The 57,671-nt window shown below is 38.7% G+C and carries 52 protein-coding genes (2 of these 52 cut by a window edge); 17 read left to right on the plus strand and 35 right to left on the minus strand.

All coding sequences use genetic code 11. The features are described 5' to 3' along the window. A protein-coding gene (gene apbC / locus AC1M86_RS08480; RefSeq protein WP_481607744.1) for an iron-sulfur cluster carrier protein ApbC crosses the window boundary here: on the minus strand, window positions 1-606 show its 5' end (the start). Its footprint begins 678 nt before the window's first position; the window shows 606 of its 1,284 coding nt (coding positions 1-606); its start codon is at window positions 604-606; the stop codon falls past the left edge of the window. 376 nt (window positions 607-982) lie between these two features. Here apbC and AC1M86_RS08485 point away from each other — a divergent pair, with 376 nt between their 5' ends. Next, window positions 983-1,261 (plus strand): hypothetical protein, encoded by a 279-nt coding sequence (locus AC1M86_RS08485; protein WP_481607745.1) that lies wholly within the window; start codon window positions 983-985, stop codon window positions 1,259-1,261. Window positions 1,262-1,300: 39 nt separating this feature from the next. Here AC1M86_RS08485 and AC1M86_RS08490 read toward each other — a convergent pair whose 3' ends face one another. From AC1M86_RS08490 to AC1M86_RS08500, 3 genes are all read right to left on the minus strand, one after another. After that, complete coding sequence (locus AC1M86_RS08490; protein WP_481589081.1) at window positions 1,301-1,651, minus strand: hypothetical protein; 351 nt, start codon at window positions 1,649-1,651, stop codon at window positions 1,301-1,303. Between the two features lie 148 nt (window positions 1,652-1,799). Continuing rightward, the gene (locus AC1M86_RS08495) at window positions 1,800-2,606 is read right to left on the minus strand and encodes a hypothetical protein (RefSeq protein WP_481607746.1); all 807 of its coding nucleotides are present in this window, start codon (window positions 2,604-2,606) and stop codon (window positions 1,800-1,802) included. Beyond that, on the minus strand, window positions 2,599-3,843 hold the full coding sequence (locus tag AC1M86_RS08500) for a PDDEXK family nuclease (RefSeq protein WP_481607747.1): 1,245 nt from the start codon (window positions 3,841-3,843) through the stop codon (window positions 2,599-2,601). Before AC1M86_RS08500 ends, AC1M86_RS08495 begins: the two co-directional genes overlap by 8 nt. A 120-nt stretch (window positions 3,844-3,963) precedes the next feature. Between AC1M86_RS08500 and metG the strand changes: the two genes are divergently transcribed. Both metG and AC1M86_RS08510 read left to right on the plus strand, forming a co-directional pair. Beyond that, window positions 3,964-6,021 (plus strand): methionine--tRNA ligase, encoded by a 2,058-nt coding sequence (metG, locus tag AC1M86_RS08505; protein ID WP_481607748.1) that lies wholly within the window; start codon window positions 3,964-3,966, stop codon window positions 6,019-6,021. 60 nt (window positions 6,022-6,081) lie between these two features. Next, on the plus strand, window positions 6,082-7,059 hold the full coding sequence (locus AC1M86_RS08510) for a DUF4238 domain-containing protein (protein WP_481591606.1): 978 nt from the start codon (window positions 6,082-6,084) through the stop codon (window positions 7,057-7,059). Between the two features lie 82 nt (window positions 7,060-7,141). Here AC1M86_RS08510 and AC1M86_RS08515 read toward each other — a convergent pair whose 3' ends face one another. After that, window positions 7,142-8,224, minus strand: a complete 1,083-nt coding sequence (locus AC1M86_RS08515; protein ID WP_481607749.1) for a zinc-dependent alcohol dehydrogenase family protein — start codon at window positions 8,222-8,224, stop codon at window positions 7,142-7,144. Between the two features lie 195 nt (window positions 8,225-8,419). Here AC1M86_RS08515 and AC1M86_RS08520 point away from each other — a divergent pair, with 195 nt between their 5' ends. Both AC1M86_RS08520 and AC1M86_RS08525 read left to right on the plus strand, forming a co-directional pair. Then, entirely contained in the window at window positions 8,420-9,388 is a 969-nt protein-coding gene (locus AC1M86_RS08520) for an MBL fold metallo-hydrolase (RefSeq protein WP_481607750.1), read from the plus strand. A gap of 74 nt (window positions 9,389-9,462) precedes the next feature. Then, a complete protein-coding gene (locus AC1M86_RS08525; protein WP_481607751.1) occupies window positions 9,463-9,819 on the plus strand; it encodes a hypothetical protein in 357 nt (118 codons plus the stop codon). A 61-nt stretch (window positions 9,820-9,880) separates the two neighbouring features. On the opposite strand, the gene AC1M86_RS08530 is transcribed toward AC1M86_RS08525, so the two are convergent. The 3 genes from AC1M86_RS08530 to AC1M86_RS08540 all read right to left on the minus strand — a co-directional run bounded on the left by AC1M86_RS08530 (window position 9,881) and on the right by AC1M86_RS08540 (window position 12,138). Continuing rightward, window positions 9,881-10,999 (minus strand): DUF6670 family protein, encoded by a 1,119-nt coding sequence (locus AC1M86_RS08530; RefSeq protein ID WP_481607752.1) that lies wholly within the window; start codon window positions 10,997-10,999, stop codon window positions 9,881-9,883. A 133-nt stretch (window positions 11,000-11,132) separates the two neighbouring features. Continuing rightward, window positions 11,133-11,756 (minus strand): LysE family translocator, encoded by a 624-nt coding sequence (locus tag AC1M86_RS08535; protein WP_180028051.1) that lies wholly within the window; start codon window positions 11,754-11,756, stop codon window positions 11,133-11,135. Between the two features lie 187 nt (window positions 11,757-11,943). Then, window positions 11,944-12,138: an NF038215 family lipoprotein gene (locus tag AC1M86_RS08540; RefSeq protein WP_035267295.1), complete on the minus strand. Its 195-nt coding sequence runs from the start codon at window positions 12,136-12,138 to the stop codon at window positions 11,944-11,946. Between the two features lie 144 nt (window positions 12,139-12,282). Between AC1M86_RS08540 and AC1M86_RS08545 the strand changes: the two genes are divergently transcribed. Both AC1M86_RS08545 and AC1M86_RS08550 read left to right on the plus strand, forming a co-directional pair. Beyond that, a complete protein-coding gene (locus AC1M86_RS08545) occupies window positions 12,283-13,143 on the plus strand; it encodes a 1-aminocyclopropane-1-carboxylate deaminase/D-cysteine desulfhydrase (protein ID WP_481607753.1) in 861 nt (286 codons plus the stop codon). Window positions 13,144-13,245: 102 nt separating this feature from the next. Then, window positions 13,246-14,445 (plus strand): BaiN/RdsA family NAD(P)/FAD-dependent oxidoreductase, encoded by a 1,200-nt coding sequence (locus AC1M86_RS08550; protein ID WP_481607754.1) that lies wholly within the window; start codon window positions 13,246-13,248, stop codon window positions 14,443-14,445. A 120-nt stretch (window positions 14,446-14,565) separates the two neighbouring features. Here the strand turns inward: AC1M86_RS08550 and AC1M86_RS08555 are convergent, their stop codons facing one another. The 3 genes from AC1M86_RS08555 to AC1M86_RS08565 form a co-directional block, all read right to left on the minus strand. Continuing rightward, complete coding sequence (locus AC1M86_RS08555; protein WP_481597642.1) at window positions 14,566-14,775, minus strand: hypothetical protein; 210 nt, start codon at window positions 14,773-14,775, stop codon at window positions 14,566-14,568. Window positions 14,776-14,841: 66 nt separating this feature from the next. Next, a complete protein-coding gene (locus AC1M86_RS08560; RefSeq protein ID WP_481607755.1) occupies window positions 14,842-16,521 on the minus strand; it encodes a mechanosensitive ion channel in 1,680 nt (559 codons plus the stop codon). 201 nt (window positions 16,522-16,722) lie between these two features. After that, window positions 16,723-16,974, minus strand: coding sequence for a hypothetical protein (locus tag AC1M86_RS08565; RefSeq protein WP_481596341.1), 252 nt, complete (start codon window positions 16,972-16,974; stop codon window positions 16,723-16,725). A 158-nt stretch (window positions 16,975-17,132) separates the two neighbouring features. Between AC1M86_RS08565 and AC1M86_RS08570 the strand changes: the two genes are divergently transcribed. Beyond that, window positions 17,133-17,555: a hypothetical protein gene (locus AC1M86_RS08570; RefSeq protein ID WP_481607756.1), complete on the plus strand. Its 423-nt coding sequence runs from the start codon at window positions 17,133-17,135 to the stop codon at window positions 17,553-17,555. Window positions 17,556-17,654: 99 nt separating this feature from the next. Here AC1M86_RS08570 and AC1M86_RS08575 read toward each other — a convergent pair whose 3' ends face one another. Continuing rightward, complete coding sequence (locus AC1M86_RS08575) at window positions 17,655-18,416, minus strand: ferredoxin--NADP reductase (protein ID WP_481591596.1); 762 nt, start codon at window positions 18,414-18,416, stop codon at window positions 17,655-17,657. Between the two features lie 84 nt (window positions 18,417-18,500). Between AC1M86_RS08575 and gigC the strand changes: the two genes are divergently transcribed. Continuing rightward, a complete protein-coding gene (gigC, locus tag AC1M86_RS08580; RefSeq protein WP_180028048.1) occupies window positions 18,501-19,379 on the plus strand; it encodes a LysR family transcriptional regulator GigC in 879 nt (292 codons plus the stop codon). A gap of 28 nt (window positions 19,380-19,407) precedes the next feature. On the opposite strand, the gene AC1M86_RS08585 is transcribed toward gigC, so the two are convergent. The 15 genes from AC1M86_RS08585 to ndhC all read right to left on the minus strand — a co-directional run bounded on the left by AC1M86_RS08585 (window position 19,408) and on the right by ndhC (window position 36,409). Further along, window positions 19,408-20,397, minus strand: coding sequence for a hypothetical protein (locus AC1M86_RS08585; RefSeq protein WP_481607757.1), 990 nt, complete (start codon window positions 20,395-20,397; stop codon window positions 19,408-19,410). Between the two features lie 118 nt (window positions 20,398-20,515). Continuing rightward, window positions 20,516-21,151, minus strand: a complete 636-nt coding sequence (gene upp, locus AC1M86_RS08590; RefSeq protein WP_035267277.1) for a uracil phosphoribosyltransferase — start codon at window positions 21,149-21,151, stop codon at window positions 20,516-20,518. A 132-nt stretch (window positions 21,152-21,283) separates the two neighbouring features. After that, entirely contained in the window at window positions 21,284-22,840 is a 1,557-nt protein-coding gene (gene nuoN, locus AC1M86_RS08595; RefSeq protein WP_481607758.1) for an NADH-quinone oxidoreductase subunit NuoN, read from the minus strand. Window positions 22,841-22,843: 3 nt separating this feature from the next. Continuing rightward, window positions 22,844-24,463: an NADH-quinone oxidoreductase subunit M gene (nuoM, locus tag AC1M86_RS08600; protein ID WP_092766950.1), complete on the minus strand. Its 1,620-nt coding sequence runs from the start codon at window positions 24,461-24,463 to the stop codon at window positions 22,844-22,846. A 1-nt stretch (window position 24,464) separates the two neighbouring features. Further along, entirely contained in the window at window positions 24,465-26,360 is a 1,896-nt protein-coding gene (nuoL, locus tag AC1M86_RS08605; RefSeq protein WP_481607759.1) for an NADH-quinone oxidoreductase subunit L, read from the minus strand. Beyond that, the gene (gene nuoK / locus AC1M86_RS08610) at window positions 26,357-26,665 is read right to left on the minus strand and encodes an NADH-quinone oxidoreductase subunit NuoK (RefSeq protein WP_004695395.1); all 309 of its coding nucleotides are present in this window, start codon (window positions 26,663-26,665) and stop codon (window positions 26,357-26,359) included. Before nuoK ends, nuoL begins: the two co-directional genes overlap by 4 nt. Further along, window positions 26,665-27,183: an NADH-quinone oxidoreductase subunit J gene (gene nuoJ, locus AC1M86_RS08615; RefSeq protein WP_171076777.1), complete on the minus strand. Its 519-nt coding sequence runs from the start codon at window positions 27,181-27,183 to the stop codon at window positions 26,665-26,667. Before nuoJ ends, nuoK begins: the two co-directional genes overlap by 1 nt. Then, on the minus strand, window positions 27,183-27,725 hold the full coding sequence (gene nuoI, locus AC1M86_RS08620) for an NADH-quinone oxidoreductase subunit NuoI (RefSeq protein WP_035267267.1): 543 nt from the start codon (window positions 27,723-27,725) through the stop codon (window positions 27,183-27,185). Before nuoI ends, nuoJ begins: the two co-directional genes overlap by 1 nt. A gap of 18 nt (window positions 27,726-27,743) precedes the next feature. Further along, complete coding sequence (gene nuoH, locus AC1M86_RS08625) at window positions 27,744-28,754, minus strand: NADH-quinone oxidoreductase subunit NuoH (RefSeq protein WP_035267266.1); 1,011 nt, start codon at window positions 28,752-28,754, stop codon at window positions 27,744-27,746. 3 nt (window positions 28,755-28,757) lie between these two features. Then, entirely contained in the window at window positions 28,758-31,436 is a 2,679-nt protein-coding gene (gene nuoG, locus AC1M86_RS08630) for an NADH-quinone oxidoreductase subunit NuoG (protein ID WP_035267264.1), read from the minus strand. Window positions 31,437-31,447: 11 nt separating this feature from the next. Then, the gene (nuoF, locus tag AC1M86_RS08635) at window positions 31,448-32,779 is read right to left on the minus strand and encodes an NADH-quinone oxidoreductase subunit NuoF (RefSeq protein ID WP_481589066.1); all 1,332 of its coding nucleotides are present in this window, start codon (window positions 32,777-32,779) and stop codon (window positions 31,448-31,450) included. Continuing rightward, window positions 32,776-33,285 carry an NADH-quinone oxidoreductase subunit NuoE gene (nuoE, locus tag AC1M86_RS08640; RefSeq protein WP_035267260.1) on the minus strand — a complete coding sequence of 170 codons (510 nt, stop codon included), beginning with the start codon at window positions 33,283-33,285 and terminating at the stop codon, window positions 32,776-32,778. Before nuoE ends, nuoF begins: the two co-directional genes overlap by 4 nt. Window positions 33,286-33,297: 12 nt before the next feature. Next, a complete protein-coding gene (gene nuoC, locus AC1M86_RS08645; protein WP_481607760.1) occupies window positions 33,298-35,085 on the minus strand; it encodes an NADH-quinone oxidoreductase subunit C/D in 1,788 nt (595 codons plus the stop codon). Between the two features lie 88 nt (window positions 35,086-35,173). Further along, window positions 35,174-35,854: a NuoB/complex I 20 kDa subunit family protein gene (locus AC1M86_RS08650; protein WP_035267257.1), complete on the minus strand. Its 681-nt coding sequence runs from the start codon at window positions 35,852-35,854 to the stop codon at window positions 35,174-35,176. Window positions 35,855-35,860: 6 nt separating this feature from the next. Then, window positions 35,861-36,409, minus strand: coding sequence for an NADH-quinone oxidoreductase subunit A (gene ndhC / locus AC1M86_RS08655; RefSeq protein ID WP_035267255.1), 549 nt, complete (start codon window positions 36,407-36,409; stop codon window positions 35,861-35,863). A 468-nt stretch (window positions 36,410-36,877) separates the two neighbouring features. Here ndhC and AC1M86_RS08660 point away from each other — a divergent pair, with 468 nt between their 5' ends. Further along, entirely contained in the window at window positions 36,878-37,234 is a 357-nt protein-coding gene (locus AC1M86_RS08660; protein WP_481607761.1) for a hypothetical protein, read from the plus strand. Window positions 37,235-37,277: 43 nt separating this feature from the next. Here the strand turns inward: AC1M86_RS08660 and bfmS are convergent, their stop codons facing one another. Next, a complete protein-coding gene (gene bfmS, locus AC1M86_RS08665) occupies window positions 37,278-38,939 on the minus strand; it encodes a sensor histidine kinase BfmS (protein ID WP_481607762.1) in 1,662 nt (553 codons plus the stop codon). A gap of 47 nt (window positions 38,940-38,986) precedes the next feature. Further along, a complete protein-coding gene (bfmR, locus tag AC1M86_RS08670; protein ID WP_035267251.1) occupies window positions 38,987-39,703 on the minus strand; it encodes a response regulator transcription factor BfmR in 717 nt (238 codons plus the stop codon). Between the two features lie 603 nt (window positions 39,704-40,306). Between bfmR and AC1M86_RS08675 the strand changes: the two genes are divergently transcribed. The 3 genes from AC1M86_RS08675 to AC1M86_RS08685 all read left to right on the plus strand — a co-directional run bounded on the left by AC1M86_RS08675 (window position 40,307) and on the right by AC1M86_RS08685 (window position 45,171). Beyond that, complete coding sequence (locus AC1M86_RS08675) at window positions 40,307-43,132, plus strand: ribonucleoside-diphosphate reductase subunit alpha (protein WP_481589064.1); 2,826 nt, start codon at window positions 40,307-40,309, stop codon at window positions 43,130-43,132. 477 nt (window positions 43,133-43,609) lie between these two features. Then, window positions 43,610-43,741 (plus strand): preprotein translocase subunit YajC, encoded by a 132-nt coding sequence (locus tag AC1M86_RS08680; protein ID WP_481587302.1) that lies wholly within the window; start codon window positions 43,610-43,612, stop codon window positions 43,739-43,741. A gap of 146 nt (window positions 43,742-43,887) precedes the next feature. Continuing rightward, entirely contained in the window at window positions 43,888-45,171 is a 1,284-nt protein-coding gene (locus AC1M86_RS08685; RefSeq protein ID WP_035267248.1) for a ribonucleotide-diphosphate reductase subunit beta, read from the plus strand. A 227-nt stretch (window positions 45,172-45,398) separates the two neighbouring features. Here the strand turns inward: AC1M86_RS08685 and AC1M86_RS08690 are convergent, their stop codons facing one another. From AC1M86_RS08690 to AC1M86_RS08710, 5 genes are read right to left on the minus strand one after another with little or no spacing between them, the layout of a single operon-like run. Next, a complete protein-coding gene (locus tag AC1M86_RS08690; protein ID WP_481607763.1) occupies window positions 45,399-48,638 on the minus strand; it encodes an RNA-directed DNA polymerase in 3,240 nt (1,079 codons plus the stop codon). A gap of 36 nt (window positions 48,639-48,674) precedes the next feature. Continuing rightward, window positions 48,675-52,676, minus strand: a complete 4,002-nt coding sequence (locus tag AC1M86_RS08695; protein ID WP_481607764.1) for an NACHT domain-containing protein — start codon at window positions 52,674-52,676, stop codon at window positions 48,675-48,677. A 6-nt stretch (window positions 52,677-52,682) separates the two neighbouring features. Beyond that, window positions 52,683-53,081 carry a DUF6375 family protein gene (locus tag AC1M86_RS08700; RefSeq protein ID WP_481607765.1) on the minus strand — a complete coding sequence of 133 codons (399 nt, stop codon included), beginning with the start codon at window positions 53,079-53,081 and terminating at the stop codon, window positions 52,683-52,685. 9 nt (window positions 53,082-53,090) lie between these two features. Next, window positions 53,091-53,984, minus strand: a complete 894-nt coding sequence (locus tag AC1M86_RS08705) for a radical SAM protein (protein WP_481607766.1) — start codon at window positions 53,982-53,984, stop codon at window positions 53,091-53,093. Between the two features lie 40 nt (window positions 53,985-54,024). After that, the gene (locus tag AC1M86_RS08710; RefSeq protein WP_004638035.1) at window positions 54,025-54,255 is read right to left on the minus strand and encodes a helix-turn-helix domain-containing protein; all 231 of its coding nucleotides are present in this window, start codon (window positions 54,253-54,255) and stop codon (window positions 54,025-54,027) included. A gap of 117 nt (window positions 54,256-54,372) precedes the next feature. On the opposite strand from AC1M86_RS08710, the gene AC1M86_RS08715 reads away from it, so the two are divergent. Next, window positions 54,373-54,615, plus strand: coding sequence for a transposase (locus AC1M86_RS08715; protein ID WP_481607767.1), 243 nt, complete (start codon window positions 54,373-54,375; stop codon window positions 54,613-54,615). Between the two features lies 1 nt (window position 54,616). Here the strand turns inward: AC1M86_RS08715 and AC1M86_RS08720 are convergent, their stop codons facing one another. Next, on the minus strand, window positions 54,617-55,423 hold the full coding sequence (locus AC1M86_RS08720) for a hypothetical protein (protein WP_481607768.1): 807 nt from the start codon (window positions 55,421-55,423) through the stop codon (window positions 54,617-54,619). 105 nt (window positions 55,424-55,528) lie between these two features. Here AC1M86_RS08720 and AC1M86_RS08725 point away from each other — a divergent pair, with 105 nt between their 5' ends. The 3 genes from AC1M86_RS08725 to AC1M86_RS08735 all read left to right on the plus strand — a co-directional run. After that, on the plus strand, window positions 55,529-55,774 hold the full coding sequence (locus AC1M86_RS08725; RefSeq protein WP_481607769.1) for a hypothetical protein: 246 nt from the start codon (window positions 55,529-55,531) through the stop codon (window positions 55,772-55,774). Window positions 55,775-55,967: 193 nt separating this feature from the next. Then, window positions 55,968-56,672: a hypothetical protein gene (locus AC1M86_RS08730; protein ID WP_481607770.1), complete on the plus strand. Its 705-nt coding sequence runs from the start codon at window positions 55,968-55,970 to the stop codon at window positions 56,670-56,672. Between the two features lies 1 nt (window position 56,673). Continuing rightward, window positions 56,674-57,671 carry the 5' portion of a Mu transposase C-terminal domain-containing protein gene (locus AC1M86_RS08735; protein WP_481587310.1) on the plus strand. Its footprint extends 886 nt past the window's final position, so only the first 998 of its 1,884 coding nucleotides appear in the window; its start codon is at window positions 56,674-56,676; its stop codon lies off the right edge, out of view.

A 57,671-nucleotide genomic window follows, 5' to 3' on the forward strand; every position in this document is an offset into this window, starting at 1 on the left:
CAGCCCGAGCTTTTGTAATGCCAGAGCTAAATTTACCGTAGTGGTTGATTTCCCTACACCACCCTTACCTGACGAAACTAAAATCACGTTCTGGATACGTGGATGCTTAGGTACATCACGTTGCTGTGGTGCAGCTTTTTGAATCGGGGCTTCTTCTTGTTGAGGTTGGTAATTCGCATTCGCTTGTTTTACCGCATCTTGGCTTGCAGATGCATCTACAACAGGAGGCAGATTGGATTTTGGGGCTTCGTCTTTTTTGCTTGAACAGCTTTCACCTGCTGCATGGTTGTGCCCACAACCACCTTGTTGTTGAGCATGACTTCCTGTTTTCTGCTGAATGACATGCATATTCAGCTCTTTAATCCCACACTTTTCCAAAGCATCAGCGAGTTCATCGTGAATTTGCTGTAACTGATCTTTTTCACTTGGCACGGTATTAATGGTAATTTGCAGTACATCACCTTCAACATTGACCTGTGTGATTCGATCTTTCAAAAAATTGTCAGAATTCGGCAAAACGTAGTGTTGTAATACGTGTTGTACAGCCTCTTCATTCACCTCCTTTGAGGGTGAAAAAACAGATTTGAGTGAAGAAAGCCACGACATACCGTACTCCAAGTCTGGACAGAAACTGATAAAGGAATAGTTTAACGAGAAATATCAACAAGGTTAAGCAACAATATATTGATCCCCGTTTGATTAGAAATATGTTAGTCGAATTCCAACTAAATTAGTCAGCTTTTTTATTATTTTTATTGGCGTATTGCGAATGCTGTCATTGATACACTCTATAAACTTGATTTCACTGTTAAACGCCTTGATTCATGTTGCAAGTGATTCATGCTTTCAACAAATAGCAACACAATAGAGAATTTTTCAAATTAAAATTGAAAAGAATATAAAACCAAGATAACACTTCGATATGTCTTTAAAACAAAGAAATCTGAAACTTAAATTAAAAACATGCTCAATAACTGCCTTAATGAGCACAATGCTCCTTCTACCAATTTTAGGCTATGCCGCCAATGAATCCCGAAATTTTCGTACTCCTTCAGGACAAATCATCAGCTTAGGTGACTCTTATGCAAAATTAAGCTCACACATGAAGCAGACGCCGACTTCAACACAACATTATGAATGGAAAGAAGGAAAAAATCGTTTTACGGCTTATAGCTATACCTACGAATTTCATGATCTGATTTACACCTTTACTGTGGTGAATAATGAAATTAGAAAAATCGAATGGATTAGAAAAAATTAAAAAAAAGCTCATCTGATGATGAGCTTTTTTGTGATCAATTTACTTTTTCAGTTGATCAATTTTCTCTGATGCTTTTGCTTTAAGATCCGCAAATTTTTCACTCGCTTGATCTTTCAGTTCATGCAATTTATCTGCTGCTTGCTCTTTTAAATCTACCGCTTTATGTTTTAAATCATCTAAAGTTGAATGCGCTTCAGAAGAATTTTGCTGCGTATCATGTTTAAGATCATTCAGTTTTTTTTCACCTTCAAGCTTGGCTTCTGCTGCACCATGCTTCACTTGATCCAATGCTTTCTCGCCTTTCAGCTCAGCTTCTTTCGCCTTCAATTTCAGATCATCGCCGAGTTCTGAAGCTTTGTTTTTTAAGTCATCAATTTTATTATTCGACATCTTCAATCCTCTTTATCGCTTTGATAGTGAATCTTAGTTATATCGAAGATTTGCAGTGCTCATCGTAAATGTTTCGAATCACTACAATTTCTCACATGATGATGTAGAATAACACTACGCTGTAACTTTTGATTTGAAAATGATGAATTTAGGAGCGAATACTCGACATAAAGTTCAATGCAGAAAACAACCAAATAAATAAAATAAAGCTTCGTGCTTGTGTGAAATGCTCGACATCCGTGCCATGCAAAATATTATGACGTGTCGCAGTCACATTCGAGCTTGAATCCATTTTATAAGCCGCGAGTTCTGCAAAGTATGGATTAAGCTCAATGGCAATCTTGGATTTATGCCAAAGGCTCTTAATTTCATTGCCTTTTAGACCTGGCACAATTTTGTAGACATCGACAAACTTGGTGCCGTTTTGTTTTAAGAATGCTTGTTGAATCAGTACATCTGTCAACAGCCCTTCCAACTGTGCATAGAGTAAAGGCACACAACCTGCATAACAGCCGAGTTTATACATTTTAAAAGCTTCGATAATCACAGGACGACGCAAGGCTTTATTCTGCTCATCGATCTGCATAGCATCGAAAGCGGTCAACACATCTTTTTGAAAAGCTTCCTTGTTAATAACATCAAGTAAGTTAAAACTTTGCACATCTTCATAAGCATGAATTTGTTGCCAAAAGTGCATCAGGTTTAACGCATCATTGGCAACTTTCGAACCGACAGGTTGATCCAACTGATCGGCAAGCACATTAAAATATTCATCTTGCTGGGCAAGTTCACGTAAATGATTGACTAAAAGTGTATGTTCGCCTTGTGAGATTTGATCAAGATAATCCTGTGCCTGATTAAGAATTTGCTTACCCAGAGTTGGTAAGCCCTGCACATTCGATTTGATGCGTTTTACAGGTTGATTGAACTCTAAATCATCTTCCAACTCATACATTTTTCATTTCACTCAATTTTTCGAGGATATCAGCCCCTAATGTTCTTGTATTTTTATCATTACCTCTACTGTTTTTTGTATTTATATTAATTTCTCTCGCTAAATTTATTAAAATCGGCTTCACTGGCGTCTGTATAACTTTGTTTTTAAGGATAGTAATCGTTTTATTGGAAAATTTTTGAATACAATAGTCTTGATAAAATACCTCTTGAACTATTACAGCATTTTCATTGATGATATTTATTTCATATCCCAAAGAATCGGCTTTATCTAAAATAGATTGAATATTACCAATCCCCCACTGATTAGAAATTACAAATTTTCCTTCTTCCAAATTAAGAACTTCGTATTCGTTCATGAAATATCTTGAAGATTCATTTGTAAATGCATCATTGAACTCTCGAAAAAGTTTCTTTCCTTTCCTTAGATCTTGGGGAAATTCCTCTAAAAGCTGTCTATATGATGTTATGCCTTTATTTTTAATATGTTCATGTATGATTTCTAATACTAATTTCCGCTTATTTAATTCTTTACCATTAAATAAATATCTTGAATTATCTCTTACAGCTATACTTTTCTGTTTTTCTCTTCTTTCTTCAGCTTTTTTCTGTGCTTTAACCTGATAATCTTTTGCCTCTGGTAAAGGTATAACTTGTTGAATATCTAATAAAATATTATCTTCAAATTTGTATGGCTTCATTCTTACACATGTTATATCAAGATCACGTTCATTCAACCAAATAACAGATGTAGTCAATTCTTTGGAAAAGTCAGCCGAAACTAAAACTATTCGAACATCATTGCCAAAATTAGTTTCATCTAATTCAATTTCTACGAAGTTTTCCAAATCTGCTAGTGCTTCTTCCTTTGTCAAATCAATATCACCATTTTTATGTTTATAATTTCGATAAACATCTACTGCATGTTCAAGTGTCATAGTCGAAATCATTGAAGCATAACGGAGAGCTTGTAGCTCCATATGATCACCAGAATCTGTACGTTTTAGTTCAATAATTACTAAATTTGCTTGCTGATCAATTGCTAGTAGATCTATTCGTTTACGTGAAGAATCCCATTCAGCATATTCTTCTGCCAAAATTAAGCAATTTGGTGCTACCACACTAATATTTTGTTGTATTGCTTTCTGTAAATCTTGACGTTCTAGGATCGACTCACTAGCGAAATTAGTAGTAGCAACTTGATTTAACTGTCCATTTTTTAAAGAAAATATGCTCATATAATTTCTATTGATTAACTATTTCTATTTAAGGTTAGCATAAACCTTTACTTTGTATTCCCTCGCGCATCAGGTAAAATCATGCACCTTGCATAATATACGAATGAGAGAGTCATATCCGTGCGTAATATCTTAGTCACTAACGCCCTTCCATACGCCAATGGCCCGATCCATATGGGTCACTTACTCGGTTATATCCAAGCAGATATTTGGGTACGTGCGATGCGTGCAATGGGTCATAACGTGACTTATGTCTGCGCGGACGATGCTCACGGCACAGCAATTATGCTACGTGCTGAAGCCAACGGTATTACTCCAGAACAGCAAATTGCCAATGTACAAAAAGAACATGAGCGTGACTTTGCCGGCTTCAAGGTTGATTTCGATCATTACGATTCAACCAACAGCGCTGAAAACCAAGCTCGCGCTTCTGAGATTTATATTAAGAACCGTGAAGCAGGCAATATTGCGGTGCGCCCTGTAACGCAATTGTTTGACCCTGAAAAAGGCATGTTCTTATCAGACCGTTTTATTAAAGGCACCTGCCCGAAATGTAAAGCGGAAGATCAATACGGCGACTCATGCGAAGTCTGCGGCACAACCTACAACGCAACTGAATTACTCAATCCAAAATCGACTTTAAGCGGTGCGACTCCTGTCGAGAAATCTTCAGATCATTACTTCTTTAAACTACCTAACTTTGGTGAATACCTACAAAAATGGACACGTGACGAAGGTCGTTTACCTGTGTCGATTGCCAACAAGTTAGATGAATGGTTTGAAGCAGGTTTGTCGGATTGGGATATTTCTCGTGATGCGCCTTACTTCGGTTTTGAAATCCCTGATGCTCCAAACAAATACTTCTATGTTTGGGTGGATGCGCCAATCGGCTATATGTCGAGCTTTGAAAATTACATCAAAACTAAACGTCCTGACTTAAGCTTTGATGACTATTGGAAAAAAGATTCTAAAAATGAGGTGTATCACTTCATTGGTAAAGACATCGTGTATTTCCACGCATTGTTCTGGCCTGCAATGCTTGAAGGTGCCAACTACCGTACACCGACAAGCCTATTCGTAAACGGTTTCTTGACTGTAAATGGTCAGAAGATGTCTAAATCTCGTGGTACGTTCATTAAAGCGGAAACGTATTTAGAGCATTTAAACCCTGAATATTTACGTTACTACTTTGCGTCTAAACTTTCTGACAAAGTTGAAGATTCTGACTTAAACCTTGATGATTTCGTTCAAAAAGTGAATTCTGACCTTGTTGGTAAAGTGGTGAACATCGCAAGTCGTTGTGCGAAATTCATTAACACGAAATTTGACAATAAATTGTCTGCGACTTGTGCAGAGCCTGAGTTGGTTCAAAGCTTTATTGATGCTGGTGATTCAATTGCGCAAGCATACGAATCACGTGAATTCTCAACTGCAATCCGTGAAATCATGGCGCTTGCGGATAAAGCCAACCAATACATCGATGAGAAAAAGCCTTGGGCACTTGCGAAAATTGAGGGCGAAGAACAACAAGTTCATGACGTATGTTCTGTCGGTATTAACCTATTCCGTCAATTGGCGGTGTACCTTGCACCTGTACTTCCAACTTTGGCAGATCAAGTTCAAGCATTCTTACAATTAGACAGCTTCAACTTTGAATCTCGTAAGCAAGTTTTGGTTGCACATGAAATCGCATTGTTCCAACCATTAATGCAACGTGTAGATCCAAAAGCTGTGGCTGCAATGGTCGATGCATCTAAAGATTCTTTAGCTGCACCTGCGGAAGCACCAAAAGCTGAAAAGAAAAAAGAGAAAGCCAAAGAGAAGAAAGCTGAGCCGAGAGTAGGTGAAGCTGAAATTATCGGTATCGAAGACTTTATGAAAGTTGACCTACGTGTGGCTGAAGTTTTAGAAGCAGCTCACGTTGAAGGTTCGGATAAACTTTTACAACTCACTTTAAATGTTGGTGAAGCTGAACCACGTAACGTGTTTAGCGGTATTCGTGAGTTCTATAACCCTGAAGACTTAAAAGGCAAATTGGTGGTGATGGTGGCAAACCTTGCACCACGTAAGATGCGTTTTGGTATTTCTAACGGTATGGTACTCGCTGCGGGTAATGGCGACGGCGTTTGGGTGATTTCACCTGAATCTGGTGCTAAACCGGGTGATAAAGTGTCTTAACATATATATACTTATAAAGAGCCCTGCTATATTTTAGTGGGGCTTTTTAATTTTGAAATTATGAATTTAAAGAAAAAACAACACTATGTTAGCCAATTTTATTTAAAGGCTTGGAGTAAAGATCAAGATAGAATCTTTGCCTGTGATTTGAAATCAAAGCCATTTCTAGTCAAAACTAATGCTACAGCTTATAGTAAATTCTTTTATAGAATTAGACCTTTAAGTTACGAAGCTATAAGGGCTTTAGAAAATATTGTAGAAATACTAGATGCACATAACACAACAATTTATAAAAAAGTTATTAAATCTATAAATCGGATTTTATTAAAATGGGAGATAGTTAAGAACATTTATCCTAATGAAAAAATTAGAACAGATGGTGAAACGAATGAAATCATAAAAGAGTTTCAAACAAATATTATCGAAGAATATTTTTCATATTTTGAAAGTAAGGCATCACCTATCATCACAAAAATTATTCAATCTGAGAACCTTCATATAGATAAGAAAGAATATCAAGAGTTATTATTTTATATGACACTACAATTTCTTAGAACTCGAAAGGTGCTAGATAAGGCTCATTTTGAATTTAAGAAATATCATCCTGATTTAACATATGAGGAAATGTATACCATTTCTATATATGTATCCTTAATCATAAATGAAAAATTACATTTATCTTTACTCAAAGATTTAAATACTCTTCATATAGTTAAAAATTGTACAGAAATAAATATTATCACTTCAGATAATCCATGTATAAATTATAAGCTCGATCATTTTAATAATAAGGAGTTTGAATGTATTTTTCCTATTTCACCACATATTTATTTGATACTCAAAGAAAATTCCTACAGTGACCAAATAAGAGATTATATTTCAAAAGAATTAGAAAACTACCCTGAAGAAAATGTAATTAATAAATTAGTTTTTATAGAGGAAACCTCTGATACTAATAAGATTTATTGGGTTAACAACCTTATTAAACGACACTGTAATAGATATCTTTATGCTATAACTGAAAAGGACTTTATATAGATAAGATTTTGGCGAGCTGTGCAATCATCTAGAATAATAAAAAAGACTTCCGAAGAAGCCTTTTACTAAATTTTAGAAGTAATTAAGCCACTTCAATCATTACTTTCATGGCATTTTCATCAGCAGCATGTTTAAACACATCATACGCTTTTTCAAAATCATCAAATTTAAAATGATGCGTTGCAAGCTTTTCTAAAGGCAACTTACCCGAACAACAGCTCTTTAATAGCATCCCTGTGGTGTTGGCATTCACTAAACCTGTAGTAATGGTGAGATTCTTAATCCACAGTTTATTCAGCTCAAAATTCACTGGCTTACCATGCACACCCACGTTGGCAATATGCCCGCCTTCTTTCACAATATTTTGACAAATATTCCAAGTCGGCTCGATGCCTACTGCTTCCATTGCACAGTCCACACCACGGCCATTCGTCAACTCTAAAATACGTTTCACAGCATCTTCTTTACCTGAGTTAATGGTGTGCGTTGCACCTAGTTCTTTAGCTAAAGCAAGGCGATTATCGTCCATATCGACTGCAATAATTTGCGAAGGTGAATAGAACTGTGAGGTTAACAAGCAACCCATACCAATTGGACCTGTACCGACAATTGCAATCACATCACCTGGTTTTACATCACCATATTGCACACCAATTTCATGTGCTGTTGGCAATACATCAGAAAGGAAAACTGCAACTTCTTCGTTTAAGCCTTCAGGCAGTGGGTAAAGTGAGGTATCGGCAAATGGGGTACGCACATATTCAGCATGTGTACCGTCAATCATATAACCCATAATCCAACCGCCTTCATTACGGCAATGAGCATATAACTGCTTTTGGCAATTTTCACAGGTACCACAACGGCTGACACAAGAGATAATGACACGGTCACCTTTTTTAAAGTTTTTTACAGCACTGCCTACCTCTTCAACAATACCAATGCCTTCGTGCCCTAAAATACGACCATTAAAACTGCCTGTTTTTTGTTTTGCAGTTTCTTCAATTTCAGGGTTTTTACCTTTCCAAATCCCTAGATCTGTCCCACAAATCGTGGTTTTCACAATTTTAATTACAGCATCTGTGGGATCAATCACTTGTGGTTTTGGACGCTCTTCAAAACGAATATCATTTTCACCATAATAGACAACTGCACGCATGGTTGACATTTTTATTTCCTTATTTTCATTTCACCAATTAAGTTTCTATCTAGCCATGAGTTCGTCCCGCTTGTGTGCTAATCATGTTTCATTGATTAGTCTTTTTATAATTCACCTATGCGATTTATTGCTGTAAAAGCTGAAATGAAAAAATAAAAAAATTGTGCTAAAAATAAAATATCGACCTGATGACTATAAATAGCGATGAAACTTATAAAATACAATTGTCTAGCACTATCTCTATCTACCATTTCTTTTGGTATTCAGGCTACTGAATCAACAGTACAACCTCAAAAACAAGTTGCGGGCTACTACCATCACCAAATCGGCAATACCCAAATCACCGCCCTACTCGATGGTACAAACTACTTAAATCCATCCATGTTTAAAGGCTTAAACGACTTTGATAAAACTGAAATCCTAAAGAAATACGCTGCGGTGAACGACAAAGGCATACAAACCTCAGTCAACGCCTTTCTCATCAATACAGGCAACCAACTGCTGATGGTCGACAGCGGAGCTGCTAGCTGCTTTGGCGCACATTTAGGTTCAATCTATAACAACCTCAAAGCATCTGGTTATCAGCCTACGCAAGTGAATGGTATCTTCCTCACTCACTTACACCCTGACCATGTTTGCGGTATTTCAAACAATGGCGTAGCGAATTATCCAAACGCCACCCTGCATATTGCCAAAACTGAATACGATTACTGGATGAGTCCAAATACGGTTAAAAAACTACCAAAAGAGAAACAAGCTGGTTTCCTAGGTACAGTAGAAAAGATTAAAGCTGCTCTTGCACCGTATGAAAAAGCCCAAAAAATTAAAGTTTTTTCTGACAAATCTTTAGCTTTTGGTAATGTGCAATTTAAACCATCTTTTGGTCACACCCCAGGACATTACAGCTTTAAACTCAAAACTCCTGAGCAAGACGTGGTATTTATTGGTGATATTGTGCATTCTCATACTTTGCAGTTCGACAAACCCGAAACTGCTATCGAATTCGATATTGATCCAAAAGCAGCCGTAGAAACACGCTTAAAACACTTTGCTGAATATGCTAAAGACGGACAGCTGATTGCGGCACCGCATTTACCATTCCCGGGGCTTGGGCACATTTATTCCAAAGATGGACAAAGCTACCAATGGATACCGGTTCACTTTAAAGATTAAACTAAAGTCATGCAATGGTTGAAATTTCAAGTATTTTTTTTAAAGTTCCCTCGCTTAAAAATGGGGGTAAACTAATGAAAAAATTATTAATTTCAATTATCGCAGCAACTTCAGTATTGGCGACAGGCAGTTCAGTTCGTATGGCTGATATGACAGTTGCTTCAACTAAAAACTACAATCTTAACTCAAATCAGTTCGTGAAAGGTGAACGTGTAACAGGTGAAGATAAGGTCCCAGTTGTCTTGTTCCCTTTAGGGGTTCCAAACTTTAAAACTGCTGTAGATCGTGCTATTGAAAAAAATCGTTGCGCTGTGGCTCTTTCTGATGTGGTGATCACTCAATTGAATCAAGCATTCATTGTTGGTCAAATTGGTTATCGTGTAGAAGGTACACAAGTAATTGACCGTTCACAGCCTGAATGTAAGAAATAAGATTTTAAAAAAGCCTCTAATACGTTTAGAGGCTTTTTTATGGGCGTATTTAAATCAAAAATTAGGTGTCTAAATTTACGTTCTGTCTTCGGTCGATATATTCAACATAACCTCGCCCCTTACGTTCAGTTCCATTCAGCAAACCACTCCACTGATAAGAACTCACATAACCTGCGGCTAAACCATAACAATATTCCGTATCTGCCACCGCAAGAATATCTAACACTTTCTCACCTTGATGATGCGCAATCCATCTAAAAGACTGAGGCACCTCCATTTCAAAACCGTCAGGTGTTATTTTCGGATCAGGCTTTAATGCAATCACTTGAAAAGCAACCTCACCATCATATTGAATAGAAGTACCATCAATATGGCGATAAGACACGGCGGTATAAGTAGGTTCACCTGCAAAACCGATATACACCAAGACCAATTGTGACTCATCATCTATGTTGATGACTTGATAACTAAAACTGTCTAACGGCACCAATCCTGTGGTCGGTTTAATGGGACTCGGCAACATTGAGCTTGAGACTGCTTTCCAATGTTCCAGTGTACATAGTCCTTTAACTTCAACACGTTTTCCATGTTGGGTGAGATGACCTTCATATTGCATCAATACACTAAAGTGCTGATATAACATGCTATGTGCAAACCACGTAATGGCAGGCGTTGGGGTTAACCAAAGATCAACTTGCAGATCATCACGTTCAGATACTAGATGATAACTTCCTTCAATTTCAGCAAGGAAAGATTCTCGACCAAACTCAACCTTAAATGGCTTTTGATGGAATACAATGTCGTCTTGAATATTATAAATGCGGAAGGCTTCTTCATCTGTCGATAAGGCTGTTCCATGGACCAAAGTAGCGGTATTTTCAGGACTATGACCCGATATCGACTTAGGTAAATGCGTTATCTTCGCACCGACATCACCAATGACAGAAGCATAGGACAGATATCGAAAAGGCTCAGGCAAATCTGGAATCATAATTCCATAATGCGTACTCGCGAATTGACGATGAAAAACATGCGCGTCTAAATTATATTCGCGCGGTAAAAGTGCTTGTTCTTCTGGCTCTACTGCACCCAAAAGGTTTTTGGCCATTTGACCCAATTGATAATAGAACTTTTGTTGTAGACTTTTATTTTTTGAATGACTACTGAGGAGAGAATACATAACAAACTCACAAACAATGAGAGATGTTTACACCCTAAACAACCTCTCTTCAGTTCTTTATAGCTGATCAGGACTGGCAAATGTGAATTCAGGTCAGATCATAAAAATTGTTAGACAAGATTAAAAATGTGATCTACTTCACACCAAAAATCAATTTCAATCCGAGCACAGACATCACAATGCCCGCACCACGATCAAATACTTTCTTAAATTTTAAATATACCGCACGCGGCTTTTCCGCTGATAATGCAACCGCCACCAACGAGCACCAACCAGCATCGATAAAAAAGCACAGCATTGGTAACACAAAGTAAAAATACAACGGAATCTCTTTGGGTAATAAAGCTGTGAAAATACTGGCAAGTACAATGGCAATTTTAGGATTCGACAATTGAGTAATTAAGCCTGTGGTAAATGCACGTCGTAAACTCATCGGATGCGATGCAGAATGATCAGCTTCGATTGGATCTTTGGCATGTTTGATAATTTTATAAGCCAAAAACAATAAATATAATCCACCGCAGATTTTCAAAGCCAAATATGCTGAAGGCACTGCAAGTAAGAATGCCTGTAAACCTAATACTGCCAATAAACCAAAAATCGCAGCACCGAGACCAGTTCCCAGTGCAGTAAATAAACCATGTTTACGCGAAATAGCGATTGAATTTTTAGCGACATAGATTGAAGTCGGCCCCGGACTCATTGCGCCCAGTAAAAGTGCTGCTGCAATCGAACCTAAAATCCAAATTGATTCCACATTAATTCCATAGTAGATGATTGATTTATCGCGTTATTCTACTTGGAAACCTTATGAATATTTCCCTAATTATTTGAGTGATTTTTTTAAATATTAAAATTATTCACTATTTATTTTATTATTTTTAGCGAATTAGTTTACTGTATAAATTAAATACAATTGATTTTATAAAAATAGCCAAGTCATGCTAATCATCATCTGACAGTGCTTCATTATATGCAGTTTCGTGCGGAGACAGACGATAGTCCCTTTCCTGTACAGGTACGCCAGCAATAATCATACTTCGTGCTTCAGTTTTTGGTTTGTTTAGAAAATCCTGCTCACAGCCTAAGGCCGTTAAAACAAACAAACCCAATAATAAAATGGATAGAGATTGCTTCATGCCACCCTCCCAAAATTCCGTTTTCTTTCAGATTAGCACTTCTGATTATTTTTTAAACATATTTTTTCACTGTTTTTCAATTTCTCCGAGTAAGAGCTAAGATTCGAAATCCGCTATACTGTTAAAAAACCAAATGCTCGCACTATGTTTGATACGATTGCCCAACAGGTTCAAGATCAGGAAATTTCTTTAAATGGTTTAAACATCACCGTACGCCGTTTAGACCAAATTCATCCACATATCTCTGGAAATAAGTTTTATAAACTGAAATACAATTTTATTGAGGCAAAACGTCAAGGCTTTCAAAAAGTAATGACCTTTGGTGGGACTTATTCAAATCATATTGCCGCCACAGCGTTTGCTGCGCATCAATTTGGCTTTCAGTCTATTGGGATCATTCGTGGTGAAGAACTCAAAAACTCAGCCCGCAATCACACCCTCGCCACCGCAGAACGTTTTGGTATGGCGCTGCATTTTATCTCACGAGAAGCATATCGACACAAAAATGATCCTGAGTTTTTAGCTCACTTAGCGCAACGCTTTCCTGAAAGTTATTTAATTCCAGAAGGTGGCACCAACTCGCTTGCCATTCAGGGCACTCAAGAAATTTTAAAAGATGCTGATCAAACTTTTGACTTCATTTGTTGTGCTGTCGGAACAGGCGGTACGATTTCAGGGTTGATCGAGCGCAGTTTAAGCCATCAAAGAATTATTGGATTTTCTGCGTTAAAAGGAGATTTTCTGAATGATGAAGTAAAACTACTGACGGGTAAAAAAAACTGGCATATCACTGATGATTATTGCTTCGGAGGCTATGCCAAGACCCGACCTGAACTGATTCAATTTATTGAAAAGTTTGAATATGAATACCGTATTCCACTTGAACAAGTCTATACAGGAAAAATGATGTTTGGCATTCATGATCTTATACAACAAAACTATTTCCCCAAAAACGCTAAAGTTTTAGTCATTCATTCAGGCGGGCTTCAAGGTCGAACGATTTAGTTGATCTTCATTCTCCTTCTGTTGGCTTGAATTAATCCAATAATGCTCAGTTCATCTTAATTTACCGTTATAATTGCGCTGTTTCGTTTTTTGATTATTTTCATGTCTTCCAAGCAATACGATGTTTTAGTAATAGGTGCGGGTGCATCTGGTTTAATGACCGCATATATGGCTGCTCAACGTGGGCGTCGTGTCGTGGTGGTTGAAAAAGCCAATAAAGTGGGGAAAAAAATTCTCATGTCAGGTGGCGGTAAATGTAACTTTACCAATCTGTATGTTGAGCCTGATAACTATATTTCACATAACCCGCATTTTGTTATCTCAGCACTCACTCGTTATACCAATTGGGATTTCATTGGCTTGGTCTGCGAATATGGCATTGAATACGAAGAACGTAAACACGGTCAGCTCTTTACCCTCAACGGCGCGAAAGAAATCTTAGCCATGTTACTTGCTGAATGTGACAAAACCGGTCTAGTCGACATCAAAACCAGTTGCGAGGTGAAAGCCGTCAACGCCCTTGAGGAGCACGGTTTTCAAGTAGCAACCAATTTAGGTTATTTTGAAGTTGAATCTGTCGTGGTCGCATCTGGTGGTCTCTCAATTCCGACGCTTGGAGGCTCAGGCATTGGCTATGAGATTGCTAAACAATTTGGACACTATGTTTATCCGACTCGTGCAGGTCTAGTCCCCTTTACTTTTTCTGATGGTTTCAAAGAAGTGACGACACGACTCAGTGGCAATGCTGTTGAAGCGACATTAAGCAATCATCTCAATAGCTTTACTGAAGCACTCTTGTTTACGCACCGTGGTTTAAGTGGTCCAAGTTCTTTACAGCTCTCAAACTATTGGGATGTGGGTCAAAGTTTTAAAGTCGACTTTTTACCGAGTCTTGATCTCTTGGATTTTTTTAAAACTAGAAAACAAAATCAACCTAAAGTGTTACTCCGCACCTTACTCGCTGAACACTTACCCAAGAGTGTCGTAGTTGAATTGCAACAGTTGATTTGGATGGATCAAGCTGAAATATCAATCGGTAATATCAGTGATGAGAAGTTAGAGACGATTGCCCAGCGCCTTCATGCATTTGAAGTTAAACCTTCTGGGACTGAAGGATACCGTACGGCTGAGGTGACTTTAGGTGGAGTTGATACCACTGAAGTTTCCTCAAAAACAATGGAAAGTAAAAAGCAAAAAGGACTTTTCTTCGTCGGTGAAATACTCGATGTAACTGGCCATTTAGGTGGATTTAACTTTCAATGGGCTTGGTCATCTGCACATGCCGCATCTGAGTATGTCTAATTAACAACGAGTATTGTTCATTTTTTCATTAAAGGGGGCATCCTTTGCCCTCTTTGAATATCGTCCCTATTGATCAATCGAATGCTTCATTATTGATTTATCTTTTCTAAAGGAAGTAATTTATGAGGGTCTTTGGGCGTTGGTATCAGATGAATCAATCATTTGTGTGGTTGGATCTGTTACTACATCATCAATAGATGGTGTATTGAGTCTGTTGTTTTCAGTAGCTTTTGAATTTGCAAAAACAAAGCGGTAAGCGCTTGCTAAAAAACCCACGGTGATACCCGCAATCACTATTGGGGCGAATAATTTATTAAATTTCTTACTCATAATTTTTACTCTTTTTCATGAGGATCAGCCAAACCATGCTGACTGATCCTGACACAAATTTACATGTTATTTAGGGTCATTTTTTGATGGTGTATTTTGATCCGACTCTCCTGTAGATCCATAAGGATTATTCAATGGTTGAGTTGGTGCCTCTACATCAATTTGCGTGGGTGGAATGTCTTCGTCTTGATATTCTTCCGCAACAGTTGAAGCATCCATTTGCTCAGTAAGTGGTGGAGTGACTTGTTCAGGCTGATTTGGTCTTGGCTTATTCGCGTCAGATTTCGCTTTATCGATTAAGTCAGTCAACAATCGCTCTGCAGGTTGGCGACCACCTAGACCAAAAGCAAGCGCAAAAGCGACAGCAACCGCTCCAAGTGTTAATCCAAAGGCTAAGTTTACGATTGAGTCAGCGATTCCCATTGCACGCAAGCCCATTGCCACGACTAAACCAATGATCAGTACTCGGACAAGATTCGCTAACCAATGTGCGCTATTGGTCTCACCACGCTTCACCACATTGGCAACAAGATTTGCTAACCAGAAACCAATGACGAGGATAACTGCACCTAAAAGTACATTCGCTCCGAAATAAATGAACATCGCAATCAAATCACTAATTTGATCGAAGCCCAAACGATTCGCAGCTTCAGACACCGCAAAGAGCATGGTGAAGAATACAATCAAATGACCGACAACTTTTGATATTTTGGTTTGACCCAAAAAGCGTTGCATATCGAGCTTTTGAGGAATGTTATCAATACCTGTCCCAGCGATTACTTCAACCACAAGATTAGATACGAAACGTGAGACCACATAAGCAATGATCAGGATTAAACCTGCTGCGATGATATGCGGAATTGCATTCATAATTTCATACAACATTGCTGTTGCTGGTTGTGAAATCGCGTCTACACCCAAAGCCTCAAACGCAATAATCAGTGAAGTAATGATGACTAAGGCAAATACAAATGATCCTAATAGCTTAGGCAGATTAGAATTTTTAAAAACTCCGACTTTTTCAGCTTGCTGTTGGACATTCAAACTTGAAAGTAGCCCTTCGACAATACCGCGTACAATTTTTGCCAAAATGTAACCAACAAATAAAATCACACCTGCCATAAAGATATTCGGCAAGTATGCAACGGCTTCAGTCACCATATTCTGAACTGGATATAACAAACCATTTAAGCCCAAAATAGACAGCACGATCGGTAAGAACAGCAATAAAATGAGCCAGTAAACAATTTCACTGATATTTTGGCTAAATGAGCTCACACCAACGTCTTGACTGAGCTTTTCATCCAATTGTGTACGACTGAGTAGTCGAGTTAATCCAACTTTGACCAAATTTGCTACGATCCACCCAATAAAACCAACTGCTACTGCAGCCAATAATTGTGGGATAAATAGTAAGAATTGTTGAACCATATTACTAAACGGACCACTCACACTGGTCAGTTTTAAAACGTTGAGTGAACCGATAACAGCAATAATGAGGATCAGCCAGAAAACGACTCTGGAGATGATATTTTCTATATTTGAGCGATGTCCTGTCGCGTTACTCAATTTTTGATTGGTATTTAATTTTGCAAGTACCTTCTTAACCCCTGCGGCAACGATTAAAGCGATGATCCATCCTATGAGTAAAATGGCCACTGCAGCAATAATTGGTTGGAATTGCTCCCAATAATACATTGCATCAAAGCCCCCATTTCGAGTGAAGCCGTTATATTCATCATTCATTGGTTACGCCTCTTCTTATGTTAAGTGTTCTGAATTACGATTGATTTAATTCTTTTCCCTAGATCATTTTTCGATCGCGTCATCACACCATAAATTTCGAATATTTTTTAATCAACTCAAAGCATCATAAATACAACACATTGTTGCAAATCAAGAAAAAACCCAGCCTAAGCTGGGTTTAAACATGAAAAGTGTAGTGGTTTATTGATCGTTTGCGACCGCAGTAACGGTATTATCCACTGCTGAATCTGTTGCCGTTGCTGTATCTGCATTATCTTGAGTTGCAGGAATACTCGTATCAGCAGGAATTTGACCTGGTGTTGGTTCACGATCAGCGAGCATATAGAAAATGAAGGCTGCTAAAAAAATACCAACGATAATCAGAATATACACTGGGATCTTACTTTTCTTCTTTTGATCATTATGGGTCGGATGATTGGATTGATCTACCATGATGCCCCTCTTATGTATTTTGATGATTTTTTATACTAGCAATCTATCATGTTGTTTTGTGTGAAAAAACATTATCAATTCGTACTGATCAAAGCACATGAGCTGTGATGCAAAATAGAGTATAATATGCACCCTCCTCATTTTTATTGTCGATCTGTATGACCTATCGCCGACAAAGTGTCTCTTTAGATTTAGACACAGATGTCACTCATGCCTGTTCTTTGCATCATACCCGTGATGGGCATTTGATTGGAATTATTGAGTTTACGAAACCAAGCTATGTGCTGAAGTGGGGTGACTTAGAGTATTTCCGCCGTCGCACTGAAGAGTTTTCGGTGATGCCCTTTCCTGAATGTGTCAACGGCATGATCATCGACATTCGTAACATCGCTTGCTTCTTAGATAATGAAGTACCCATTATTCCTTGGCGTTTACTCGAAGAAGAATGCCCAATTCGTTTAGTGGTTCCACACGATCGTTTGGAACATTATGTAGGTTTATTTGAACCGACTTGGCTCACGAGTGATGTAGATACTGCGATTCAAGAGATTCGTGAATTTATGGATATGTTTGTCCATTAAGTATGTCGCATAGTATTCCTATGTAATTTAGAAAAAAACCTCCGAGATGGAGATTTTTTGCCGTAATTCCCTCACCCAAAGAGAGAGGGTGATTAGGACTTACCAATAGTTCTCTACTGCAATATTTCCTTCACCACGGCGATTCATGGTCAGGCCACGGGCTTTCAGTGCCTCTTTTGTATCTTCAACCATTTGGGGATTCCCACACAGCATGATATGTGACGTTTGCGGATTAAAATCGAGACCAACGGTTTTCTCTAACGCTCTATTTTCGATCAATACTGGCAATCGATCATGCAATGGTGCATTTGGATCACGTGTAATAATTGGCACAAATTTAAATCCTGTATGACCTTCACCAAAGGTATCCGCGACTTCCTGAATTCGGTCTACGTAAGCCAATTCACTTGCTGTTCTCACACTGTAAACCAAATGAATATTTTTATATTTTTGCCATACTTCAAAGTCTTGCAACATAGAAATAAATGGTGCGAGCCCCGTGCCTGTCGCCAATAACCACAGGTCATTTGGCATAGGTAACTGGTAACGTGCTAACGTCAAAAATCCATAAGGAATCTTTTCCAAATAAAGTTCATCATCAACTTTGAGATGTTGTAAATTTGATGTAAAAGCACCATCTGGTACAACAATTGAAAAAAATTCTAAGGTTTCATCAAAAGGCGATGAAACGACAGAATACGCACGTACCACTAAATCATCGCCAACTTTCAAACCAATACGCGCGAACTGCCCTGCGGTAAATTTAAAATGTGCGGGACGTGTCATGGTAAAGCTAAATAAAGTGTTGGTCCAACGATGTACAGAAAGGACTTTTTCTACGCTAAATTTTTCAATTGACATAATTTCTACGTGGCATGACAGACTGCGCTCATGGTAGCATGACAATATAATTTATTAATATTTTTTCACATTAAGGCTTCATTCATGCGCATGACATTACGCCAACTGGCTGTTTTCGTAGCTGTCGCTCAAGAGGGTACGGTAACTAAAGCAAGTGATGCTGTACGACTCACACAAAGTGCTGCAAGTATGGCGTTAGCAGATCTTGAAGATGGTCTCGGTGCACCATTATTTGATCGCTTAGGAAAACGATTACAACTGAATGACTTGGGTCGTTTTTTACTTCCACAGGCGCTTGAAATTTTAGGTCGATGTGAATCATTTGAACAAGCGGCAAAAGGCGAGCTTCAAAGTATTGATCTCCGTATTGGGGCGACTTTGACCATTAGTGATTATTTGATGCCTGATTTAATGGCTGATTTTCTTCAATTACAACCACAAGCACATTTGCAACTTCAAGTGGGCAATACGCGTCAAATGATTGAAGCTGTTAATCAATTCCAACTTGATTTAGCCCTTATTGAAGGTTCATGTCACTTACCTCAATTACAATCGATCCACTGGCGTGATGATGAGCTTGCTGTGTGTTGCTCACCAGACCATCCTTTGGCGAAATTAGACCGCCCTCTGACCATTGAAGACTTTAAACAGGCTGAATGGATTTTACGTGAAGAAGGTTCAGGGACTCGTGAAGTCTTTGACAACGCAATCCTGCAAGACTTACCGAATGCCAATATTCGTTTAACTTTGGGTCATAATGAAGCTATTTTGAAAATTGTTGCTGGTGGTTTAGGCATGTCATGTATTTCAAAATTAGCTATTGAACCATTAAGAGAAAAAGAGCAACTGGTGATTTTAGAAACGCCGTTCTGGCAACTCACACGTCCTTTATTTATGTTAGTACACCGTCAAAAATATCAGGGACCTGGTTTAAAAGCCTTTATGAAATTCTGTGATGCTTAATAAAAAAAGCTCCTCATTGGAGCTTTTTTTATTTCTCAGCTTCTTTCTTTTGTTCTTTGATAATGTGTTCTTGTTCTACCGCATAAATTTTTGCTTTTGCGTCTTGCTCTTCTCTGTATTGCTCATATTTTTGAAATCCCCAAACACCCAGATTAATAAACACTAAAATAGGGACAATACTTGCAAATATCCATGGATTAAATTGCTTGTTTGGATCTTTTATCTTCTTGGCTTTTTTCTTTGATTTTTTATCAGCTCCGAATCCATCAACACGCGAACTCGTAATGAATTTTTGCGCATTAAATTTTAATTGAAAATGCGTTTTAACATCAGGGATTTCTTTACGTACAACTTTTGGTGGGCGCCCTTTTGCATGGGTTGGCTCGGGTAGATGATCATCTACGTTATCTTCAGGCGCACTCTCATTCAAAGGTTGAACTTTCGTAAGTGGTACGACAGCTGACTCATCTAAGACTGGCACACGGCGACTTGGCTTTGATTCGAGCATTTCTTTAATTTGCTCTTCCTCAAGAGGTTCACCTAAGGAAATTTTAGATACTGGATCTGAAACTTGATCTGCATGATGTTCAGCACCAGAACCATCCAACACGATTGATTCTTTACTCAGTATATTAAAATTTAGTTCAAAATCTTGGATTTGTGTTTGTGAGTCAAGCGTACTTTCCTGATCTGCAAGACGCTTTTCGATCAGCTCATCTAGCTCTTGTTCAAACTTCTTAGACTCACCTTCTAAATCTTCGTGCGCACGATAAAAAAGTTGATTCAAGGGTTGTTCGACGCGTGCATGTTTATTGTCTAACCGCACGATAAATTTTGCATGACGTTGGTCGTCTTTATCGACCACGATACATTTCACACGCTCACCAATTTGAGGCGCGATACTGGAATTTGCCATGTCATTCAATACGAAATGTACATCAAAATCATGATCATTGATTTTGATAATTCCTGCTTTCAATGCAGGGTCGTACGAATGTAAAACACCCCTGTAAAACATGTTATTTCCCCAGCATAAAAAAGATTGATTCTTAGTAATTAGTTTTTTTAAATTTATCGTTGAATCAAAATCTTAATAAAAAAGGAGGCCTTAGCCTCCTCTATAATTTAATCAAATTTTAATCTTTTTGTACAGAACCAAAAATTTTATCGCCAGCGTCCCCAAGACCCGGAACGATATAACCATTCTCGTTTAAACCGTTATCCACAGCTGCTGTAAAAATGACAACATCAGGGTGTGCTTCTTCCACACGTTTAATGCCTTCTGGCGCTGCAACCAAAACCATCACTCGGATATCTTTACAACCACTCGCTTTAAGGACATCAATAGCAGCAACCAATGATGATCCAGTCGCAAGCATTGGATCAATAATCATCGCTATACGGTTTTGTACGTCAGGTACCAATTTCTTATAGTATGTACGTGCTTCTAATGTTTCCTCATCACGCTCTAAACCAAGAACAGAAACTTTTGCACTTGGAATAAGATTTAAGAAACCATCAAGCATACCAATGCCAGCACGTAAAATTGGTACAACAGTAATTTTTTTACCTGCAATACGCTGTGTTGTCACCGGGCCATTCCAGCCATTAATTTCGTGATCTACAACAGGTAAATCTTTGGTTGCTTCGTAAGTCAGTAACATTGTGACTTCTTGCGCTAACTCACGGAAGTTCTTCGTGCTGATATCTGCACGGCGTAATAAACCTAATTTATGACGAATGAGCGGATGACGAATTTCTTGGATTGGCACGGGAGAACACCTGAAGCATAAATGTAAATTCTGTCTATTATAAATGTTTTTAATATAAGAAATAAGAAAAGCCCTCAATGAATGAGGGCTTTTTTTGTTAACAACAATAGTTTTTTTAGATTAATCGATCAACTATTGAAGAACGATATGTAATGGCGCGATCAATTGTGCTTGATTTGCCATCGCAATGACTGGATCTGGATATACACCGATTACAAGCACTGCAAGCGCAGCAAGCAATACCATAATACCACCCACTTTTTGACCCCAATGTTTATCAGCATCAATACGTGGAGTGTCTGGTGGCGTCATATACATGACGATCATGACACGTAGGTAATAGTATAGACCAATACCAGAACCCACAATGATCATCGCAGCGAAGAACCAATGTGCTTCAGACACAACTGTCATGATCAGCATGAATTTACCGATGAAGCCTGCAGTTAACGGAATACCTGCAAGAGATAGCATCATCACAGTCAGTGTTGCCGTCAATACTGGACGACGCCAGAATAGACCACGGTAGTCTGCAAGTGATTCTGCTTCGTCATTGTTGTTGTATGGGCTAGACATCAACGCTACAGCACCAAACGCACCAATCGTCGTTAATACATACGTTAATACATATAAACTTACTGACGTTAAGCTTAAGAAAGATGTCGTAACAACAGCAAGGAATAAGTAACCAAAATGCGCAATTGACGAGTATGCCAAAATACGTTTTAAGTTCACTTGTTTCACTGCAAGCATGTTACCAATCAAGATTGATAACACTGCAATGACGATCAAAATCGTTTTGATCGATTCGATACCAATTACACCTGAAGACAGTAAGTAACGTACGAATAAACCAATCATTGCAACTTTAGCTACAGTAGCAAGGAATGTTGCAATTGGTGCTGGAGCACCTGCATACACATCTGGTGTCCATTTATGGAATGGCGCTAAAGACAATTTAAATGCAACAGCTGCGATGATTAAACCAAGACCTAAGATTCCAAATACAGTGGTAAGTTTCTCACCAAATTGAGGAATATAAGCTTGTAGCGCCATCATCAATTGAGGATCTTGAGACTTAGTTAACGCCCAGAACATATCATCCACTTGACCCGCAAATGATAATGAACCTAGAACTGAGTAAACATAAGCCATACCCATCAACAACATTGCAGAAGCAGTTGCTGAAAGTACAAGATATTTAATACCCGCTTCGAGTGACTTACCGCGTTGGTAGGTATAAGCAATCAGACCGTACACTGGAATCGACATTAACTCTAAGCTAATGAAGAATGATGCAAAGTGTGAACTTGTTACCATTAACATTGCCCCTGAAACAGAGATCAACATTAATAGATAAAGTTCTTCACGATTATCTTTATAGGTTTCGATATATGCATGTGACAGTGTGCAACAAGCCAATGCAGCAATCAAAATAATCACTTGATAGAACAAACCAAAAGCATCAACCATAAATAGGTTCATGACATTTGGTGAGATCTGAGAACCTGAAAACAACGTGAATAGAATATTCAACAATGCAAGGTTAAGACCGATAACAGATACTGTCGCAATCAAATTATGATTACGTTTGATTGCAGTCAAAATCATTACGATGATTGCTGTTAAAGCAACAATCATCACAGGAGCTAATGGCATTAGCTCAGAAAATGATAGTGTGAAGTTCATGACTTATTGCATCTCCACATTTTCGAGTTGAGTTGTGGCTTGTTCAACCACTTCAACTACTTCTTGTACTGGAATGTAGCTATTCGCAATCCAAGCCAAACTTGATTCTGAAATATCAAGGAAGCTTTGTGGATACAAACCAAGCCATAACAGACCGAACGCACAAATTAACAAAATACCAAGCTCACGCGCATTAAGATCTTTTAATGGGTTCGCATAGTGTTGTTTTTGCTCTTCGTTTGGCACACCAAATAACGCTTTATGAATCAGGATTAAACCATATAGACCCGCAAATACTAAGCTGATCGCAGCAATAATCGTGAATGTAGGGAATTGAGCAAATGCACCCATCAAGATGAGGAACTCACCAATGAAGTTACCTAAACCAGGGATACCTACAAGCGCAGCAATAAAGAACATCAAGAAGAATGGTAAATACTGGAATTGACCACGAATACCACCCATCAAGCGTAAATCACGTGTGTGAAGACGCTCATACACTTGACCACACATAATGAATAATGCTGCTGACGATAAACCGTGAGCCAACATCATGACCATCAGGCCTTGGAAGGTCAGGATGTTACCTGCGTAGATTGCAAGTAAAACAAAGCCCATGTGTGAAATCGACGTATACGCCAACAAACGTTTCATATCGGTTTGCTGGAAAGCACACCAAGCACCGTAGAAGATACCGATTAAACCGAAAATGATTGCTACATCAGCAAACTGCGCTGAAGCAACTGGGAAGAATGGAATGACGAAACGAAGTAAACCGTAAGCCGCTGTCTTAATTAAGATACCCGCAAGGTCTACAGAACCTGCTGTAGGTGCTTGTGCGTGCGCGTCTGGTAACCAACCATGCAATGGGAAAACAGGAAGTTTGACTGCAAAACCAATAAACAAACAAATCATAAATGCAAAGGCAATTGATGACGTTTGTGGGTTAGCATCCAATGTATTCGCAACAGCGAGTAAATGGTTATAACTGAAGCTGATTGTATCTGTCATCATGAAACCGTAGATCACAAGACCTAAGATACCAATCAACATGATCAGACCAGCCACCTGCGTGTAAATAAAGAATTTAGTCGCAGCGTAAACACGAGATTTACCAGAAGCACCTTTGTGGCCCCAGAGTGCAATCAAGAAGTAGATTGGAACGAGCATCATCTCCCAGAAGAAGAAGAACAAGAACAAATCAACAGCCAAGAATACACCGATCACGCCACCTAAAGACCATAAAAGGTTTAAGTGGAAGAAACCAACGTTCTTCTGAATTTCACCCCAAGAACAGCCAACCGCCAATACACCTAGTAAAGCAGTTAAACCGACCATTAGAAGTGAAAGACCATCCACCGCTAAGTGGATGTTAATGCCAAGGGTTTGAATCCAAGGTACATAGAACTCTGCAGACCAAGTCGGTACAGTTTCACCAATTTGGTAGCTGTAGGTACCTGATTGCCATAAAGCAACGGTCATGCCCAAAGTAATGAGCATACCCACAAGTGCGATATAACGTGGTAGGTGTTGATCTAATTTATCAACGACCCAACAAATAAAACCAGCAATGAACGGAATGAGGATCAGCGCGGGTAAATACCAGTTATTGATGTTTTCCATCTTATTTCCCCACGATCTGAGTCACGATCAGAATCATGATAATCACCACGATACCGAACGCCATGCTCGATGCGTACTCACGCAAAGAACCTGTTTGACGTGAACTAGTGAAGCTATGACCACCTTTAACAATCGCTGGCAATACAAGCCATACGCCATCAATCGGGTCACGACCAATCATTTTTGCAATAAATAAGTAAGGTTTTACAAACACAAGGTCATATAACGCATCGAAACCAAGCGCATTACGACAGATATTCGCAAGTCCAGCACCCAATGAAGTGCGAGCAAAACCTTGAACTGCTTTATAAGCAAAAGCAAATAAGACAACACCAACCGCTAAACCAGCAAGTGCGATTGCAATAGCGACATATTCTGCACCATGCGCACCAGCTTCTAGCGCTTCAGGAATAACAAATGCAGGTATTTGTGCTGCATCAAGAATACTCATGACTGGCGCTTTAAGTACGATTGCCAAACCTGTAGAAAGGACAGCAAGAATCGCTAAAGGAGCCCAGTAAGTTGCACCTTTGATTTCGTGATATGGCGTTTTCTCTTCGCCAAAGAACACAATCCAAATTAAACGGAAAGTATAGATTGATGTTAAGAATGCACCAGCCACACCGACCCAATACAATGTATTGAATACAGGTAAACCTGCGATATGACTTTGTGTCCACACAGCCGCCAAGATTGCGTCTTTTGAGAAGAAACCAATTGTTAAGAATGGAATCGCTGCTAAGGCACCGCCACCGATCGCGAAACAAGCAAATAAGAATTTATTACGCTTGAACAAACCACCCATTTTGAAAATGTTTTGTTCGTGATGGTATGCAAGAATCACCGCACCTGATGACAAGAACAACAACGCTTTGAAGAATGCGTGTGTCAACATGTGGAATAGACCAGCTTGGTATGCTTCAGCACCTACAGCCATAAACATATAACCCAACTGACTCATGGTTGAGTAAGCAAGAATACGTTTGATGTCTGTTTGAACCAGTGCAGCAAAACCTGCAACTAATAATGTCACCGCTCCTGTGATTGAGATAAACACCATGACTTCTGGTGCCATTTCAAATACAGAGAACATACGGCAGCATAGGTAAACACCTGCTGTTACCATTGTTGCAGCATGGATTAATGCAGATACTGGTGTAGGACCCGCCATTGCGTCTGCTAACCATGTTTGTAATGGGATTTGCGCAGATTTACCTGCAGCACCCAAGAACAACATTAATGCAGTCCAAATGGTTAACGATGAGCTTTGTGTCATTACCACAGGCGCAGCAGCAACGATTTCAGCAATATTCAATGTTCCAAATTGTTGGAAAATTAAGAACAATGCGATGAGTAAAAAAACGTCACCTATACGTGTCACGGTGAATGCTTTAATTGCAGCAGCACCATTTGCTGGATTTTGGTAGTAATAACCAATCAGCAAGTATGAGCACAAGCCAACACCTTCCCAACCTAAGAATAACAACGCAAGGTTGTCACCCAACACAAGCAATAACATGCTTGCAACGAATAGGTTGAAATAGGAGAAGAAACGTGCAAAGTCTTCTTCACCACGCATATACCATGATGCAAAGATATGAATTAAGAAACCCACACCCGTAATCATGCCAAGCATAAGTAAAGATAAACCATCTAAGTGCAAGCTAATACCTGGCTCAAAACCACCCACACTGAACCAAGTCCAAAGGTGAGTCACTTGAGATGTTTCACCGCTGTTGATGAAATTCATACCAGCCAATAATGCACATAGTGCTGAAAGACCAACTGAACCCACACCAATAATGGCAGCTAAAATTTCAGGAAGCTTATTACGCCCTGCCGCTAAAAGGATAAAACCAATGAGCGGAAATAATATGGTTAATGCTAATAAACTCATCCGCGCATCTCACTAGCAGCATCTACATCCAAATGATGGAAGCGATGATAGAACTGAAGGACGATCGCAAGCCCGATACACGCCTCTGCCGCAGCAAGCGTTAAGATCAAGATAAACATGATCTGACCATCTGGTTGCACCCATGCACTACCAGCGAGGACGAATGCAAGCGCTGCTGCATTCATCATGATCTCAAGGCTCATTAACATAAATAGAAGGTTGCGTCGCACCATTACACCGTAGAAACCGAGTGCAAAAAGAATGGTTGCAACAATCAAACCATGCTCTAAAGGGATATTACCCATTATTCTTTTTCCTCTTCTGCACTTGGTTCACGTTTGCCTAAGTGGAATGCAGCGACTAACGCAGCAAGCAATAACATTGCGGCAACTTCAACCAATAATAAATATTGTGTAAAGAGTGCTTGACCAACTTCTTTAGGGCCTACAACTTCTGTACCCATTAAAGGACCAGAAATGCTGTGCTCTGAAGTCATTGTCCAAACTAAAACCAGACCCATTAAAAAGCTCATCAATGCAGGGTAAGCCCAAGCATCAGATGTTAACCATTTACGTTCTTGTTCAACAGTTTGAGAGCCAAGGTTCAACATCATCACAACGAAGACGAAAAGAACCATAATTGCACCAGCGTAAACAATAATCTCAAGTGCACCTGCAAATGGTGCACCCACGATCATGAACATACCAGCAACTGCAAGTAACGAAACGATTAAGCTTAAAAGTGCGTGTACTGGATTCGCATTAGTCACAACACGAACCGTAGAAACGATGGCCACAAGTGCCATCAAATAAAATGGCCACATCATGGTAATAAGCTCCGTACATCGACAGGTGCGCTTTCACGCTGAGCCTGACCTTTGTCTTTACCAGCTACAGCCATTCCCGTTACACGGTAGAAGTTATAGTCTGGATATTTACCAGGACCAGAAATGAGCAAGTTTTCTTTCTCATAAACTAAGTCTTGACGAACGTATTCACTGAGTTCGAAATCAGGTGTCATCTGAATAGCAGTTGTAGGACATGCTTCTTCACACATACCGCAGAAAATACAACGAGAGAAGTTGATACGGAAAAATTCCGGATACCAACGACCATCTTCTTTTTCAGCTTTCTGTAATGAAATACAGCCAACAGGGCAAGCTACAGCACACAAGTTACAAGCTACACAACGCTCTTCACCATCTGGGTCACGTGTCAATACGATACGGCCACGGAATCGTGGTGGAACGATTTCTTCAGCTTTAACTTCAGGGTATAAAATAGTGTCACGTTTACGTGTTGCGTGGCTGAATACCATCCACAACGAACGTACAATTGACCCAAACCCAGCTAGAATTTTATACATAATGTTCTCCCTGCTGTCCTAGGCCTGATTCATTAAAATCACAGCACCAGTCACCAACAAGTTGACCAACGCTAAAGGCAAACAAATCTTCCAACCAAAGTTCATCACTTGGTCATAACGTGGACGCATTAATGAACCACGTGCCAAGACAAACATCATCACAAAGAATGCTGTTTTAATCATGAACCAGAATGCTGGAGGTAGGAAATCTAGACCAAATGGTGCTAACCAACCACCGAAGAATAAGGTTACGATCAAAGCTGAGATCAGGACAACATTGACGTATTCCGCAACGAAGAACATCCCCCACTTCATACCACCATATTCGACATGGTAACCTTCCGCCAATTCTTGTTCCGCTTCTGGTTGGTCAAATGGATGACGATGCGTTACCGCAACACCTGCAACCACGAAGATGAGGAAACCTAAGAATTGTGGAATGACAAACCATACATCTTTTTGAGCTTCTACGATTTCACGCATGTTGAATGAGCCTGCAATTGCAACCACACCCATCAAGGAAATACCTAAAAAGACCTCATAAGAGATCGTTTGAGCTGCTGAACGAAGACCACCGAGTAATGCATATTTATTGTTTGATGACCAACCACCAAATAAAACTGCATACACTGCAATACCCGCCATTGCCATAAAGAACAATAGACCGATACTCATGTCTGCAACACCTAAATAAGGTGATACAGGGATAACCATGAACGATAACACCGCAGTTGCCATTGCAACTGCTGGAGCTAAACGGAAAGTCAATTTATCTGCAAACTTTGGTGTCCAGTCTTCTTTGAACATGATTTTCAGCATGTCGGCAACAATCTGGAACATCCCCCCAGGACCTACACGGTTTGGACCGTAACGGTCTTGCCATAAGCCAAGTAAACGACGCTCAATGAAAGACATCAACGCAGCAATCAAAACTACAACGAGCAAGATCACAATCGCTTGAACTACAGAGTAGGCAATTGGCCAGTTCTCAGCCCAAAGCGGCGTTTGACGGATTAATTCTTGTTCCATGAATTATGCTCCTACCGCGACTGATACAGGCTCAGCTAACGATACCGTTGGCGCGAGACCAATTGGGTAACCAATATAACCTGTAGGTAAATATTCAATGACTTGAACAGGAAGAACGATCGAAGCCTCACCTGCTTTCACAGTAATGTTTTGGCCGTCTTTCACATTCAAGCGCGCTGCATCTTGCTCACCTACTGCAAATACCGCTTCTGGAATACGAGACTCCATTGCAGGTGTTTTCACTGTGAATTCACCAGAACCAAAAATATGATGCATTGGAACAAGGCGGAAACTCTCAGCATTTACAAGAACTGGTGCTGGTGCAACGTATGTGCGTGCTGGTAATTTCGCAAGGCGATCAAATAAACGAATACCTGAATCACCACCTTTTAAAGAACCGCCCACTGATTCTTGGAACTTATTCCAAGCTTGTGGCGAGTTCCAACCTGCTGACCATGCAAATGGAACTAACGCTGACGGCGTTTGGTTCCCGACATAACCTTCCATAGAGAATGTTAATGCAGAGTCTTGATCAGTTGGTTGTTTAGGCTCATGGACAGATAACGGCGCACGAAGTGAAGTACGACCAGAGTAACGACGTGGTTCACGTGCCACTTTAAGACCATGGACACGGAATCCTGCATCTGGTGCTACATCTTGAATCGCTTCAAGCGCAGGTACATTCTTGGCAACTGATTCGATGACATCATCAAGCACAGTCCAAGAAATTGCTTTGCCTTTCACGCCAGTTTCAATGGCATGTAACCAACGCCAAGATTCTTTGATCGCAAGTTCTGGTTTGTAGTAACTTGGGTCATATACTTGATAGAAACGTTGTGCACGGCCTTCTTGAGATACCACAGTACCGTCACCTTCAGCAAAGCTCGCTGCAGAAAGAACGATATTCGCTCTTTTCACCGTTTCAGTTTCTGAATGGTCAAGCACGATCACGTCTTTACCAGACAAAGCAGCATCTACTTGCACTGCAGGTAAACGACGATAAAGGTCGTTTTCTACAATCACGACAGTGTCATAGTCTTGTGCAAATGCTTGCTCAAGGCTGTTACCGCCAAAGATTGCTAAGCCCATTGAGTTCACTTCAGGAACAGTCAAAGTTAGACCCGCATTACCCAGATTCTGTGCAACTTGTGCAGCAGCTTCCATAATTGCAGCTTCTTGCAAGCTTGTACCAGAGATAATCAATGGTTTTTTTGCAGCTTTTAAAGTGTCAGCAATGGTTTGAGCAAATGCTTTTGCATCTTCTTCTAAACCGGTAATACTTTCACCTTTCACCGCCGCAGCAACAGCAAAACCTAAACGTGCGATATCATTTGGAGAAGCAACGACTTCACCAGTAGCTACGTCAGATAAACGTGTTTGAGTCGCAGCCAAGATATAAATTGGTGATTTTTCGTCTTGAGCAATACGTTGTACTGGCTCAGCCAACCATTCTTGTGTACGGCGTTCTGCAGCCATTTCTTTGGCTTTGTTTTTCGCAGCTTGACGTACAGACAATGCCATACGTGGTGCAGTTTGAGTTAAATCTTCACCGAGAATTAAGACAGCATCGTAACTTTCAATTTCACGCATGCCTGGGTTATATACACCCTCGGTTTGCATAATTGATGCAGCAAGTTCAACCAAGTTTTGCTCTTTTTGAGACATACCTGTTGAATAGTTTGCTTGTCCAACCAATTCACGAAGCGCAAAGTTAGACTCAAGAGATGCACGTGGAGAACCAATACCCAATACTTTTTTGCCTTGGATTTTCTCAATCACGGTGTCTAACGCTGTATCAACTGAAACAGTCTCTACATTGCTACCTGAACGGAATTGCGGTTGACGTGGACGGTCTTCACGGTTCACATAACCCGTACCGAAACGGCCTTTATCGCACAGGAAGTATTGGTTGACTTCACCGTTAAAACGGTTTTCTACACGACGTAATTCACCATAACGCTCACCCGGAGAGATGTTACAACCTGAAGAACAGCCTTGGCAGACGCTTGGCGCATACTGCATGTCCCATTTACGGTTATAACGTGCAGAGTGTGTTTTGTCTGTGAATACGCCCGTCGGACATACTTCAGTTAAGTTACCCGAGAACTCAGACTCTAAAGTACCTGATTCTGGACGACCAAAATAAACACGTGAAGCGTTTGCATATACACCGAAGTCTGTGCCACCTGCGTAGTCTTTATAGTAACGAACACAACGGTAACATGCGATACAACGGTTCATCTCGTGCGCAATAAACGAACCAAGTTCTTGGTTGTAATGCGTACGTTTCGTGAAACGGTAACGACGACGGTCATGTTGTGTCATCACAGTCATATCTTGAAGGTGACAATGACCACCTTCCTCACAGACTGGACAGTCATGTGGGTGGTTCGTCATCAAGAATTCAACAATAGATGCACGGAAATCTTTTGCTTCTTTGTCTTCAATCGAGATGTAGGTATTGTCAGCTGCAGGTGTCATACATGACATAACTAAACGACCGCGAGTATCTTCTGGATTCGCGTATTGAGTTACAGCACATTGACGGCAAGAACCGACAGAACCTAAGGATGGATGCCAACAAAAGTACGGGATATCAATACCCAAAGACAAGCATGCTTGTAGCAAGTTCTCTGAGCCATTGACTTCATACGATTTGCCATCGACATGAATTGTAGCCATAGTCGAATTCCTTAAGCTTGTTCTACGTTGCTAACTTGAGCAGCGGCATTCACCACTTTTGCTTCAAATTCGCCACGGAAATATTTGAGTGCACCCATGAGTGGTTCCATAGCACCAGGAGCGTGAGCACAGAAAGTCTTACCAATCCAAAGCTTACGTGTAAGCTCTTGCAAATGATCGATGTCTTCTTTCTTGCCTGTACCATCTTCAAGTGCTTTAAGCGCTTTCACCGCCCAAGGTAAACCATCACGACATGGTGTACAGAAACCACATGATTCACGCGCAAAGAATTCTTCTAAGTTACGTGTTGCTGAAACCATACATTGAGTTTCATCAACCACCATGAGCAAACACGTACCTAAACGCGAACCTGCTTTCATGATGCTTTCCGCATCCATTGGAAGATCGATGTGTTCAGCTGCCAAAAAGTCAGTTGATGCACCACCTGGTAACCATGCTTTAAGCTTTAAGCCATCACGCATACCACCCGCATGTTCTTCAATCACTTCACGTGCAGTTGTACCAAATGGAAGCTCCCAAAGACCAGGGAATTTCACTTTACCTGATGCACCATAAATTTTTGTGCCAGGATCTTTCGACTTACCTGCAGATAAATTGATATACCACTCAGGACCACGCAGCATAATTGCTGGTAAGTTATTGTAAGTCTCTACGTTGTTCACAATCGTAGGACGACCCCAAGCACCTGCAACTTGCGGGAATGGTGGTTTTGTACGTGGATTTGCACGGCGACCTTCAAGCGAGTTAATCAATGCAGTTTCTTCACCACAGATATAACGACCCGCACCAGTATGCACATGTAGTTCAAAGTTCCAGCCAGAACCAAGGATGTTTTCACCCAAGTAGCCTTTGGCACGAATTTGTTCTAAAGCTTGGTTCAAATACTTCGCAGCTTCGATGTATTCACCACGGATAAAGATATAACCATGGGTTGCTTCAAGTGTATAACCTGCAATTAACATCCCTTCGATCAATTGATGAGGAAGTTTTTCCATCAACAGACGGTCTTTGAATGTACCTGGTTCCATCTCATCGGCATTACAAATCAAGTAACGAGGACCTGAATTGTCATTTGGTGCCATGAGCGACCATTTAATCCCTGCAGGGAAACCAGCACCACCACGACCTTTCACAGTCGCTGCTTTAATGATTTCCAATACATCTTTAGGCGGCATTGTGAGTGCTTTCTTGAAACCCTCATACCCGTCAAGAGATTCATAGTCTTCTACACTATGAACAAATTCTTGCTTGCTCAAACGCCATGTTAATGGGTGAGTTTCTGGGTTACCGTCGCCATAAATCGGTTTTGGTTCAGTATTCATACATACTTCTCCAATAACTGTTTCACTGAAGAAACTTCTACTAGGCCGTGAGTATCTTCATTAATCATCAAGGTTGGACCCTTATCACAGTTTCCTAAACAGCAAATCGGGAGCAAAGTAAAACGACCATCAGCAGTCGTTTGACCAAATGAAATCCCGAGTTCGCGTTGGAATGCTTCTGCTAAAGTTTCTGCACCCATCAAGAAGCAAGCAATAGAATCACAAAGCAAAATCACGTTGCGACCTACTGGCTGGCGGTAAATACGGTTATAGAATGTTGCCACACCTTCCAAATCAGCAAGGCTCATTGACAACATCTGCGCAATCGCATTCATTTGCGCATCATCCACCCAACCATTACGACGTTGAACACATTTAAGTGCATCTAAACATGCCGCACGTGGGTATGGGTAATGACCAATGTGATGCTCGATTTCGTGGATTTCTTCCGCAGTTAAAATCCCTTCGACATTCACACGTGGCTTTTTATCAGTCAAAATCATCATAATGCGTACCCCTTAGCGATCCACGTCAGCCATTACGACATCAATCGTCGCTAAATAAATGATTAAGTCAGATACAAGACTGCCGTTAATTACAGAAGGAATTTGCTGTAAGTGCGTGAAGGTTGGTGTACGAATACGGGTACGGTAACTCATCGTTGACTTGTCTGAAGTCAAGTAGTAGTTCGATGCACCTTTTACCACTTCCGCCATAACAGATGCTTCACCTGCTGGCATGACAGGACCCCATGACACGCTTAAGAAGTGCGTAATCAAAGTTTCAATGTCTTGTAGTGTCTTATCTTTCGGTGGTGGAACAGCCAATGGGTGATCCGCTTTATAAGGACCAGATGGCATGTTATCCAAGCACTGTTTGATGATTTTTAAAGATTGTTCGATTTCACGGTAGTGAACGATCACACGTGCATATGCATCGCCTTCGTATTCTACAGGCACTTCGAAGTCGTAATTTTCATAACCGCTATATGGACGATATTTACGTACGTCAAAATCAATACCTGTTGCACGTAAACCTGTACCTGTTACACCCCATGCCAATGCAGATTTTGCATCGTATTGCGCAACATTACGGGTACGACCTTCAAATACCGAGTTTTTAAGTGCTGCAGTATGATATTCCTTCAAACGTTTAGGCATCCAATCCAAAATTTCACGGATCAAATGTTGCCAGTTGTTTGGAAGATCGTGTGCAGTACCACCGATACGGAACCATGCTGGGTGCATACGGTAACCAGTGATTGCTTCAATCGCGTCATAGATCTTTTGACGATCGGCGAACATATAGAATACAGGGGTCATACCGCCAGCATCCTGAATCGCTGTACCGATATAAAGCAAGTGGTTATTAATACGGAATAGTTCCGACATCATGACACGAATACATTGCGCACGTTCTGGCACAGTGATCCCTGCCATCTGCTCCACACCCATCACATAAGGCATGTTTTGCGCACAACCACCTAAGTAGTCAACACGGTCAGTATACGGAATGAATGAATGCCAAGTTTGACGTTCAGCCATCTTTTCCACACCACGGTGGTGATAACCGATATCAGGCACACAGTCTTTCACTTCTTCGCCATCTAACTGCAAGATCACACGGAATGCACCATGCGCAGATGGATGGTTAGGACCCAAGTTCAAGAACATGAAGTCTTCATCAGCATTACCGCGTTTTAGACCCCAATCTTCAGGTACAAAACGTAAATGCTCTTGTTCGAAATCTTGTTTCGCTTGGTTCTGACGATAAGGTGTGTATTCAGTCGCACGTGCAGAATATTCTTTACGCAACGGATGACCTTCCCAATACGTTGGCAATAAAATACGACGGAGCATTGGATGCCCTTCGAAGTTAATGCCGAACATATCGTAAGCTTCACGTTCGTACCAGTTGGCATTTGGCCAAATGTTGGTTGCTGTTGGAATATTGAGATCATACTCATTCAACGCAACTTTAATACGAATATCCGTATTACGCTCTAGTGACAACAAGTGATAGAACACAGTGAAGTCAGACGCAGGTAACCCATCGCGGTGAGTACGTAAACGCTCATCTACCGCTGACAAGTCAAACAACATCACGTAAGGACGTGACACTGTACGCAAGAACATTAATACGTCTTGTACACGTGAGCGCTCAACCCAGACTGTTGGAAAGTCTTCAAAAGTCGTTTGCACGTAGAAATTCTCACCAAACTTGGTTTTGAGCTCTTCTACAATTGCAAATGCTGGGCGTGAATCAACTGGAGTTGATTCTGGCATAGCAATGTCAGTTTCAGCCATTGGCTTGGCTTCCTATTTAATACAAATTCATTCAACCAAAACGACAATTACACCCAAGCGGGTGCATCAATATTATTTGCCGTTAAGATTATTTAATTTCATCCATAGAGCGTAAGTGTTTTACTGCAATACGTTCAGCATTCTTACGGTCACGTTCAGGCTGCATCTTTGGCTTATAAACTGGCTTAAGATCATCACCGATCACCGCAGAAAGCGGACGACGCTCTAATTGAATTTGGTCTTGCAATAACATCAACGCTTGGATTAATGCTTCAGGACGCGGTGGGCAACCTGGAATATACACATCCACTGGAATGATTTTATCGACACCTTGTACAACCGAGTAAATGTCATACATACCGCCAGAGTTTGCGCATGCACCCATTGAGATCACCCATTTAGGTTCTAACATTTGCTCATAAAGGCGTTGAATTACAGGTGCCATCTTGACGAAGCATGTACCCGCAACAATCATCAAGTCCGCTTGACGTGGTGAAGCACGAATTACTTCAGCACCAAAACGTGACAAGTCATGCACGCCTGTTAAAGTCGTTGCATACTCTACGTAGCAGCAAGATGTACCAAAGTTGAACGGCCAAACTGAGTTTTTACGACCCCAGTTTACTGCTGTATGCGCCAAATCCTCTAAACGAGTCATGAACACATTCTTATTCACTTCTTCTTGTAGAAGCGGATCTTCTACAACGATACGCTCTTGAAGTGGATACTGATCAGCATCCGGATTCGCACGGGTTAATGTATATTTCATCCCGTATTACTCCTTATCAGATGATGTAGTCGTTGGCGAAGCTTTTACACGACCAGATGATTGCGCTGGAATTTGACCTGTAGGGTCAACCACCAACTCCTCAATTGAGTTGAAGCGAGTAATTTCTGCGAGATCCATATTTGGCGAACCAATTTTAGGTTTAATCCCTGCTGCTTTACGCTTATCAGATGGCGCCCAATTTAATGCACCAGTAGACAACTCATAAATCAAGCCAACGAGTAAAACTAAAATAAATACAGCTGCTGCTGCAAAACCGATCCAACCCACTTCACGAACTGACGCAGCCCATGCATAGAGATAGAGCGCTTCTAAGTCAAACACAACGAAGAAGATTGCAACCAAATAGAATTTTGCAGATAGACGAATTCGTGCTCCACCAGCACTAACTACGCCTGACTCGAACTGCTCTTGCTTAGCACGTCCCCACGATTTACCCCCTAGGAGTAGCGGGACAGTGAGCATAAAGACGCATAAAAATGTAACGCCGATCACGAAGGCAATTATTGCCCAATCGTATGGAGTAATGGCACTCATGCGGGGATAACTCCTGGCAGGCCTATTTATTAACAAAGAATGTATGTATTGGCCTTCAAATACACCAAACACAAAATTAATCCCGCCAATTGTACCTGATTTATGATTTCTGTTGCTAGCCAATCCCTCTAAGTCTTTAGGATGAATTTTGCCCTTTTTCCAGATTTCATGGTGATTAAAGTCAATAAAACCTTATTTAATCGTAGAAAGTTATCAAGGTAATAAAACTGATTATTTTTTCCGAATAATCATTCAAAAAATTCAATCGCCCCCAACCTACCCACTATCATTTTTTAATTTTTCATTCGTGTTAGGTCAGCTTTTTTTTGCACCAATATGGCTCAATTATTTTTGATTTATTCTATTTTAAAAGTTTTAAATTTTAATTGCTTACAATGTTTTAATTAACTTTATACAAATTGTGCTGATTTTCGTTATATGCTCAATTAAATAATAAGGAGAAGATCTATGAGTCTAGAATTCACACACAAACCTAACTATTTTTTATTTGCTCAGTTGATCGTCCATCATTTAGACAGCTATATCAAAAAACATCCTGATGCAACGAATGCTATTTTTGATTTACGCGATATTTATCAAATTTTCCGCCAAGACCTCGCCTCAACAACCACTAATCTTGATGCTATTCTCAACATCGCAGATGAATATACAGTTGAAACCCTTCACGGCGATCAAAAACTGATTAGCAATTATCATATTGATGCAACCAATAACAGTTTACTGATCGATTTCAATGCCGATGCCTTAAATGCACTTAAACAAGGAAAACGCATCATTGAACCGAATGCCAATAATTACCAATAAAAAGCAATATAAAATATAAAAAAAGCGCTTAATCGCGCTTTTTTTAATTCTTGCTATATTCTGATGTTTGACTGGTTTGAACAATCTTCTTCTTTTTAAATCTTTTAGCTGGCCATTGCATAGTAAATCGTGCACCGCCCATTTTAGGACTTTGATCCACTTGAATCGTACCGCCAAACCAATAAGCGATTCGACTTACAATAGACAAGCCTAAACCATATCCGCCTGAGGCACGTGTACGACTATCATCCAAGCGAGCAAAAGCTTCAAACACTCGCTTACGATCCTCTTCAGGAATCCCCGGACCATCATCTTCAACTGAAATATACGCCATCCCCTGAGCATCAATCCCACCAGTAATCAGCACTGTATCATAGCAGTATCGGATCGCATTTCCGACTAAGTTTTGTACTACACGATGTAAATAACGGCGTTCCGCATCCACCACCAAAGCTTGTGATGGCAAATGCAATTGAATATTTTTATTAGTTTTTAATGCTTTAGTTTCAATAGCGACTTGCTCAAGCACTTCGTATAGTCGAATTTCCTCAAAATCAATAGAAGGCATGCCTTGCTCAAGCTTAGCATAGGTCATGATTTCATCAATGAGGGTATTTAAAGCCTCAATGTCTTTATCAATCATTTCTACTTGTTGCTGACGATACTCATAATCCTCTTCATCAACCAACATTTCCATACCAAAGCGAATACGTGCGACTGGCGTTCGTAGCTCATGTGATACAGCTCTCATTAACTCTCGCTGAGCTTCGATTAAACGCTGTATATGATCTGACATACTGTTATAGCTGGCTGCCAAATGTGCTAACTCATCATATCCTTCGACAGGAACGCGAACGGACATATCCCCTTTTTGCATAACATTTAAGGCTGAGTTAACTTGCTTCAACTTGCGTTGCATTGGGACAATCAGACCATACACACCAAGCGACAAAATAAACATACTCAGCAAAGTAATCCCTGCCGCCAATTGGAATGGCATCCAATTGAACATTGGCACTGGTCCCATCACCAATACGTCACCAGACGAATTCGTCATTGGAGAAATGACAGAAATCGTAGTACCACGAATGCTAGCGCTATCCTGATACAGGATAACCCCTTGATCCGCACGTAAACGACCAATTTGCTCGGAATCTAAATTGAGATCAGAAAGATTTTGAATGCTTAAATCATAAGAAAAGTGTTGCTTAATTTTTGCAAGATATTCCCTTTCCTGCCCTGGATAATAAACCAAGTATTCCCATACAAAGATTGGCAAGGCCTTCATTTGACGCTCACCAATATTATCCACTTTCACATAAAGTAAATGCTCAGGGTCATCTATTAAACCAATAATGACATAAGCAATACTTTCTTTGGCGTCATACCGCACCACTGCTTTGCGCTTTTCTAAACGATATTTTTCGGTGCGTGAAAGTTCGACTTTATCAGATTCTAGATAATAGATTGGAAGTTCGAGCAAATCAGATGCATCTGATATCCAATCCATTCTTTGTTGCATGGTTTGTTGTCTTGAAACACCCTCGCTAATGACGTACGAAATCCCATCAGTCAATGACTCACGGTATTCCTGCGCGCGTTGATAGTTGATGATTTGCACAAGCAAATAACCAAATATGGCAACCAGCACCACCAAAATGACGAGACCTGCGTAGATACGCAGGAATATACTGTGTTTAGACACTAAGGTATGACCTTCTGAGGAGTGAGGGCATTACCGCGGGGATGTGATTACATCCCGTTGGTTTCTTTAACGAATAAATATCCTTTACTACGCACGGTTTTAATACGTTTAGGATTTTCAGGATCATCACCAATTTTTGGACGGATACGAGAAATACGAACATCAATTGAGCGGTCTTGACCATCATATTCAATACCACGTAGACGCTCAAAAATGTCTTCACGTGAAAGGATACGACCAGCATTAGATGCCAACAACCATAATAAGTCATATTCTGCACTTGTGAAATCTACAAGCTCACCGTTTAAGGTTACAGAACGACCACCATTATCAATCACTAAATCATCAAATTCGATACGTTGAGCAACTTCATCCTCTGGTGTTTTGTCTGTACGACGAAGCAAAGCACGAATACGCGCTAATAGAACGCGTGGCTGAACTGGTTTCGCAACATAATCGTCTGCACCCATTTCAAGACCCAATACTTGATCCATGTCTTCAGTACGAGCAGTCAACATTAAAATCGGTTGATGATAATGTGGACGAACCTCACGACAAACAGTTAGACCATCAGCACCAGGAAGCATAACATCCAGCACCACCATATCCGGTTGCTCTGCGATAATACGACGGATTGCACGATTACCGTCTGGTTCTACCCCAACTTCTAATCCATTACGAATTAAATACTCTTGCGTTAAACGCGCAAGACGCTCGTCATCTTCAACGATCAAAATCTTTGGTAACTTTTCTTCTTGGCTCATAGAATGCCCCTATATTGTTACGATATCTGCTGATTAAACTTCACAGATTTACATCGATATGTTTTGCAATATACACACGTTTACATTGTAAACAAGAGCCTGTTCACGAAACTGATACACGAGCGTAGTCTTTTGTTATCTTTTTATTAACTATTGATAAATAGATAGTTTTGCCAAGTCGATCAATATTTTCAATCAACTTTAAACTTTCAAACACAAATCAATTTGATGATATTTTAAACAAAATATTTCAAAAAAATTATTTTCGAGAAGCAATTTGCACTTTCAGAGTTATCCACAAACTTATCTATAAGCACTCTAAAAAGTCTCTGTTATGCTTAGCACCCTGTGACGCTGACTACATAACAAAATGGCTGAACATGGAAAAAGTATAGGGAAATTTGAGTGTTAAACTCAGAAAAAAAATTATCAAAATGTCAATATTGATCTACCCTGAAATTTACCGTATCTTGTGTCTTAATTTACATTAAACCACTAAGTCTTGTGTTTACCCTCAAATATCGCGATAGCTCATTTTTTGAGTTTGTATCCGATTCAAATGGTCCATAAGCATAAAAATGATGAGAATGGAGCGACGCTGAAATGAGCGCTAATACAACCCCTGGTCAACTTCAAGTGATTAAACGCACTGGTGATGTTGCCACTTTTGATGCAGATAAAATCTCTGTAGCAATTGGTAAAGCATTTTTGGCTGTTGAAGGTCAACCAAGTGCAGATTCGAGCAGAATTCACGATCGTATTACTCAGCTGACTGAGATGGTGATGAACACGTTTAAGCGTCGTTTACCTTCAGGTGGCACGATTCATATTGAAGAAATTCAAGATCAAGTTGAATTAGCTTTAATGCGCACAGGTGAACAAAAAGTGGCACGTGCATACGTGATCTATCGTGAACAACGTGCTGAAGCGCGTAAAGAGTTAGGTGCTCATCATCACCCTACTCTTCAGATCACAGGTCAAAATGGTCAGCTCCAACCATTAGATTTGAGTCGTTTACAAGCGAAGATTGAAAAAGCTAGCGAAGGCTTAGAAGGCATTGATGTTCAAGCAATCATCGATGAAACTGTAAAAAACCTATACAACGGTGTTAAAGCATCAGACATCTCTACAACGATGATGATGGCGACACGTACACGTATTGAACAAGAACCAAACTATACGTACGTCACTGCACGTTTATTGCGTGATAACTTAGTTGCAACAGGTCTTGAGTTTCTTGGTCTATCTAAAGACACGCTTGAAAATGATGCGCTTGAAACCTTCTTGAAAAAAGGTGTTGAGCTAGAGCTTCTTTCTCCAGAATTATTAAATTTTGATCTTGTAAAATTAGCGGCTGCGATTAAACCTGAACGCTCTAATCAATTTACATATTTAGGCCTTCAAACATTATTTGATCGTTACTTCATCCACTCTGATGGCGTACGTTTCGAATTACCACAATTATTCTTTATGCGTGTTTCTATGGGCTTGTCGCTCAATGAAGACAACCGTGAAGATCGTGCAATCGAATTCTATAACTTACTTTCTAGCTTCGATTACATGGCATCTACGCCGACTCTATTTAACTCAGGTACATTACGTCCTCAGTTATCAAGCTGTTATTTAACAACGATTGATGACGACTTGTTCGATATTTATGGCGCTATGCGTGATAACGCAATGTTGTCTAAATGGGCAGGCGGTTTAGGTAATGACTGGACACCAGTTCGTGCCTTGAACTCATACATCAAAGGTACTAACGGTAAATCGCAAGGTGTTGTTCCATTCCTTAAAGTAGCGAACGATACAGCTGTTGCAGTTAACCAAGGTGGTAAGCGTAAAGGTGCGGTATGTGCATATCTTGAAACTTGGCACTTGGATATCGAAGAATTCCTAGAGCTTCGTAAAAACACGGGTGATGACCGCCGTCGTACACACGATATGAACACTGCAAACTGGGTTCCAGATTTGTTCATGCAACGTGTATTTGAAGATGCTGAATGGACACTATTCACCCCGTCTGAAACACCAGATCTTCACGATTTAACGGGTGCTGAATTCGCAGAACGTTATGCTTACTACGAAAGCATTGCGAAAGAAACAGACATGCTTCATAAGAAAGTCCGTGCGAAAGACTTATGGCGCAAAATGTTATCAATGTTATTTGAAACAGGTCACCCGTGGATCACATTTAAAGACGTATGTAACTTACGTTCACCGCAACAACACGTAGGTGTGGTGCACTCTTCTAACTTGTGTACTGAAATTACGTTGAACACAAGCAAGGATGAAATTGCGGTATGTAACTTAGGTTCAATCAACCTTGTTCAACACGTTCAAGGTGGTCAATTAGACCGTGAGAAACTTGCTCGCACGATTAAAACTGCAGTTCGTATGCTCGATAACGTCATCGACATTAACTACTATGCAGTTCCACAAGCGCGTAATTCAAACTTGAAACACCGTCCAGTGGGTATGGGTATCATGGGCTTCCAAGATGCACTATACGAAATGAAGATTGCTTACGGTTCTGATGCTGCGGTTGAGTTTGCAGATGAGTCTATGGAAGTGATTTCTTACTACGCGATTCAAACTTCAAGCGATTTGGCGGTTGAACGTGGTACGTATGAAACATTTAAAGGCTCATTGTGGGATCAAGGTATTTTACCAATTGACTCTCTTGAGCTCGTTGCGAAATCTCGCCCAGAACGTATGTTTGAAGTCGATCGTACACAACGTTTGGATTGGGACACGTTACGTGCCAAAGTCCAAAAAGATGGTATGCGTAACTCGAATGTGATGGCCATTGCACCAACTGCAACCATTTCAAATATTTGTGGTGTATCTCAATCTATTGAGCCAACATTCCAAAACTTATATGTGAAATCGAACTTGTCTGGTGAGTTCACTGTCATCAACCCTTACCTCGTTCGTGCATTAAAAGAACGTGGTCTTTGGGATTCTGTGATGGTCAATGATCTAAAACATTTCGAAGGTTCAGTACAAAAAATTGCGCGTATTCCTGAAGAGTTAAAAGCAATTTTCGCGACAGCATTTGAAGTTGAAGCACGCTGGATTGTTGATGCTGCATCACGTCGTCAAAAATGGATCGACCAAGCACAATCTCTTAACCTTTACATCTCTGGTGCAAACGGTAAGAAATTGGACATCACATATAAGATGGCATGGTTACGTGGTCTTAAGACGACTTATTACCTTCGTGCATTAGGTGCGACATCTGCTGAGAAATCTACGATTAACACAGGTGCATTAAACGCAGTTAAACCTGCGACAGTTGCAGCACCAGTAGCAGCAGTTGCTCAAGAAGCTAAACCTGAAGCAGCAGCGTCAGAAGAAGGCTTCGAACAAGCAGCGCCAGTGCCAATGGCATGTTCAATTGACAATCCTGATTGCGAGGCTTGTCAGTAATCTGACAGTTTTTAAATCCTCCCCGACCCTTTTAATAAAGGAGGGAGATTCCTCGAAGCAAATGGCGGGATACATGTCCCCCTTTGCAAAAGGGGGACTTAGGGGGATTAAAAAAATTTAGGCAATAAAAAAGCCCTCTACAGGCCGATCAAAACTCGTAGAAGGCTTTTCAATCTCGATGTGATATCAAAATGGTCACAAAGAGGCTGGCATACCAATGCGAGATAGATTGTAGCACTGAAAACTATCTCGAGCCAGTACAAGTCATTTTCTTTGAGAAAGGAGGAATAGACTATGTCTAAGCGCGTGATTTATAAAAGTGCCATTGATGGTCGCTTCGTGACTAAAGCTTATGCTTTAGCTCATCCAAAAACGACGATTAAACAAATTCTTAAAATCAAGTAATTATTTTGAGAGTTTAACGTGGATTTCTAGATTATTCCGGAAGTCCACTATTTAGAAATGAAGGAAACCACCATGCACCATATGACGCATAACTATATGTTAGGACTTGCTGTATTGGTCTTTGCCTTTATTTTCTTTTACACGCCGATGGTCTATGCATTTTTAGCCATTCGCAAACAACAGAAGCGTAAGCAAAATAAGTAGTGCGGAAATTCAATCTACTCAAACGAACAAATTGAGTACATTCATCGGCAAAACTTAATTTTGCTTACACAATATAAGCGTATAGTAGGATGTCTCACGTTGAGATGTCTGAATAAAAAGATATAAGCAACGTAGAGAGAATTGATATGTCTATCCTCAGTTGGGACGATTTCGAAGATGATGAACCGAAACAAACTGCACAAGCACAGCAGTCTGCGCCCATCGAACCGCAAAAAGCGCCTAATCCACAAGTGGTATCTGATGCACGCAACGAACCGACGCGTGTGGCAGCTGCACAACCCGCTCGAACCAGTTCAAACGGAACAACAAATTCAGCCGATCCGTTGGCAAGAGCATCTAACGCCTTAGAACATTTGGACGTTGCTCCAGGTCTTGAAGAGTTAGAAATGGGCGCTCAACGTGTTCAAGTTGATGATAAAGCAATGATCAACTGTCGCGCTGACTTGAACCAACTTGTTCCATTCAAATACGAATGGGCTTGGCAAAAATATCTCGATGGTTGTGCAAACCACTGGATGCCACAAGAAGTTAACATGAACCACGATATCGCACTTTGGAAGTCAGAAGATGGCTTAACTGAAGATGAGCGTACCATCGTGATGCGTTCTTTAGGCTTCTTCTCTACTGCCGATTCGTTGGTTGCAAATAATTTGGTTCTTGCGATTTACCGACACATTACTAACCCTGAATGCCGTCAGTACATCTTGCGTCAATCATTTGAAGAAGCGATTCACACGCATGCTTACCAATACTGCATCGAATCTTTAGGTATGGATGAAGGCGAAGTCTTCAACATGTACCGCGAAGTTCCATCAGTTGCGCGTAAAGCTGCATGGGGCTTGAAGTACACTCAAGAATTAAGTGATCCAACATTCAAAACAGGCACACCTGAAACAGATCAAATCTTGCTTCGCAACTTGATCGCATTCTACTGTGTTCTTGAAGGTATTTTCTTCTACTGTGGTTTCTCTCAAATCTTGTCAATGGGTCGTCGTAACAAGATGAATGGTGTTGCTGAGCAATTCCAGTACATCTTACGTGATGAGTCAATGCACTTGAACTTTGGTATCGATATGATTAACCAAATCAAGATTGAGAACCCACATTTGTGGACTGCTGAGTTCCAAGAAGAAATCATTCAAATGATTCTTGAAGGTACGATGCTTGAAATCGAATATGCACGTGACACAATGCCACGCGGTGTATTAGGTATGAATGCTGCAATGATGGAAGAATACTTGAAGTTCATCGCAAATCGTCGTTTAGCTCAATTAGGTTTACCTGAGCAATTTGCTGGTGTGAACAATCCATTCCAGTGGATGTCAGAAATGATGGACTTACGTAAAGAGAAGAATTTCTTCGAAACTCGCGTAACAGACTATCAAACTGGTGGTGCGTTAAGCTGGTAATAGATCACGTTCGTCACGCGACACATAAGTTGTCATTTGCGACACATAAAATGTCATTGCGCGACACATAAGTTGTCATTGAGAAACCGCCATTCATGGCGGTTTTTTCTTTAATCTAAATTGAATTTTGGTAACATGCGTTAAATGACAGTTGATGTGAGATTTTTGACACATGTTTCGAGACTGTTACATTAACAAAAAAAATAGAGCCTTGAGGCTCTATTTTTTTATTTTATGGGAGGACTTAATTTTCGGCTGCCTAATATCTCAAAACCTTCAGGTAAGGGTTTAAATTTATCTCCTTCTTGAGTCCATCGCTTAAAGCGACTCTGAAATGCCCTTAATTCCTTAATATCCAAAGTTGCAGTCACAACAAAATCATTTTCCCCCCCTCTTACTCGAGCTAAATCACGATTATAGGATTGTTTGGCCGGCACTCTAATTCTACTATCACCATAAGTTCGATTATTAACTAGAATAGTATAAGCATGCACATCAAGAGCTGAAGATTCAATTAATGTTGAAAAGGTCTCTAAATCTTGATTCCAACTTAATATAGTCAAAGCATCAACATTACCTTGGAAGGCTATTCTTGCTTTACTATTTTGTAATTCAGAACACACCATAACACCAAAATGAAAATTATTATGAATATATACGGGTTTTAATGACCTATAAATACTCTTAATATTCTTTGGCTTTGTAATGTCATAATCCCATTCTTTACCATATATACTTATAAGATCTTTATCTTCGCCCACAGCTGGTTCAATTTTTGGCTGCCAAATCTTTGAAAATGTACAATAACCCAGACGGTTATCCGTCAAAATTAATACAGCTTCACTTATAAGTTTATTATCACTTGTATGGCGATATTCTGTTCCGGCTATAATACTAATTCCTAAAGAACATATCCTAGATGCTATACTATCAACCCATTCTAACGGAATTGATAATTCTGGGAATATAACGTAATCAGGTCTTGGTTTTAACCTTAAAATATCATTCACTAAATCAGATATTCTTTGATACCGTTCCAAGCTTAAATTAGGTTTCTTAGCAGCAGAACCAGCCCAATCTTTTTGTGAAGTTTTTAGATTAGTTAATGCAACTATTACCTTATCTTTGTTCTCTGTTCCTATCCTTATAAATTTTCTAGGCTTTTTAGATTTTGTCTTACTGTCATTTTGTTTATCATTTTCAACTGCTAATAAGGTTGGTTTTATCCAAACACCTCGCACAGCTTGAGTATAGTTAGCCCAAACCAAGGTGGGTCGTATCAAAGACCTCTTATTTTCATTAGTTAAGAGTCCTACACACTCAGGTGCTAACTCAGAGATTTCTAACGGTGTATAGGGTCTTGTTGGAAATAAATAAGGCATGTAGTCTTCATAAGAATATTTACTATGTTCGACATGCTTAAGTCTTTTTTTAGCAGAAGATTTGAGAAATTCTTTTAAAGATTCAAAATTTATTAAATCAAACTTATTAAATAATCTTTTAATATCTTTATTTTTTTCATTTAAAGCATTTTCAAACAAACTGTCGACTTCTTTGAAATTCAAAATCTCCTTATAAGCTATTTTTGCTAAATCAGCTTTAGCAACAAGTGGAGCATTTTTGTAAAATTCAGTAACACTAATATCTGTTCTTAATAAATTATTAAGGGAATCTATACTGTCGAATAGATGGTTGAAGAATAATTTTTCGATAGCACGTTGATTAGTTTCTTGTTCTTTAAGTAGTTGCCTAGGATCAAAATATTTTGTAGCGGCATCAATGAATAATAAAGTTAATGAACCACTAACATACTGCCATATTTCTTCACGAAGCTGACATTTAGCTCCATTCAACTCTCCCGAGTGTTTAAGAGTACGCTCTTTAAGAATATCTAAAGATTGATAAGACTTTATTACTATTTTTTTTGCTTGATGCCACTCATTTAAACTTATAGCGAATCCTAAAAGTCGAGGTAAATAAGTAAAATGATCAAAAATACTATCAGCTCTCAGAATATGATTATGAGCAAATTGATAGAATTCCTCACGTTGCTCTTTCCATACCTTTGCGGGTAAATCTCTAGCTAAAGTTTCGACATGCCGTAATTGTAAAGACCAGCTAAGCCTTCTAATTGTTAAACCATCAGCTCGGCGTAATGTATCTGCATTTTCTCCAACGCTTCCGGCAGCTGATAAAACTTTTGCTGCAGTTGACTTATCTAATTGATCAGGAGAAGGCATTAAACGATGTTCACTGGAAAGCTCATAAATATCTTTTTCAATACTATCCAGAAGATCTAAGCCCATTTGGCCTTCTAAAATAAACAGCTTTTGCTTATTTGATTGCAAACGAATTCTAGTTTTATCTTTTTTATAATATGGTTGTTTAATGGACCAGTTTACAGATTCTTTTTCATCTTGTATTAATATTTCTTTCCCGATACGATCTTGCATGAAGACCATCAAATCTTCACTATTTTTAATATTTCCAGTGTCTTTTAGCACTAAAAACATATCATCTACATAACGACCATAATGTATAGGTGTCAATTTTTCATTTAAAAGCTTATCCCAGTTATGAAGGATCATATTAGATATGATTCTACTCGCTGTTAAACCAATCGCTAAGCCCCCAGCTATTCCATCACATTTGTCTGAAACTTTTTTCGAAAATTCAATTGAGCCTTGTGCCCATTCATCCAAAAACTCACCTAATTGCTTAGTAAATAAAAGTTCCTCTTTAGTGAGTGTAATACCAAAACAATTATGGAGCTTTTTATACATAATTACTTTAGGATCAATATAATGGTAATAACTCTTCAAATCTAAAGAAACTGCAATTACACTGTTATCTTTTACAAGCTCATCTCGAATAGCTATTAACCCATCATTACGCCATTTTTGATATGGTTGAAAATAAGGTAAAAAAGATCCAATAGCACTAATATGAAAAGGTCGATATACCCCTAGAGATGAATTTTCATCACTATTTATTCGTTTAAGTCTTGCACCATAACAAGACTCTGTTAAACGCTCATCAAACTTCTCTCCAATCATATTAATCCATAGAGCAGATATAATATGAGTATCTACTGGAAAATCACCTATAATTCGAAATGAAGGCTCTACTTTATTATCAGAAAAAAGATTAGCTAAAATTTTTTCTGGATTTGAAAAATGTACATGACCAGAATAGTTTAAACCTTCATTTCTTTCTATTTTTAATTTTTTAGGTACAACTCTATATTCTCCTAAGCTTTTTAAGTCAGGTTTAAATCCTCTATTTTTTTTAAGTTTATTTAGTAATTTATTCAAATTATCTAATAGGTTTTGCTCATATTTTGCAAATTTAACGGCAGTTGGGAATGTATTCTCAAAGAAGCAATCTGCTTTAGCTTTCCTATAGGCTACCAATAGATCTGTAATATCTAAATTATCCCAACCTGTAAACTCAACTTTATATGACATACTCAACTCACAATAAACTTAAAAAAATTTTCATTATTAAGATCTGAAATCTTTATATTCATCCCAAATGACCACTGTCTTATGAAGATGTTTTTTAGCTTGAAAATACTGATGCACATCAATATGCTCCTCTGAATAACCTTTATAATGTTGATTACGCTCACCCCATAATATCCAAATAAAAGTTTGATCGGTATCATTTAGATATTTTTCAAAGAGATCTTTTCTTAGATAAGATACGGAACCTTTTAGATTATTAGTTTTCGAGGTTAAATTTCTAAATATTGAGGCTACTCCATTATCATCGTATAAATCAGGTTCACCATTCTGATATTTTAAATTTAGGCTCTGACAAATTTCAGCATTAGGGAATACGATTCCACCAGCTTGATTTAATGAACTATGATAAGACTCCCATTCATAGGATTGAACAGGAACTTCAACCAGAGGACTTAATTCATCCCATTCATTGAACTTAACTTTACTACTTTCTTTTTCAACTAGCGTGAAATGTATATTACTTAATACCATCTCACCAGCATAGGTGTAGTGATACTCTGGGACTCTTGGAAGTGCATTATTTCCAAGATAATCTTTTTCATCTACAAATTGTTTAATTGCTTTGAGTTGGGTATTAGTAATAAAGAATCCCCTAATGAATGTAAATATTTGACGGTAATCTGATAGGGCATTTTCCTCAATAAAACCATCTAAGAGTATCCATGTTTGATCTCCCACTAACTTTTTAGTTTGCAAAATTCCCTTATAATCGGGAATAGGACCATTTAAAATCCAATTGCCAATATCTTGAGGACTATTAACGAATAAATCCTTAAGTTCTGGTTCCCAAGCTTTGTTATTTAGAGGAAACGATGGGTCTATACTTACATCACTACATCGCTCTTTCTCTCTCCAAGCATCTAAAAGCCCTCTATCTGCCTTCCATCCATACATTTCATAGAAAGCTATCCAACTATATTTTTTTCCATACCTATCTATTTTTTCATCACGGTTGTAATAAGAACTCGAACTTATAGTGCGATCGATCTCTTGGAATTTTTCAGGATTATATCCAAGCTGAATCATTCTTTTCAAAATAGTTCTTCGTGTTTGAATATAATCAGGATGTGAATCGTCATAATTAGCTCTATCAGTAGTGAGCCTTCCAATAGTGTAATTATTAAAGTCCATACGAAGAGCTGCTTTCCTGACTTCAATTATTCTCTCTTCACTTACATCAAGAAGACCCTCGAACAGATTTGGTAAATGTTCATAAGGTTTTTGACAATAATCAAGATACTCTTCACAAACAAAGCTCTGATTTATTTTTAAAGCATAATTAATAATACCTAAGTAATACTCTCTAAGAAGAGTATGTGTAGTAGGGTGTTTTGCATTAGGTATAAAACAATTTTCTATAATTTGTTGGGCGAAACCACAAACATTACTATTTATTTTTTCTGCATCATTAAAATCAGCACTCAAAATAGCTCCATACGCTGCAGCAAAAGTCCTTTCTGGCACATATGGATCTGTAATATCTAATGAGTTAATTGCCATCTCAAAGAATGTTGTTGGATCTTTTTTAGCATATATAGAAAGTACTTTTGTTGCTTGATCTCTTAGATCTCTGTGGTTAGTTGTTAATAACCATTGGACCCAAATAGCTCGACCTTTTTCATTAGAACCAATTTGTATTTCAGACCATCTTTTTTCAAGGACCTCTAAGTCATTTTTAAGTTCTCTAGAATTCTTTCTTATCCATTCAGACCATGTTAAATCACGGTATGTATTGCTCATATTTCTTAAAGATTTATCTAAGAAATTTGCATCAAATGGATGAGCATATGCAGAACGAGTAGTTTTCAGCTTTGCAAATGCTTTAGAAGCAAATTGCTCTGAGGATAATAAATAGGTCTGAAATTGCTCTATAGTTTCTCTATTAATAAGAGCCGCTTGCTCTTGGGTAATTTTTAAAAGAGCCTGCTCTCTGTAATCACCATCCAACAATTGCCAAAATTGTTTTCTAGAATTAGATTTAGGATATAAGCCAACCAATGAGTTAAAAACATCATAAGCTAAAGTATTTGAATGTGATTGGTTATACTGAATTTTATTACTATTTTGCGTTATCCAACTATTAAAATCACCTTTCAATAAGTATTCAGCTATTTTAAAGCCCGCCATTAGATCATAAGTAAAACCAATCTCTTGCCCACCACTCTGCGATCTATATCTTAATAGAACACCTTCAGATTCAAGACTTTTTATTAAACTACTCCCCCAATCCACAATATCATTAGCAATTCTACGAGCCTGTCTAAACTCTAAAGTTCTACAATTTTCTTTCCATAACACTTCAGCAATATTCAATAAAGCATCTTCAATATCCTCATGGTATAGCCTTTGATTTGATGAAGATAAAGCCACAATGCGGTCAATTGCATTTTTAAAATATTTCTCAAATATAGCAACTTGAGAACGAGGTAATGCTTCTACACCTACAATTATTCGTCTTTCTGAATTTGCTGCTTCACAGTAAAGTCTTAATGTTAAAGGATGGGTAAGCAACTCGATTGGTATATCTGCATCTAAAGCATCTATTTTGTAATATTCAAAATAACTATGTATCGCCTCAATTGGATTATCCTCAAATCCATTCAACTTAAGAACTGGAATGTTTTCAGGGATACAATCTTGATGAAACTCTCCTCTCAAAGTTAGCACTAGTAATACATTTGGATAGTTGTCTAATAATGTATTTGCTTTAGCTACTTCATTTCTCCAATTCCTTGGGTCTTCAGATTCACTCAGACCATCAATTACGATTGGAATACGTTTACAAAGGCGTTGACCAGCTGCATCTACTGCTTCTAAAAGATCCTCAAATGTATTAACAGATCGTCCGTATATCTTAAAACTTTTAACTAAATCATCTAAATTTTCGCCTGCATTTAAATCTTTTCCTAGAAAAAGCACTCCAGCATTTAAGCCTTCTCTTGGTCTGCATATATCTAAAGCAAGATCAGTTTTACCATCACCTGCCTTACCTACAACAGCAAGTATCTTAGAGTTTAAGGCATTCTTTACCTTTTTTATTTCTTGTGAAAAAGCATAAAAATCTGCTAATAAGTTTGCTGCAAACATAGCAGTATGGCTTCTGTTAGCTCGTAATCGAGCTATCGTTTTCCTATATTTAGACCAATCACAACTTAAATCTTCAACCAAAAGCTCTTTTGCTTTTTCAAAATTTCCTACAGCCAACTCTGAAAATAAAGAATTTAAAAAACTACTCAACTTTTCCCCATCAGCTATAAAATCGGGCAAGGTTGTTTTGACATAGCTATCCTCAAGATTAACTGCATCTTTGACCATTTTTAAATTATTATTTATAGATTTCTCAAGGCTATCTAGTGAGTCCCAAGAAGAGTGTCTTCCTAAACATTTTTCAATTATCTTTTCAGCTTTAACCGTTTGATGCACTTCAGGTTGAAACTTCTTACTATGAGTAGATGCTATGATTTGATAATGTTGATTTAACACTTGTTCATCAATTACCAACTCACCAAAATAAGCCTCTCGCAAAGCTAATGCTGGGCCAACCAATAAACTCTCAATGTCATCACAAGTTTGAAGATGGAGTTTAAAGGGATAATTAGCTTGCAAACCATAAAACCACTCTTGATCGCCCTCTGTAAGAATATATTTAGTCCATAAAACCCAATCCGTTAAATGAGGTAAATATTTCTTAGACTTATTAAGTCCATCAATGATTTTATCTTTTCTAGTTGTTCCTATTGCTCGTGCTCTAGGCAAGTCATACCATTTACATTGCCATCCATACCATCGTGTAGAGTCTCCCAAAGCAGATTCTTGGTCTAACTTTAAATGGAACTCGACCCCGGCTTGATTAGCAAGCTCTTTAAAAGAACCATATTGACCATAGTGTCTTCTTATTAATGATCTACAAAGCTTTTCAAAATTTACGTCAGCTGCACCAGATAAGTTTTCAAATTTACTCCAATCAAGTTGAGACATTTTATCTTACTCTCCAGGATTCTCAGGATAAAAATGCTTTGAGTAAACTTCTACTTTAGCACCAGCCTCTACAAATATTTTAATAAATGCAGATATATCACTCTCATCTGTCTCAAACGTTAATTTATTACCATCTCGCTCTAGATAATACTCAGAATTAAACTGCTCGATTTCAAAAGGTGATAAAGAATGAATGCGTAATTCTTGGAGAGTTTTTAGTACCTCTTTAGAAAATCTGTGATCTTGTGGAGGTTCATTAGATAAATAATAGCCCTCTTGCCCTGAAACTTGTCTTAACTTTTCGACTAACTTTTCTATATTTTCAGCATCTTTTACTTGAACAAAAGAACCTATTAAGACTAAATTCATTGAATGCTCTGAACCATAACTATTCCAAATTTTCATACTTCCCCCTTATTTATATTCTTTTAATGACTGAAGTGCCTCTAGAACACTTTTTCCACCAATCTCCTGACCAATATTTGAATATGAACTACTTTTAAGAAAGCCTAGAGCATCTATATGAGCATAAGCATTAAGCCCAGTTTCCATCAAAAGTGGATTGCATATAAAATTTGATTCAAGCCCAACATCACTTATAGTTAAACGAGTTTCCCCACCATAACCTTCTATCCACTTCTTCAGCTGTTCATAAGCATCTTTTGATAAACCTTTGACATTTTCGGTAGCTTGCTGAGGTAAAAGTAAAACTTCGGATATATCAAATTTCTCTGCAATTGCAGTAACCTGATCAAGTTCCAATATAGTTGAATCATTAATTACAACATTGAAACCCAACGAGGTGATTTGTCTTGCTCTTTCAATGCGTTCTATTAATTTATCAAATTTTCGACCACGAAATTTCTCATAAGTGGTTCCAACACCATCTATACTTATTCTTATGAAATGTACGTTTCCTTCAAGATGAGACAATAAGGTATCCGTTAAACGATGCCCATGTGTTGTAAAGGTCACAGCCAAATCTGTTTCATTCGCTGTATATTCACAAATTTTTGAAAAATCGGGATATAAAGTAGGTTCACCTCCACCAAAGCCAATACCAAGAGTACCCAATTGATCTAGCTCTTTAATCCATTTTTTTAAGCTTTCAAATTCAAGACTAGCTTTATTTTTTGGCACATAACAAAACTCACAATGCAAATTACAAATATTAGTAAGTGCTATAGAAACCTGTCTTGGGGCTAGAGACCATTCAGATTTAGGTAGAAGACATTCGTCTATTAGAATATTGTTGCCAGTAGTTCGGTCAAAAAAATGTATCCCATCAGGCCCAATTCTTTTTTTCATTTTAAATTTATAAAGTCATTAAGATAAAAGTATTCTAGCTTCAATTGTTAAGTTGACTAATAAATTCTATAGTTTTTTTATCTAAAGCATTAAGCCAATCTATTAATTCAATTACATCTATACGTCTTTCTAAAATTTCTACTTTAGATACATAAGACTGCGGCTTTACCAAACGACGCGCAAGCTCGACCTGAGTCACATTTTTTGACTCACGAAGTTCTATAAGTTTCTTAATAAGGTCTTGATACCTAGGGTCGTGTATTGAGCGCATGGCTCAATATCAGTTACAATTCAAAATATCCCAAAATAGGATATTTTAATTTAACCCTATCTGTTTATTGATGTTTTTATTTTGGATAATGATTGAACGATAGTTGAGGAACTCAATGTGAAGCAAAAATTTTCTGTAACTCAAATCAACAGCATTGTTAAAAAACATTTAGCAGGTGCCACTATCGAACAGGTTTGTCAGGAATATCAAATTAGTGTGGCAACATTCTATCGCTGGAAAGCAAACTATCTAGACATAAGTGAGCAAATTCTCACTCGTTTAGATAAACTAGAACAGGAAAATCTAGTTTTAAAACAAATGTATGCAGAAGAAAAACTTTCTAAACGATTAGATGCATGAATTAAGTATCATAGTAAGACTTACCATCCAAAGACTCTATACGAGTCTTTGAGGATCCAACCCTATTTTTACCATTATTATTCTCTTCCAAATGTTGAGAAGCAACTTTTAAATCATTAGACCAATAGTTATCTCTGAAAGCTCGCCAAAAAACAACCATATCGAGCCTTATATTCGGTGCTAAAAAAACATGATGTTTAAAAGTAGAATCAATAAAGTCAAATAGGTCTGGATGTACTTTAAAATACAATGGATGCGCTGCGATCTTAGGTGTCAGCCCGAAGTATAAATTTAAAGCTAACTGTCTTAAGTCTGGTGAACACAAGTGTGTCGATTCATATAGCATCAGAATCGCAACAACTAAGCAGTCTACTTCACCTCTATTGATTAGAACTTCAACAATCTCATCGTTAAATGGTCTTCTTTTTAAACCAAAATTTTCAACAGCTCTAACCAATAAAAAGTAAATTTCAGGTTTCATTAAACCAATATATTGATCAATTTTTTCATAGGTCATCCCATCTTGGACTAGAACATCCCAAAGAACATGGTTATATAAATCTCTTGATCCAGGGAATTTTTGATTTACAAAATCAATATATTCAGGTTTAGGTGAATGAAGTCCATTTTGGTATTTATCCCAACGATATAATTTTTCTAATGGTTCTATAGGTTTGTCTCTCAGAATTAGCTCGACTGAATATGTTGAAGCATCCACCGATTGTTTAATGTATTCAACCCAAACCCTTGTCTTCAGACTTTCTATCGGATGCCTAAGCTTGCGACCTCTTTTTTTTGGTTCAGTCATTATTATCTCTGTCAACACTGCAAGAAATTCAGCTATTTCGTGCAGTGTTGTAACACATATATGAGGGGCTAATATAGTGACAGTGCGCTACTAAGAATTATCAACATGCGAATTGAAAATCAAAGAGACGAAAAAGTTATTGAATTAAAAGAAAGATATGGAGAATTGATAGGAGGTTACGATTTAGCAAAATTAATGGGCTATAGATCAACTGCTTCATTTAGGCAAGCACTTTCTAGAAATCAAATATCAATACCTATTTTCTCAATTGAGAATCGTAAAGGAAAATTTGCCTACACAAGCGATGTAGCTAAGTGGCTTAAAGATTTAAATCATAAGGAAAAACTATGAAAATTATATAATTGCAATAAAAAACGGACCCTAAAAGGATCCGTTGGTGGCTCTATACAAAAAGTACAAAGACGTGGTAATCAAAGTATCTTCCGTATTCAGTCACCAGTCAAGCCTTGTAGCTTAATTTTAAGCAACAAGTAATTTCACTCACCCTAAATTTAGGGTGCTCCGAAATACTGGATACACATTTATGTACCTTAACCTAAACTATGAGCAGACAAAATCTGAACATTATATTTTCGAACAAATAAAAACGGCCTTTGCAACTGAGCCAAATATTGCAGCAACCATTCATGGACAACGTAAAATTTTCCAAGGCTGCTATGGACGTAGAACTGCCCTATTCCCAAGTAAAAAATGCAGTGGTGCTATTCCTACAGAAAGTCGCCTAGAGCTAGCTCATGCTATCTGCCTAGAAAGAACCCCCTGTGTAATCAACTATAGATCCCAAGCTTTAAAAATTAAACTCTCCCATGAACAATACTCCTATCCAGATTTTCTAATTCAAACGAGTGATGGCTGCTATGAAGTACATGAGGTAAAACCATCAATAGCATCATTAGCTTTAGATGAATATGTCCGTTTTGATCGTCTTGCGACATTACTCACTTCAGTTGGAATTACATTCAAACTCATCGATCAAACTGAACTTCCTACAGAAAAACATCTTCAGCAACTTCTTTACTGGTATCAAAGAGGGCATCGTTTTGATTGGAGCAAATTTGAAATTGAATACGCTTTAGACCATTTAAAAACTAAGCAACCTTCAAGTCCAATTCAAGTCTACAAAGAACTTCAATCTATCGGTTTTAAACAAGAACTAGGGGATTACCTTTTTTTCCACAATAAATTTACAGAATTTCCCCCTAAATATAATCATCAAGGAATATTTTAATATGGAAACTCCTCTTTTTATCCCTCAATCAGGATATCGCTTTTATTTTGCAGAGCATCCAGATTATATTTTTGAAATAGCATCAATTGCATTAAACACAATTCGTTATGCCGCAATAATAGGAGGAAAAATATGCACCCTGGATCTAAATGAATTTGAAAATCGCTATAAATCTGGTGAAATCATTTGTAGTTTTGCACCTGAGAAGCTTGTTCTAAATCCTCAATGTAGTCAGGATATCCATAGAAAGGAACGTTATGTTTTATCTGCACTTCAGCAGTTAGAATACCCTACAAGCCTTAACCAACTCTCACCATTTATTCAAGAAATTGCGACTTTGATAGATGATAAATCTCCTCCTTCGCCTAGAACAGTTGCAAGATGGATTTTTAAATACAAAAGTTATTCTCATAATAAACTTTTTCTAAAAAACGAACGTAAGGGTAATAACTCATTACGTTTTAGCCCTGAAATTTATCAGATTATCAATCAAACCATAGAGGAAGTTTATCTAAAGCCCGAATTTCGAACGAGTAAAGATGTTCATGCAACCATGTTAGGTAAATTAGTAGAAAAAGGAATTTCTTTAGATCAATTACCTAGCCGCAGATGCATACAAAGGTATATTAAAAAGCTTGACCCATATCTAATCGTAAAAGCTAAGAATGGAAATCGAACTGCAAAAAAAACTTTTCAAGCTTCAGGTAGAGGTCTTCTTAGTCCTTTTGCTTTATATATGGTTGAAATTGATACGCACTATCTTGATGTTATTGTGATAGATCCAAAAACAAATGTCGCTCTTGGTCGCCCTTTTTTAGCTTGTGCAATTGATACACATACTCGGGCAATTGTAGGCACTTATATAAGTATGTATCCACCGAGTGCAACAACAACGCTAGCAGTCATCAAAGATATGATCACTCGACCGAATCAAAATTTACCAGGCGGTATTCCGAGCATTATCATTCCAGATAACGGAGTGGAATTTAAAAATAATTC

The sequence above is a fragment of the Acinetobacter sp. ANC_7654 genome, assembly GCF_056779855.1.

Coding starts and splice junctions, on each gene's coding strand:
- AC1M86_RS08555 (WP_481597642.1), bottom strand. CDS start 14,775: ATGAGTAAGAAATTTAATAAATTATTCGCCCCAATAGTGATTGCGGGT.
- AC1M86_RS08660 (WP_481607761.1), top strand. CDS start 36,878: ATGAGTCTAGAATTCACACACAAACCTAACTATTTTTTATTTGCTCAG.
- AC1M86_RS08550 (WP_481607754.1), top strand. CDS start 13,246: ATGTCTTCCAAGCAATACGATGTTTTAGTAATAGGTGCGGGTGCATCT.
- nuoJ (WP_171076777.1), bottom strand. CDS start 27,183: ATGTGGCCATTTTATTTGATGGCACTTGTGGCCATCGTTTCTACGGTT.
- AC1M86_RS08545 (WP_481607753.1), top strand. CDS start 12,283: ATGTTTGATACGATTGCCCAACAGGTTCAAGATCAGGAAATTTCTTTA.
- AC1M86_RS08650 (WP_035267257.1), bottom strand. CDS start 35,854: ATGAAATATACATTAACCCGTGCGAATCCGGATGCTGATCAGTATCCA.
- AC1M86_RS08495 (WP_481607746.1), bottom strand. CDS start 2,606: ATGTATGAGTTGGAAGATGATTTAGAGTTCAATCAACCTGTAAAACGC.
- AC1M86_RS08570 (WP_481607756.1), top strand. CDS start 17,133: ATGACCTATCGCCGACAAAGTGTCTCTTTAGATTTAGACACAGATGTC.
- nuoH (WP_035267266.1), bottom strand. CDS start 28,754: ATGGAACAAGAATTAATCCGTCAAACGCCGCTTTGGGCTGAGAACTGG.
- AC1M86_RS08675 (WP_481589064.1), top strand. CDS start 40,307: ATGAGCGCTAATACAACCCCTGGTCAACTTCAAGTGATTAAACGCACT.
- AC1M86_RS08585 (WP_481607757.1), bottom strand. CDS start 20,397: ATGTTTTACAGGGGTGTTTTACATTCGTACGACCCTGCATTGAAAGCA.
- ndhC (WP_035267255.1), bottom strand. CDS start 36,409: ATGAGTGCCATTACTCCATACGATTGGGCAATAATTGCCTTCGTGATC.
- AC1M86_RS08520 (WP_481607750.1), top strand. CDS start 8,420: ATGAAACTTATAAAATACAATTGTCTAGCACTATCTCTATCTACCATT.
- AC1M86_RS08510 (WP_481591606.1), top strand. CDS start 6,082: ATGAATTTAAAGAAAAAACAACACTATGTTAGCCAATTTTATTTAAAG.
- AC1M86_RS08685 (WP_035267248.1), top strand. CDS start 43,888: ATGTCTATCCTCAGTTGGGACGATTTCGAAGATGATGAACCGAAACAA.
- nuoK (WP_004695395.1), bottom strand. CDS start 26,665: ATGGGTAATATCCCTTTAGAGCATGGTTTGATTGTTGCAACCATTCTT.
- nuoC (WP_481607760.1), bottom strand. CDS start 35,085: ATGGCTGAAACTGACATTGCTATGCCAGAATCAACTCCAGTTGATTCA.
- AC1M86_RS08695 (WP_481607764.1), bottom strand. CDS start 52,676: ATGTCTCAACTTGATTGGAGTAAATTTGAAAACTTATCTGGTGCAGCT.
- AC1M86_RS08490 (WP_481589081.1), bottom strand. CDS start 1,651: ATGTCGAATAATAAAATTGATGACTTAAAAAACAAAGCTTCAGAACTC.
- nuoM (WP_092766950.1), bottom strand. CDS start 24,463: ATGGAAAACATCAATAACTGGTATTTACCCGCGCTGATCCTCATTCCG.
- AC1M86_RS08560 (WP_481607755.1), bottom strand. CDS start 16,521: ATGAATGATGAATATAACGGCTTCACTCGAAATGGGGGCTTTGATGCA.
- AC1M86_RS08690 (WP_481607763.1), bottom strand. CDS start 48,638: ATGTCATATAAAGTTGAGTTTACAGGTTGGGATAATTTAGATATTACA.
- nuoF (WP_481589066.1), bottom strand. CDS start 32,779: ATGAATACTGAACCAAAACCGATTTATGGCGACGGTAACCCAGAAACT.
- AC1M86_RS08530 (WP_481607752.1), bottom strand. CDS start 10,999: ATGTATTCTCTCCTCAGTAGTCATTCAAAAAATAAAAGTCTACAACAA.
- AC1M86_RS08485 (WP_481607745.1), top strand. CDS start 983: ATGAGCACAATGCTCCTTCTACCAATTTTAGGCTATGCCGCCAATGAA.
- gigC (WP_180028048.1), top strand. CDS start 18,501: ATGCGCATGACATTACGCCAACTGGCTGTTTTCGTAGCTGTCGCTCAA.
- AC1M86_RS08515 (WP_481607749.1), bottom strand. CDS start 8,224: ATGTCAACCATGCGTGCAGTTGTCTATTATGGTGAAAATGATATTCGT.
- nuoE (WP_035267260.1), bottom strand. CDS start 33,285: ATGATGATTTTGACTGATAAAAAGCCACGTGTGAATGTCGAAGGGATT.
- nuoG (WP_035267264.1), bottom strand. CDS start 31,436: ATGGCTACAATTCATGTCGATGGCAAATCGTATGAAGTCAATGGCTCA.
- AC1M86_RS08500 (WP_481607747.1), bottom strand. CDS start 3,843: ATGAGCATATTTTCTTTAAAAAATGGACAGTTAAATCAAGTTGCTACT.
- nuoI (WP_035267267.1), bottom strand. CDS start 27,725: ATGTATAAAATTCTAGCTGGGTTTGGGTCAATTGTACGTTCGTTGTGG.
- nuoN (WP_481607758.1), bottom strand. CDS start 22,840: ATGAACTTCACACTATCATTTTCTGAGCTAATGCCATTAGCTCCTGTG.
- AC1M86_RS08680 (WP_481587302.1), top strand. CDS start 43,610: ATGCACCATATGACGCATAACTATATGTTAGGACTTGCTGTATTGGTC.
- AC1M86_RS08705 (WP_481607766.1), bottom strand. CDS start 53,984: ATGAAAAAAAGAATTGGGCCTGATGGGATACATTTTTTTGACCGAACT.
- AC1M86_RS08525 (WP_481607751.1), top strand. CDS start 9,463: ATGAAAAAATTATTAATTTCAATTATCGCAGCAACTTCAGTATTGGCG.
- AC1M86_RS08575 (WP_481591596.1), bottom strand. CDS start 18,416: ATGTCAATTGAAAAATTTAGCGTAGAAAAAGTCCTTTCTGTACATCGT.
- AC1M86_RS08720 (WP_481607768.1), bottom strand. CDS start 55,423: ATGACTGAACCAAAAAAAAGAGGTCGCAAGCTTAGGCATCCGATAGAA.
- AC1M86_RS08725 (WP_481607769.1), top strand. CDS start 55,529: ATGCGAATTGAAAATCAAAGAGACGAAAAAGTTATTGAATTAAAAGAA.
- AC1M86_RS08700 (WP_481607765.1), bottom strand. CDS start 53,081: ATGAAAATTTGGAATAGTTATGGTTCAGAGCATTCAATGAATTTAGTC.
- AC1M86_RS08565 (WP_481596341.1), bottom strand. CDS start 16,974: ATGGTAGATCAATCCAATCATCCGACCCATAATGATCAAAAGAAGAAA.
- AC1M86_RS08710 (WP_004638035.1), bottom strand. CDS start 54,255: ATGCGCTCAATACACGACCCTAGGTATCAAGACCTTATTAAGAAACTT.
- AC1M86_RS08540 (WP_035267295.1), bottom strand. CDS start 12,138: ATGAAGCAATCTCTATCCATTTTATTATTGGGTTTGTTTGTTTTAACG.
- bfmR (WP_035267251.1), bottom strand. CDS start 39,703: ATGAGCCAAGAAGAAAAGTTACCAAAGATTTTGATCGTTGAAGATGAC.
- nuoL (WP_481607759.1), bottom strand. CDS start 26,360: ATGAGTTTATTAGCATTAACCATATTATTTCCGCTCATTGGTTTTATC.
- AC1M86_RS08730 (WP_481607770.1), top strand. CDS start 55,968: ATGTACCTTAACCTAAACTATGAGCAGACAAAATCTGAACATTATATT.